This window comes from Nonomuraea sp. CX421, assembly GCF_059358955.1.
Genome location: NZ_JCADBK010000040.1, coordinates 1 through 51,777 on the forward strand (window position 1 = coordinate 1; position 51,777 = coordinate 51,777).

Here is a 51,777-nt window from a genome sequence, read left to right on the forward strand (position 1 = left end):
GACGTCAACGCAGCCCGCAACATCGCCGCACGCGGTGAGACGGGCTGGGCAGTGAGTCACGCTGCCTGACGCGGACCAAACCGTCGAAGCCACCGATGGCCAGGAGCTGCAAGCTCAGTCCCTTCAGGGCTGAGAAGCTGACGCTTTGGACGCGTAGACGATCACGTTGTCGAGGTACTCGCCCTTGGCGTAGTCGAACGTCCCGCCGCAGGTGACCAGTTTGAGGCCGTCGTCGACGTACACCCGTTTGAGCGGGAAGTTGTCCTTGTGCACCTGCTGGACCGAGTCCACCTTGTACGTGGCGACCTTGCCGTCGCTGCGCTTGACCTTGACGATCTCGCCCTTGCGTACCCGCTTGAGCTTGTAGAAGACGGCGGGGGCGGTCTTGGTGTCGACGTGGCCGACGATCACCGAGGCGCCCTTCTCGCCGGGCACCACGCTGCCGGTGAACCATCCGGCCATCGCGGGCTTCTCGTACGGAGGCAGTTCGACCTCGCCGTCCTTGCTCAGCCCGAGCTTCATCAGCGGCGCCTCGACGTCGATCGAGGGAATGTCGATGCTCTCGGGCACCACGCTCGCGGCGGGCTGGGTGCCGATCTGGAGGTTCTTGCCGAACATGACGAGCAACAGCCCGGTGGCGGCCCCCGCGAGGACCACCCCTCCCTTGCGGGCCATGGTCAGGCCCGGCGGCGCTTGATCGCTATCCCCGCGCCCGCGGCCAGGACGAGCGCCAGCCCCGCGCCGATCGGCCCGAGCGGCAGGGACGAGTCGTCCTCGGCCTCCTTGCCGAACATGCCGCCACCACCCGCCCGGGGCGCCTTGGTGGGCACGCCGGTGGGCACGTCGGCCCTGACCACCCGGAGCGTGGCCTTACCGGTGTCGTTGGTGCCGTCGCACTTGACGTCGACCGTGTAGGAGCCGCGTTTGACGGTGCCGGAGACCTGCGCCTCGCCGCGCACCCATGGCCCGGTGGCCTGACGGCCGGTCGCGGCGGGTGTGGCCAGCGCGTCGGTGGTGGGGTTGAGCGTGACGCCGCTGACGAACGCCTTGGAGGTGGCGGTGCCGGTGTGGGCGGGACCGCCGATGGGGACGGGGCAGTTGGCCAGGATCCACACCTTCGAGGTCTCGCCCGCGGTGACCCTGTCGGGGTTGACCTGCACGTTGATGGCCGGTCGGGTGACCGTGGAGGTGGGGGTCGCAGTGGCGGCGGGGTCGGTGACCGTGGTCGTCGGGGTGGGAGTGGGGGTCGGTGTAGTCTCCGCCTCCGCCGAACATCCCATCGCGCCGATCACGAGGATGGCACCCGCGTACGCGACTCGTCTTGCCCTGAGCACCAGCGCACCCCACTTCGCCGTCCTGCACCAAGCATCCACCAAATTTGCGGATGCTGCCCCTCCTGATACCCAGAATTTCTGGGCGAATCCATGACCAATGATCATGATTGATGGCATTGGCCGAATACGTCAAGGGTGACAGCATTGCCCGGGGTGGGCGCGGGTTTTACTCTTCGGGGCGATCAGACGGCGTGTCGGCCCAGCGGGAGCCGACGCCCCGAAGCGTCACGGTGCGCGCCTCGTCGCCGGTCTCGCGGTCGATGTGGATCTCCAGGCGGTCGTCGGACAGGCCCTCGACCAGCCCCTCGCCCCATTCGACGACGGTCACCGAATCCTCCAGCGAGGCGTCGAGGTCGAGGTCGTCGACCTCGAGGTCGCCGCCGAGCCGGTAGGCGTCGACGTGGACGAGCGGCGGGCCCTGGCACAGCGACGGATGCACCCGGGCGATCACGAACGTGGGCGAGGTGATCGGGCCGCGCACCTTGAGGCCCTCGGCGATGCCCTGCACAAGCGTGGTCTTGCCGGCGCCGAGCGGCCCCGACAGGACGACCAGGTCGCCGGGGCGCAGCCGGGCGGCCAGGCGCGCGCCGTAGGAGCGCATGTCTTCGGCGGTCGCGAGCCGCTCCGCGTTCACCACACGACCTCCATCGAATGCGCCGACGGGCGGCGCTGCCCGTCCACTACAGCTCCACCCGCTTGATCAGCTCGCGCAGCGCGTCGTTGACCGGGCCCGGACGCTCCAACTGGATCAGGTGGGAGGTGCCGGGCACCTCGGTCAACCGGGCCCTGGGCAGCGCGGCCGCGATGGCCCGGCTGTGCTCGGGCGGGGTCAGCCAGTCTTTGTCGCCGACCACGATCGCGGTGGGCACCGGGTCGATGACGTGCAGCGCCGACAGCTTGTCGTGGTTCATCAGCGCGGGGTAGAAGTCGGCGACCACCTCGGTCGGCGTCGCCCTGATCATCGTCTCGGCGAAGTCGACCAGGGTCGGGCTGACGTTGCGCGAGTCACCGAAACCCATGTGACGGGTGACGAGGAAGGCGATGTCGCTGCCCGCGTGGCGGGTGCGGTCGACCAGCGAGCCCCTCTTGCCGAGCATGGAGACCGTCGTCGGGGCGACCTTGTGGACGGCCTTGGACACCAGGGCCGGCAGGCCCAGCGTGAGCTCGGCCAGCTTGCCCGCCGAGGTCGCGATCAGCGCCACGCCCCGGATCCGGTCGCCGAACAGCTCGGGGTGGCGGTCGGCCAGCGCCATGATCGTCATGCCGCCCATGGAGTGGCCGACCAGCACGCACGGGCCGGGCACGAACTCCTTGACCACCTCGGCCAGGTCGTCGCCCAGCCGGTCGATCGTGCTGTCATCGGCGGTCCCCCGCTGGGAGCGGCCGTGGGAGCGCTGGTCCCACAGCACCATGCGGTGCGTGCCGCGCAGATCACGGCGCTGGTAGTGCCACGACTCGAGGTTGAGGCAGTAGCCGTGGCAGAACACGATCGTCAGCGGCGCGTCCTCGGGCCCGTCGACCTCGACGTGCAGGGCCGTGCCGTCGGAGGTGGTGAGCGTGTGCTCCCTGCCGCGCAACTCGCCGAACGGCTCGCCGGCCTCCAGATCGGGCCGCAGCCTGATCCGGCCCACCGCGAGGCGTTTGGCCAGCGCCGCCGCGGCGACACCCGCAGATGCGGCGCCGACGATCGCACCCGCGACCCCGACCCTGCGCCGTGTTGTCGTCGTCATGTCCCCGACTCCTTGTGCACCCGCGGCACCCGCGCACCGATCCTGGTCACGATCTCATGCGTGATCGTGCCGAGGGTATCCGCCCACTCCTGAGCGGTGGGCTCCCCCTCCGCACCGGGACCGAACAGGATGACCTCGTCCCCCGCGTCCAGCGGATCGTCGCCCAAGTCGATCATGAACTGGTCCATGCAGACCCGTCCGGTCACCGTCCTGCGCCGCCCCCCTGCCAGCACCTCGGCCCGTCCGGTGGCATGCCGGAGGATACCGTCGGCGTAGCCGAGCGGGACCAGGCCGAGCGTGGTCTCGCGATCCGTGACGTGGAGATGCCCGTAGGACACTCCGGCCCCCTCCGGCACCCGCTTGGCCAGCGCAATGCGCGCCACCAGCGTCATCGCCTGCCGGAGGCCGAAGTCGCCCAGCTCAGGGATCGGGCTGAGCCCGTACATCGCGATGCCCGACCTGACCATGTCGTAGCGGGCCCGCGGCAACGTCACGATCGCGGCGGAGTTGGCCATGTGCCTGATGACGTGGGACCCGCCCGCGCCCGCCTGGTCGGCCAGTTTGAGCGCCGTCTCGAACGCGTCGATCTGCAGGTCGATGGAGGGATGGCCGGGAATGTCGGAGCAGGCGAAGTGAGTCCACAGCCCGGCGATCTCGATGACGCCCTCGGCCCGCAGCGCCAGCGCGCGGTGCAGCAGCCCCGGCCAGGCGGCCAGCGGCGAGCCGCCCCTGCTCATGCCGGTGTCGGCCTCCAGATGCATCCGGGCCGTGACCCCGGTGCGCCGGGCGCCGGCGGCGATCTCGTCGAGCAGCGGCTCGTCGGAGGCGGACAGCTCGATGCCGGCCCGCAGCGCGTCGTCGACCGGCTCACCCGGGGTGATGATCCACGACAGCAGCGGCGCGGTGACGCCGGCCTCGCGCAGGGCGAGCGCCTCCCGGATGAAGGCGGTGCCGAGCCGGTCCACGCCGGATCGTAGAGCGGCCTCGGAGGTGGGCACCAGCCCGTGACCGTAGGCGTCGGCCTTGACGGCGGCCATCAGCTCGGCGCCGCCCGCGTGCTCCTTGAGCAGCGCCACGTTGTGCCTGATCGCGGCCAGGTCGACCCGCGCCTCCGCGGGCGTCGCCATCGGGTAGTGCACCATCTCTCCAGTCTGGCAGCTCCCTCACGTGGTCGAGCGCGGTTCGCCCCTCACGGTACGGATCGCCGAGGGGATCTCCGCCACCACGTCCGCCGCGGTCAGCGGCGCCCCGTGGGCGGCGATCCGACCGGCCAGCCCGTGCAGGTAGGCGCCGCACGAGCCGGCCTCGTAGCAGCCGAGCCCCTGGGCGAGCAGCGCCCCCGCCACGCCGGACAGCACGTCGCCGGTGCCTCCCGTGGCCAGCCACGAGGTGCCGGTGCGGTTGACGCGGGCCGGCCGGTGCTGCTCGGCGACGACCGTGGTGGACCCCTTGAGCAGCACGGTCACGCCCAGCTCCGTCGCGGCCCGGTGGGCGTGCTCCAGCCTGGCGGCCTCGATCTGGTCGCGGTCGGCCCGCGTCAGCCGCGCCAGCTCGCCCGCGTGCGGGGTGATCAGCACCGGCGCCGTACGGCGAAGCAGGCTCCGGTCCCGGGCGACCAGGGTCAGCGCGTCGGCGTCGATCAGCACGGGCACGTCGCTGGCGAGGACGCTCCTGGCCAGCTCGTGAGCCCAGTCGTCGGTGCCCAGGCCGGGCCCGAGGACCCAGGCCTGAACCCTGCCGACCTCGCCGATCGAGGGCCGGTCGAGCTCCGTGATGACGGCCTCGGGCCAGTGCGCGCGGACCTGGCCGACCGGTGCGCTCTGCCCGGCATAGCGCACCATGCCCGCCCCCGCCCGCAGCGCACCGCCGACGGTCAGCACGGCGGCTCCGGTGTACTGGACGCTGCCCGCGGCGACGCCGAGCACGCCCCGGCGGTATTTGTCGGACTCGTTCGACGGGCGGGGCAGCAGCTCCTCCACGTCCTCGGGGGTGAGCACCACCACGTCGGGGTCGGGCAGGTAGGGGCCGAGCCCGATGTCGACCAGCTCGACCACCCCGGCGTGAGCCGCGCCGGGATCGACGAGCAGCCCCGCCTTGTAGGCGCCCATCGTCACGGTCACCTGGGCCTCGATGGCCGTGCCCGGCACCCGGCCGGTGCTCGCGTCGACCCCGCTGGGCACGTCGACCGCGACCACGGGGACGGGCGCGGCGTTGACGGCCCGGACCAGGCCGGCGTAGGGCTCGCGCAGCGCCCCCGTCACCCCGATGCCCACCAGTCCGTCGAGCACGAGGTCAACGAAAGAAAGGTCGGCGCGGTCGACCGCCTCGGGGCCGACGACCCGGCCACCGGCCAGCCGGAACGCCTCCAGCCCCGCCTCGTGGGTCCTGGTGCCGGCCAGGATCGCCTCCACCCTGGCCCCCCGCCTCGCCAGCAACATCCCCGCGTAGAGGGCGTCGCCGCCGTTGTCGCCGCTCCCGACGAGGAGCAGCACGCGGGAGCCGTACACCATGGGGAGCAGGGCGGCGCTGACGGTGGCGAGCCCGGAGGCGGCGCGCCGCATGAGCGACCCCTCGGGCAGGCGCGCCATCAGCACGTGTTCGGCGGCTCTGATCTGGTCGGCGGTGTAGGCGGTGCGCATGATCCGAAGCTATCCCTCGGCGATCACGTAGGCCACGGCCACGCCCGCGTCGTGGCTCAGCGAAATGTGCCACCGCTTGACGCCGAGGCCGTGGGCGATGGCGGCGGCCTTGCCCGTGACCTTGACCTCGGGCTTCCCGGAGTCGCCGGAGCGCACCTCGGCCTCCAGGTGGCCGACCCCCCGGGGCGCGCCGAGCGCCTTGGCCACGGCCTCCTTGGCGGCGAACCTGGCGGCCAGCGAGTGCACGGGGAGCGGCCGCTCCGCCTCGGTGAACACCCGCTCGCGCAGCCTGGGGGTGCGCTCCAGCGCCGCCTCGAACCGCGCGATGTCGACGATGTCCACTCCGATGCCCAGGATCATCTCCCCAGGCTAACCTCGCTCAGAACGCGCCCCGCTGCCATGGCCCCCAGATCGCGAACGACATGCCCTGACGGGACTGGATGTTCGCGTAGAGGGTGTGGCCCCCCGGGCCGAAGGTCGACCCGGCGAACTCCGCGCCGGCGTCGCCGGCGATGGGCGCGAGCCGGCAGAAGTCGAAAATCTCACCCTGCCGGCTGAGCCCGCGCAGGTAGTTGTCGCCGTCGCCGTCCTCGCAGAGCACGAGCGTGCCCCGCGGGCTGACCGTCACGTTGTCGGGCAGGTCGAGCATCGACGCGCGCGGCGACTCGTAGACGAGCTTGAGCCGGCCGCTCGCCGTCTCGTAGGCCCACACCTGGCCGTGCCCCTTGCCGAACCCGTCGGGCTCCGGGGCGTCGGGCACGGGGGCGCCGCCCTGCGTGGAGACGAAGTAGACGGTGCCCTGGTGGTGGATCGCGCCCTCCAGCCGGGAGAAGATCGCGGCTCCCTTGGCCCGCCCCTGCCTGCCCACCGCCTGGACGGCCTCGTCGTTGGACGGCTTGCCGGTGAAGGTGGGGTCGGGGTCGTCGATGTCGACCCAGGTGGTCGGGTAGACGGCGCCCGGTCGCTGCCCCGCGGACAGGTCCTGGCGCGGCGAGCCCTTCACGGCGAGCATCTGCAGCCTGCCGCCGTCGAGGAGGCGCCCGGCCTTGACCGGGTTCTCCGGAGGCAGGTAGCGGTAGAAGCCCGAGGCGAACCTGAAACAGTCCTCGGTCAGGTAGAGCGCCCCCGAGGCGGGGTCGAAGGCGGCCGACTCGTGGGCGAACCGGCCCGCCGACCTGATCGGCTTGGCCGTCGCGGCGCCGAGCACCGGCACCTCGAAGATGTAGCCGTGCCTGCGGGCCAGCCTGGAGTTGTCGCCACCGGAGTGGTCGTCGCCCACGTCGGGCCCGTTGACCGTCTCCTCGCAGGTCACCCAACTCTTCCACGGCATGGGGCCGCCGGAGCAGTTCATCATGGTGCCGGTGAGCGACGGGCCGCTCCGCATCACCTCGCCGTAGCGGGTGACCCGCAGCGTCGAGGTGCCGCCCCCGGCCATCCTGTCGTAGGCCTTGCCCTTGTCGCCGAACGCCCCGACGGGGCCGTTGACCTCGTGGTTGCGTACGAGGTAGGCGGTGCCGCGCGGGGCGGCGAACGCGGCCATCCCGTCGTGCCTGCCGGGCACGGCCGAGCCGTCGGAGAACTTCTGGCCCGCCGCGCTGAACGACCGGTAGGCGAACCCGTCGGGCAGGTGCAGCCTGACCTTGCCGTCACGCAGGTCGGCCACGGGACGCAACGGCCCATAGCCGCGCACCGGCTTGGCCTCGCCCCGCTCGCCCGCGCAGGCGACTCCGGCGAACGGCCCGGCGATGCCCGCGGCCATCGTCATGGTGGCTCTGGCGAGAAAGCGACGGCGGTCCATGGCAGCCTCCAACGATGCTCGTCAAGAACAGTAACCCCCCAGAACTCACCGCCTGACCGGTTCGGTGAGATCACGAACCGCCGATTTCCCGAACTGATTCTCGGTTTACCCACAAGTTCGTCCACAGCCTGTGGACAACGACCCGACCGAAGGCCGACCTGAGGCCCGTCGCTACGCTGCCAAGGTGAACAACGGCTACGTTGAACTGAGCAGGGAGCGGTGGAGCGAGCTCCGCAAGAACACGCCCTTGACTCTCACCGCGGAAGAGCTCGAAGAGCTGCGCGGCGTCGACGATCCCATCGACCTCACCGAGGTCACCGACATCTATCTCCCACTGACGAGGCTGCTCAACCTGCACTTCACCGGGTCCAAGCAGCGCAGCAGCGTGCTGAGCGCCTTCCTGGGGCACCACGAGCAGCGCGTCCCGTACATCCTGGGCATCGCGGGCAGCGTCGCGGTCGGCAAGTCGACCACGGCGCGGTTGCTGCACACGCTGCTGGCGCGCTGGCCCGAGCACCCGCACGTGGAGCTGGTCACCACCGACAGCTTCCTGTTCCCCAACGCGGTGCTGCAGGCCAAGGGCATCATGCAGCGCAAGGGCTTCCCCGAGAGCTACGACCGCAGGGCCCTGGTCAGGTTCGTGGCCGAGGTGAAGGCCGGGGCGGCGGAGGTCAGGACACCGGTTTACAGCCACCTGGAGTACGACATCGTGCCCGGCGCACACCAGGTCGTGAAAAATCCGGATATTTTGATCATCGAAGGGCTCAACGTCCTCCAGCCCGCCCCACCCACCTCCCTCGCCGTCAACGACTACTTCGACTTCTCCATCTACGTCGACGCCAAGGTGGAGAACATCCGCGACTGGTACGTCGAACGCTTCCACAAGCTGCGCCGCACCGCCTTCGAGGACCCCAAGTCCTACTTCCGCCACATCGCCGAGCTCTCCTACGAGGAGGCCACGGACTTCGCGGTCAAGGTCTGGCGCGACATCAACGAGCGCAACCTGATCGAGAACATCGCCCCCACCCGCGGGCGGGCCGACCTGGTGCTGAAGAAGGGCCCCGACCACGCGGTCAAGCGGGTACGGCTTCGCCGGACCTGAAGACCTCCTCGTACACGTAGGCCGCGAACCTGCCCGCGCACCCCAGGTCGTCGATGTCGACGAACCAGCAGTCCGCATCGTGAATATGGCACCAAAATGTCCTCATTCCGGCAGGGTCGCGGACCCAGGTCAATGGAACGTCAACGTTCGATCGACGACATCGACGACAATGGCCCGATGCTCCATCTGCGACTGATCACCCCTGCCACGCGCACCGGCGAGGTGATCGCGGCACTCGAGCAGTGCGCGGGCACCACCAACCTCGTCGTCCTCCCCGGCGCGGCCCGCCTGCCCGAGGGCGACCTGATCTTCTGCGACGTGGCCCGCGAGTCGGCCAACGAGGTGATCGACCGGCTCGGATGGCTCAAGGAGGAGGGGTCGATCGCGGTCGAGCAGGTGGACCTCGCGATCTCCAGAGGGGCCGACGAGGCCGTCGAGGAGGCGCCCGGCGAACCCGAGGACGCGGTGGTCTGGGCGGAGTTCGCCCAGAAGATGGCGGACGACTCCCGCGTCACCTGGGCCTACCTCGTGTTCCTGGTGATCGCCACCATGCTGGCCGCCATCGGTGTGCTGCAGAACTCCCTCATCCTGATCGTCGGCGCGATGGTCCTCGGACCGGAGTTCGGCGCGATCGCGGCCGTCTGCTTCGGCCTGCTGGGCCGCGACCGGCGACTGATCGCCGGCTCCCTGCGCACTCTGATCATCGGGTTCGCGATCGCGATCGCGGTGACGTTCGCCTGCGCGCTCGCCCTGCGCGGGCTCGGCTGGATCGGCCCGCACCACCTGCGGGTCAACGAGGAGGTCCAGTTCATCGTCAAACCCGACCGCTGGTCGTTCATCGTGGCCCTGCTCGCCGGCGTGGCCGGGGTGCTGTCGATCACCGCGGGCAAGTCGTCGGCCCTGATCGGCGTGTTCATCTCGGTCACCACGGTCCCGGCGGCCGGATTCGCCGCCGTGGCGCTCGCCCTCGGCGACTGGCCCGAGGTCGGAGGCTCGGTCTCGCAGCTCGCGCTGAACATCGCCGGCATGCTCATCGCGGGCACCGGCACGCTCATGGTCCAGCGGGGATTCTGGCCTCAAGTAGGACGCGGCTCATCCATTCGACCGATGCGGGAGCGCGAAGCCGGCGGGTAGGGTCCGGACCTATGCACATCCTCGCCACCGAGGGGCTGACCAAACGCTTCCCGACGGTCACGGCGCTCGACCAGCTGACGGTCACAGCCGGGCCCGGCGTCACCGGCCTGGTGGGAGCCAACGGCGCGGGCAAGTCGACGTTGATCAAGATCATGCTGGGGCTGCTCCCGCCCACCGGCGGCAGCGCGCGGGTGCTCGACCTCGACGTCGCCACCCGGGGCGCGGAGATCCGCGGGCTCGTCGGATACATGCCCGAGCACGACTGCCTCCCGCCCGACGTCTCCGCCACCGAGCTGGTCGTCCACCTCGCCCAGATGTCCGGGCTGCCGCGCACGGCCGCCCGCGAGCGCGCCGCCGACGTGCTGCGTCACGTCGGCCTGGCCGAGGAGCGCTACCGGGCCGTCGGCGGCTACTCCACCGGCATGAAGCAGCGCGTCAAGCTCGCCCAGGCCCTCGTCCACGACCCCAAGCTGATCTTCCTCGACGAGCCCACCAACGGGCTCGACCCGCGCGGCCGTGACGAGATGCTGACGCTGATCAGGCGCATCGGCACCGAGTTCGGCATCAGCGTGCTCGTCACCTCCCACCTGCTGGGCGAGCTCGAACGCATCTGCGACCACGTGATCGTCATCGACGCCGGCCGGCTGCTGCGGTCCTCCGCGATCGCCGAGTTCACCCACGCCACGCGGAGCGTCACGGTCGAGGTCGAGGAGGGCGCGACCCCGCTCGCCGCGCGCCTGACCGAGCTCGGCCACACCGTCACCCCGCACGGCCGCCTGCTGCTGGTCGAAGTGACGGGTCCCGAGACGTTCGACGCGATCCGTGACACCGCCGTCGACCTCGATCTCTGCCTGATCCGGCTGGAGCAGGGCCGCCATCGCATCGAGGACGTCTTCCGAGAGGAGGTGGCCGGTGTCTGAGATCTACGACATCGGTTACCGCCACTACGACGGGCCACGGCTCGGCCGCGCGTACTCCACGCGCGCGCTCACCGTCCACAGCCTGCGCGCCGTCTTCGGCCTCGGCCGCACCGCGCGCAGCAAGATCATGCCGTTCGCGCTGGCGGTCATCATGCTGCTGCCCGCCGTCGTGTCGATCGCGGCGATGGCCCTGATCGGGCAGCGCGCCATGGGCTACAGCTCCTACGCGGTCATCATGCAGGCGGTGCTGGCCATCTTCCTGGCCTCGCAGGGCCCCGCGATCATCGCCCCCGACCTGCGGTTCCGGGTGCTGCCGCTGTACCTGTCACGGCCCGTGTCGATCGTCGAGTACGTGGGCGCCAAGGTCACCGCGATGACCGCCGCGCTCTTCCTGATGGTCGCGGTGCCGCTGACGCTCATCTATCTGGGCGAGCTGCTCATCGATCTCGAAGGACCGCCACAGACCAAGGAATACCTCGGCGCCCTGGCCATGGCCCTGGTCCTGGCGGTGCTGCTGTCCGCCTTCGGCCTGGCCATCGCCTCGCTCACGCCCCGGCGCGGGCTCGGAGTCGCCTCGGTCATCGCCGTCTACCTGCTGGCCTCGGCCTCGGTCCCCATCTTCTACGGCACCCTGATCTCCACGGGCAACGACGCGGCGGCCAGATGGGCGTGGCTGGTCAACCCGTTCTGGCTGGTCGACGCCGTGCAGGTGTGGCTGTTCGACACGACGCCCAACTCCGAAGGCGGCTATCCCCCGGGGCCCGCCCCGGCCGCCATCGTGGTCGTGCTGATCGCCGTCGCCGTCTCGGTCCTCGCGCTCCGCTACCGGAAGGCGGCCTCTCAATGAAGGTCGAGCTCTCCCAGGTCTCGCGCTGGTACGGCAACGTCGTCGCGGTCAACGACGTGACGATGACGATCGGGCCCGGGGTCACCGGCCTGCTCGGCCCCAACGGAGCGGGCAAGTCGACCCTCCTGCACCTGATGGCCGGTTTCCTGGCCCCGTCAGGCGGCTCGGTCACCCTCGACGGCACCCAGATCTGGAAAAATCACCACATTTATCGAAACATCGGGCTCGTTCCTGAGCGCGAGGGTGTCTACGGCTTCCTGACCGGCTGGCAGTTCGTCCTGTCGGCCGCCAGGCTGCACGGCCTGTCCGACCCCGTCCAGGCCGCCCGCAAGGCCCTGGCCACGGTCGAGATGGAGGAGCCCAAGGACCGCCGCGTCGAGACCTACTCCAAGGGCATGCGCCAGCGCGTCAAGGTCGCCGCCGCGCTCGTCCACGACCCGCCGGTGCTCCTGCTCGACGAGCCCTTCAACGGCATGGACCCACGCCAGCGGCTGCACCTGATGGACCTCATCCGGTCGATGGGCGTGGCGGGCAAGACCATCCTGTTCAGCTCCCACATCCTGGAGGAGGTCGAGCGGGTCGCCCAGCACATCGAGGTGCTGGTCTCCGGCCGGCACGCCGCCTCGGGCGACTTCCGCGAGATCCGCCGGCTGATGACCGACCGGCCGCACCTGTTCCGGATCCGCTCCAGCGACGACCGCAGGCTGGCCGCCGCCCTCATGCTCGACGCCTCGGCCGGCGGTGTGACCCTCGGTCCCGACGGCCTGGAGGTGCAGGCCGTCGAGTTCCGCAGGTTCGCCCGGCTCCTCCCGCGGGTCGCCCGCACCGAGGGCATCCGCCTGCACCAGGTCTCCCCCGCCGACGAGGACCTGGAAAGCGTCTTCTCCTACCTGATCACCCGGAGCACCTGATGACCCAGCACGGAGCGAACCCGCCCCACGGCGTGAGGCCGCGAGGCCCCTCGGCGAGCACGCCGCCGAACGGAGTGAGGCCATGAACACCGTGGTCGCGGGCATCACCTACCGGGCGCTGCTGGGCAGGCGCAGGATCTTCCTGCTGGCCCTGCTCCCCGTCGCCCTGATCGGCCTGGCCCTGCTGCTGCGCCTGGTCGGCAGTGACGACCAGCGCTCGACCATGCTGCTGATGGAGAAGTTCGCCATCGGCACCATGCTTCCGCTGCTCGGCCTCATCGCCGGCACCGGCGTCATCGCCCCCGAAATCGACGACGGCACGATCATCCACCTGATGTCCAAGCCGATCTCCCGCCCCGTCATCGCGCGGACGAAGTTCGTGGTGGCCGCCTCGCTGCTCGCGCTGTTCGCCGCGATCCCGACCTTCGTCTCCGCCTGGCTCCTGGTGGGCAACGAGGACGGCATCGCCCTCGGCTTCGCCGTGGGCGCGCTCGTGGCGGGCATCGCGTACGCCGCGATCTTCCTGCTGCTGGGCGTCGTCACCCGCCACGCGGTGACGATCGGCATCATCTACGCCCTGGTCTGGGAGAGCCTGATCGGCGGTTTCGTCCAAGGAGCCCGGAAGTTCTCGGTGCAACAGTGGGCCGAGTCGATCGCCGATCAGATCTCCACCTCGCCGTTCCTGACGGCCGACGTGACGCTGGGCTTCGCCGTACCCGCTCTGATCGTCGTGACGGTGGTCGGCGTTTTCTGGACGGGCCGCAGGCTGCGGGTCTTCTCTTTGACGGGCGACGAGTGACCGGGCGGCGATTCGGTCAGAAGCGCCAGCGGGTCGCGGTCAGACCGTCCGAGCCGTACCCGTAGGCGCGCAGGGGCGTGACCCGGTAGAAGGCGTACTCCGGTGAGCCGGGAAGGCTGTCGTCGTGGACGGAGCCGTCATGCAGGGCGAACCCCCACTGATATTTCGCCAGGAAGGCGTCGGCCACCTCCCGCTGCTGAGCCGGGTCGCGAACGAGGACGGCCACTCCTTCGAGCACGAGGTCGAGTTCCGGGCCGGTGACCGTGAGGACACAGTTGCCGTTGTGGGCGAGGTTCCTGCCCTTGCGGGACGCCGGGCGGGTGGCGAAGCACGCTGCCTCATCGGCCCAGACCGGCATCACCGGCATGGCGTGCGGTCGTCCGTCGGGTCGCACCGTCGACAGCAGTGCCTTCGGCGCCGTTCGCAGGCACGCACGTGCCTCGCTCCAGGGCTTCACGGTCGTCGGGTCGGTGCTCATCGGTGTCGCGTCGGCCTCGCCGAACAGAAGTTCGGCGCGGGGCGTCGGGTGGGTCATGGCGGGTGTTTCCTTTCGGCGGATCTCGGGCCGGTCAGTACTCGTCGTGCAGACGCCACCAGTGGTAGGGCGCGCTCTGCGGCCATCCATCGGGTGAGTCTTCCCAGGTCTCCTGCCTTCCGTACGGGGTCAGGTCGAGAAATGTCCAGTTGCTGCCAAGCCGTTCGACGCCTCGTCCGCTGGTGACATAGGTGCGATAGACGTCCTCGCCGTCACGCAGGAAGACGTTCAGCGCGAAGCCGTCGCCAGCTCCCTGGTCGTGGTTGAACTCACCGTCCGGCGCGGAGTACCACGGGATGGTCCAGCCCATGCGCTGCTTGTACGGCATGATCTCGGCCAGCGGTCCGGTGGAGACCAGCGCCAGAGAGACGTCGCGCGCGTGCAGGTGAGCCAGGTGGCCGATGTTGTCGGTGAACATCGCACACCCCGAGCAGAACTCCTCGGCACCATGCCACATGAAGGAGTAGACGATGAGCTGGTCGCGCCCCTCGAAGAGGTCTCCCAGGCTTCTCGTCCCGTCCGGGCCGGCGAACCGGTAGTCCTTGTCCACCCGGACCATCGGCATCCGGCGGCGTTCGGCGGCCAGGTCGTCCAGCGCGCGGGTGAGCTGCTTCTCCTTGACCAGCAACGCGTCTCGGGCGCTGCGCCACTCCTGCTCCGAGACGATCGGAGGTCGCGTCATAAGGCACTCCATGGCTTTCTTGAAGAAAGGGACTGCGTCACAACCTAGCCAAGTTACTTTCTTAAGGGAAGTAGCTCGGCTAGGCTGACCGCATGCAGCGCACCCGGTTCGGCGACATGGCCTGCTCCATCGCCCGCACCCTGGACGTCATCGGAGAGCCCTGGTCGCCCCTGATCTTGCGCGACGTCTACGCCGGCATCACCCGCTTCGAGCACCTCCAGCGCGACCTGGGCATCTCCAGCAAGGTGCTCAGCGAACGGCTGAAGTGGCTCGTCGACAACGGCGTGCTGGACCGCCGGGAATACTCACAACGCCCCTCGCGCCACGAGTACACACTCACGGAGAAGGGCCGGGAGCTGTGTGACCTGCTGCTGGTGATGGTGCGTTGGGGCGACCGGTGGACGGCCGACGCGTCAGGGCCGCCCGTGCTCTACCGGCACCAGGCCTGCGGCCAGATCAGCCAGGTGGAGTTGCACTGCTCAGTGTGCGATCGCCCGATGCGTGCCACGGACATCGACATGCTGCCCGGCCCTGGGGCCCCAGCGCCCGCCTAGGGCCCACCGGCGCCTTGGCCGGCCGGGCCCGGCATCTCTCCTGGCCGCCGGATCCGGACATGACGAAGGGGTACGGCGACAGCGTGCCGTACCCCTTCGGACAGCGTCAGACGCAGGCGACCCGCACCACGCCCGCGAGCCGGTCGGCGACCTTGGTGGCGTGCTCCTCCGAGGAGGCCTCCACCATCACCCGGATCATCGGCTCGGTGCCGCTCGGCCTGATCAGCACCCTGCCCGACTCGCCCAGCTCCGCCTCGGCCTCGGCCACGGCGGCGGTGAGCTCGGGCACCGCGGCCTTGCCCCGGTCGACGTCCTTGACGTTGATCAGGATCTGCGGCAGCGGCGTCATGATCGACGCCAGCTCCTTGAGCGGCCGGCCGGTGGCCGCCATCACCGACAGCAGGTGCAGCGAGGTCAGCAGCCCGTCTCCCGTGGTGGCGTGGTCGAGCATGATGACGTGGCCCGACTGCTCACCGCCGAGGTTGTAGCCGTCGGCCTTCATCCGCTCCAGCACGTAGCGGTCGCCCACCGCGGTCTCCACCACGTGGATGCCCGCGTCGCGCATGGCCAGCTTGAACCCCAGATTGGACATCACGGTCGCGACCACGGTGTCCTTGGCCAGGGCTCCCTCGGCGTGCATGGCGCTCGCCAGGATCGCCATGATCTGGTCACCGTCGACGATCGCGCCCGTGTGGTCGACCGCCAGGCAGCGGTCGGCGTCGCCGTCGTAGGCGATGCCGATGTCGGCGCCACGCGAGACGACGATCTGCTGCAGCTTGTCCATGTGCGTGGAGCCGTGGCCGGCGTTGATGTTGAGGCCGTCGGGCCGCGCGCCGATCGCCTCGACCGTGGCTCCGGCCCGCAGCAGCGCCTCGGGCGCGACCATGTGGGCGGCGCCGTGGGCACAGTCGACGACGACGTGCAGGCCGTCGAGCCTGTCTCGCGTCGTGGCCAGCACGTGGGTGATGTAGCGGTCGGCCTCGCCGTACGCGTCACGCACCCGGCCCACGGCGGAACCGACGGGAAAGCTCCAGTCCTCGCCCAGCCGCCGCTCGATCTCGTCCTCGACCGCGTCGGACAGCTTGAAGCCGCCACGAGCGAGGAACTTGATGCCGTTGTCGGGCGCCGCGTTGTGCGAGGCCGACAGCATGACACCGAGATCGGCGCCGAGCGCGGCCGTGAGGTGGGCGACGGCCGGGGTGGGCAGCACGCCGAGGCGCAGCACATCCACTCCGGAAGCCGCGAGGCCGGCGACCACGGCGGCCTCGAGAAACTCTCCCGAGGCACGCGGGTCCCGGCCTACGACCGCTATCGGACGACGTCCGGTAGCGGCGAACGCGCCTGCATCGCCGAGGACGTGAGCCGCCGCGACCGAAAGGTCCATGGCAAGCTCCGCCGTGAGGTCGCGTCCAGCGACCCCACGTACCCCGTCGGTGCCGAAAAGACGCGCCAACTCAGCGCTTGCTGTACTGCGGAGCCTTACGGGCCTTCTTGAGGCCGTACTTCTTCCGCTCCGTGGCGCGGGCGTCACGGGTGAGGAAGCCGGCCTTCTTCAGCGGCGGGCGGTTGACGTCGACGTCCAGGACGGCGAGCGCGCGGGACAGGCCCATGCGGAGCGCGCCGGCCTGGCCGGTCACGCCGCCACCGTCGATGCGCGCGATGACGTCGAACGCCTCTTCGGCGCCGAGCACCACGAAGGGCTCGTTGACGATCTGCTGGTGGACCTTGTTGGGGAAGTAGACATCCAGCGAACGACCGTTGATCGTCCACTTGCCGGTGCCGGGGACGATGCGCACCCGGGCGATCGCCTCCTTGCGGCGGCCGGTGCCGTACGAGTTGCCCGTGGTGACGGGCTTACGCACGGGAGCGTCGGCGCTGGCGGTGGATTCGGTGGTGTATTCGGAAGGGAACTCCTCGCCGGAGAAGTCCTCCACCTCGGCCTCTACGACCGTCTCGACACCGGTGGGCTCAGCCACGGTTCTCCTCTAACTCTTTCGGACTTCTACTGGGCGATCTGGGTGATCTCGAACGGCACCGGCTGCTGGGCCTGGTGCGGGTGCTCGGAACCCGCGTAGACCTTCAGCTTCTTGGCCATCTTCCGGCCGAGGGAGTTCTTGGGCAGCATGCCCTTGACGGCCTTCTCGACGGCCTTGTCGGGCCGCTTCTCCATGAGCTCGCCATAGCTCACGGAACGCAGACCACCCGGGTAGCCCGAGTGGCGGTAGGCCTTCTTCTGCTCCAGCTTGTTGCCGGTGAGCGCGATCTTGTCCGCGTTGATGACGATGACGAAGTCACCGGTGTCGACGTGGTTGGCGAAGATCGGCTTGTGCTTGCCGCGGAGCAGGATCGCGACGTGGCTGGCCAGCCGGCCCAGCACGACATCGGTCGCGTCGATGACGTACCACTGACGCTGGACGTCGGCGGGCTTCGGTGAGTACGTGCGCACGGTCGTAGCCTTCTTATGCTCGCGTCTTCGGCGCGCTGCCGGATGCGGCAGCGCTGGGGTCGGTCGGTGCGGGCACACGACGGCCCGGACCTTCCGTCTCCACAGAGAATGGGAGATGACGCCGGACGCGCCGCGCATCGGTCTCGCTGGACCTATGCACACAACGAACGTTCAGGTTACCCGCCCTCGCAGGCGCTGGTCAAAATACCGGTAACCCTCGTCGAGTCTACCCGACCACAGAACGGTTCTATTTCGGTTCCCGCCATTCCCTTCATCACCAGTACCTCACATCTCTATCGTTGACTGCGGTATGTGGCAGACCTCTCACACCCGGCACACCCAGCGGAGCGCACGGCGCCGGAGCCATCTGGGCGTGTTGGCCTGCCTCATGGCCGCGCTCTTCTTCATGGGCGTGCTGCTCGGGCGGGCGAGCGACGACGTCGAGCCGGCCGGCCACATCTACCTCCAGGAGACCGCGCCGTCCGCCGTCCCCACGGCCACGCCGTCGCCCAAGACGGCGCAGCCCTACGCGGGCCGCATCCCCCGGCAGACGACCGCGGCCGTGCCGCACAGCCGGACGAGGCCCAAGCCGACCCCGTCGTCCACCGACCTGATCGACGGCTACACCGCCGATGACCCCACCCGCGTGCTGGGCGAGGAGACGTTCCAGGCGTCACCGTCCATGGCGGCCCGAGTCGTCTCCCTCACCAACGCCGCCCGTGCCAAGCACGGATGCGGCCGGCTCAGGGTCGACGCCAGGCTGGCCCGCGCCGCCCGGATCCACTCGCTGGAAATGGCCAGGAGCGGGAAGTTCGCCCACGACTCCCCCGACGGCAGCTCCCCGTGGGACCGCATGGAGCGCGCCGGATACCCCGCGGGCGCCGCCGAGAACATCGGCCGCGGCTACTCCAGTGCCGAAGAGGCGGTCCGCGGCTGGCTCGACAGCCGCGACCACCGGCAGAACATCCTCAACTGCAAAATCACGGCCATCGGCGTCGGCGTGGTCGCCGGTCCCGGCGGCCCCTGGTGGACCCAAGACTTCGGATATTCCTGACACCTTCGCGATAGTCTCGCCCGCATGGTTTTTCCCGAGGACCGTGAGAGCAGCACGGAGAGCACCCCCCGCCGGTTCCGGAAGAAGCGCGAGGACGAGACCGAGAGTGTCTTCAGTCCCCGTAAGCAGCACGGTGACCGCGAGGAGGGCACGAAGGGCCCCGAGGCCGCCGGCGACGCCAAGCCGGAGGAGGCCGGGCCGCGCGCCGAGACCTGGAGCCCCTACGCCGAGGGCAAGCGCTCGCGCGGGCCACTGTGGTTCACCCTCGGCGGCGTCGGGGTGCTGGCCCTGCTCGCCGGCGGGCTCGTCGTGATGATGAAGTCCGGTCCGGCCGACCCCGCCGCCACAGGAGAGGGCAGGCGCACGTCCGCGCCCTTGCCGTCGGCGCCGCCCGGAAAGTACAGCTATGCGGCCGAACGCACCACGGACCCCGAGCCGCTGACGGTCAAGGAACTCTTCCCCAAGAAGAAGTTCGCCGTCTCGGGCCGCTCCTACGAGATGACGGTCACCAGCAAGCTCAAGAAGTGCGCCGACGGGGCCGTGGGCGACAAGCTGCTGAAGGCGCTCAAGAGCGGCAAGTGCACGCAGCTCATCCGGGCCAGCTTCCGTGACAAGAGCGGCAAGGTGATCGGCACGGTCGGCGTGGCCAACCTCAAGTCGAGCAAGACCGCGACCAAGGCGGCCTCCGTCGGCAACGACGCCAATTACGTCAAGCCACTCGCCGGCAAGGACGAGGTCACCAAGTTCGTCGGCTCGGGCAGCGGCGGCACCAAGGTGTGGATGCACGGCCACTACGCGGTCATGATCTGGTTCCAGAACAAGGACGGCGTCAAACCCGACTCCAAGGGGTCCAAGGTGATCTTCCAGGCGGCAACGGACATCACCAAGGCGACCGTCTTCAAAGCTCTCGACGCCCGGACGCTGACCGGTTTTCCGGCGACCTGAAATAGCCATTTCGGCTCGTTAAGATCACAAACCGGGCGTCCGATCCGGCCGGGAACGCACATACCGGCATGACGATCTCGTGTCTCTCGCTAGGCTCGCCCTTATGCGTGGCCAGGAACCTGGGTCTGAGCACGATCGTAGGGAAGCCGACGGCTCGGCAGCGCCGGGGACGCCACCTCCGAGCTTCGGCCAGCCCTCAGAGCAGCCCCCGCCGCCACCCTCGGTGGCGGCGAGCGGGCCATCGCCTCACGCGCTCCCCCCGGACCCGACACCGTCCACCCCGGAGTCCGGCGTCACCTCGCCCGCTCACCAGGTCCCGCTCACCCTTGAGCCCGGCGAGGGCATCTCCTGGACCCTCCCCGTCCTGGGGGTCAGCGCCGCCCTCTCCCCTGACCCGGCCCCACCCGCGCGAGAGCCCGACCCCGACACCTCCTGGACACCCCCTGTCCTCGGCACCACCCCGCCCCCTCAGGCCGCCCCCACTCCCTCCCCCTCGTCCTCCTGGGGGCCACCGCCACCCCCGCTCCACCCGAACGTCGGCCCATCGCCCACCCCCGGCCGTCCCGCCAACACCTCTCCACCACCCGCCCCGGACACCACCTGGCACCCGGCGCCGGGCTCCGGCGGGGGCGGCTCATGGGCTCCGTCCACGCCGGAACCCGGCACAGGCGCTTCACACACGCCGTCCATCCCCGAGCCCGGCGCGGCCCCCCTCCAGGACCGGACGCCCTCCGAAGCCGCCCCCGGCACACCCTCCGGCCCCGAGCCGGTCGTGCCCCCTTCTCACGGCTGGTCACCGTCCGAGTCCAGTACGGGCCCCCACCAGGCAGGACCTCCGCCTTCCTCCGCGCCACAGCCAGGCGTGAGCCCTCCCCGGGGCTGGGCACCGTCCCAGTCCGGGCAGACGCCCCCACCCAGCGACACCGAGACCACGGCCGAGGCACGGATCCCCCGTCCAGCCATGCCGTTGCCCTCGCCCCGCGCGCCCGAGAGCCGCGAGCAGGACGAGAGCCGCGAGCACGAGAGCCGCGAGCAGGACGAGAGCGACCCGCCCGTGCTCCCCGTCTTCCCTGGCGCGCAGCCCTGGGAGGTGCCCGAGGACGACGCCGCCCCCTACGACTGGTTCGCGGGCGCCACCGATCCCGAGCATCGCGCCCGCGAGGCCGCCCCCGAGGACGTCACCACCTGGACGGACGAGCCACCGGTGCCCTACGCGACCGACGAGCAGGCGCCGTGGGGAGCCGCCCCCGTGGTGCCGGGGGCGCCTTCCTGGGAGCCGCCGCCCGCTTTCACGGCGGCCGCGGCCGGCATGCGGGTGTGGCCCGCCCCCGTGGCCGACCCTCCCGTGATGCCCCCGTGGCCGGCCGCCACGGGAGAGCCCGTGCCCGGTCTGGACGAGGCAGAGGCGTCCGAGCCGGACCGCCCAGGGCCAAGCCACCCAGGCGCACAGCCAGACCGCCCTCGGCCAGGCCCCCCAGGCACAGAGCCGGACCGCCCTCGGGCAGGCCACCCGGCCACCGACTCCACCGCCCCTCACCCTTTCGGCCCCAACACGACCACCCCAGACCCCGTCGGGCCCGCCGCCCCCGCTGGGATCAGCACCCCCGGGCACCCTGGTGGCGGAAGCGACACACCAGCCGTACAGTCCCCCGTATCGGGCGCCAGCCCGCCCCCGGGACACCACCTCGCCGAGAGCGCCACCCCATCAGCCCCACATCCCACCGCGAGCGGCGAGACGCCGGCCGGACAGCAGCCCGCCGGCGGCGGCACGCCGCCCGTCCAGACTCACGGCGGCAACCCGCCCGCGGGCCAGCCGACCGAGCCGACCGGCGCACTCTCATCCGCCCAGCCAGCCACACCCACCGGCGCACCACCGTCCAGTCAACCGTCCAGTCAACCGTCCACGCCCACCGGCGCACCACTGTCCAGTCAACCGTCCACGCCCACCGGCGCGCCACTGTCCAGTCAACCGTCCACGCCGACGGGCGCACCCCCTTCGGCCCCGAAGGCCACGGCCCCTGGCAGGCCGCACCTGCCCGCGCCTGGCGACATCCCCGTCTGGCCCCCCGCCCCACGCACCACGCACCAGTCCGACACTGGCCCCATGCCGGTGGCCGACCTCCCGGCCCCCGCATCGCCACCGGCCCAGACTCCCCCGGCGACCTCCCGGTCCAAGCCCTGGCCCCCTCGCCCCCAGTCCAAGGGCGAGCCCCCCGCCCCACCGCCGTCCTCGCCAACCGGCACCGGCACCGCCACCGGCACGCCCGAACCCGCCACGCCCGAACCCGTCACGCCCCAGCCCGACGCCCAGGCCGCCACGCCCGGGATCAGGAACACCTCCGAGCTGCCCGCCCCGGCAGGCGCCGAGCCCACCGCGCCGGAAGACCCAGGAGCCGGCTCGCCCGCGTCCCCGTCCGGCAACCGGCCGTCGACGGCACGATCGGAGCTCCGCGCCTCCTCCCGCCCCAAGCCCGGCCCTTCCGAGCTGCCTGAGGTGACGGGCCCCGACACGCAGCCGACCGTGCTGAGGTCCGACTCCTGGCCCCCCGCGCCGCAGACCGAGGAGCAACGCCAGGAGGAGCAACTCCCCGAGCTGCCTTTCAGCCCCGAGGTGTGGGGCCAGAAGCCCGCCCCGGCCAGGGTCCCGGTGCCCCTGCAGCCGGCCGCGTACGACCTGCCGACCCCGCCCCAGGGCCCCACCGTCCACCCGCCGGTCGCGTTCCCGCAACAGCCGGGCCAGCCACCCGCCGCCAAGCAGCCTGGCAAGAGCAGGCAGGCGCTGTTCGCCACGCTGGGCGTGCTGGTCCTGGCGGGCGTCGCGACGGGCGGTTTCTTCGCCTACAAGTCGCTGAGCACGCCTCCGCCCCCCGCGGCGACGGCCACCCAGCCGCCGGCGCCGACCGTGACGGCCACTTCTGCGCCGCCCACCACGGCCGAGCCCAGTCCTCCCGCGGCCGCCATGCTCAACTCCGAGGACACCGACCCGCGCAAACTCTCGCTCTCCGAGGCGTTCCCGAAGAAGAAGGTGGCAGCCGGCGGCGCGCAGTTCGCCCGAGTCAAGACCCACCTGGAGCCCAAGTGCGCGAAGGCCGCGTCGGGCCCGTTCGCTGAGGCGCTGAGCGATCAGAAGTGCAGCCGGGTGCTGCGCGCCACGTACGTCGACACCAAGCGCCGCTACGCGGTGACCACCGGCATCGCCGTGCTCCCCACGAGGGACGCCGCCCTGCGCGCCGACGAGACCAAGAACCTCTCCCGCAACCTGTGGTTCCGCGCGCTCCCCGGACCGGCGGGCACGGGCGGCGAGCGTGTGCACATCGCGGGCGGCTACGCGGCGGGCCTGGTCTGGGGCCGCTACATCGTGTTCAGCTACGCCACCTACGCCGACGGCCACACGCCCGCGGCGAAGGACAAGACGCTCGGCAAGGTGAGCGACGCCTTCCGCGACCAGATGTCACTCGTGCTCGAGCGGCGCATCGCGGGCGGCTGACGCGGTGCGCACCCGCCGCGTCGCGGCGGCGCGCGCCGCGAGCCGGTCATCCGGCGGATACGTCACCTCTTCCAGGCACAGCCCGTGCGCGGGCGCCACATGCACGCCGGAGTCCCGTACGGCCCGCGTCAGCACCTGGCCGGGCCACTCCACCGGCCGTCGGCCGTCACCGGCGGCCAGCAGTGAGCCCACGAGGGCCCGCACCATCGAATGGCAGAACGCGTCGGCGACCACGGTGGCGACCAGCAGGCCGTCATCGCGGCGCACCCAGTCGAGCCGTTGCAGCTCCCTGATCGTGGTGGCCCCCTCGCGCTTCTTGCAGAACGCCGCGAAGTCGTGCTCGCCCCTCAGACGCACGGCCGCGGCGTTCATCGCGTCGACGTCGAGCGGCCGGTTGTGCCAGACGACCTCGTGGCGGCGCAGCGGATCGCCGCCGCCGGGCGCATCGCACACCCGGTACGCGTAGCGGCGGGACAGAGCGGAGAAACGCGCGTCAAAGCCCTCAGGAGCCACCGAGACGCGATGAACCCGCACATCCTGAGCCAGAACCCCGGCCAGGCGTCGCACGAGCGCAGCGAGCCGCTCATCCACGGACGCGGGCCCAGTGCTCCGGTCAAGCTCGGCCAGCGCCTCCACCGGAAGGTCCACGTGCGCCACCTGGCCCCGCGCGTGCACGCCCGCGTCCGTCCGCCCGGCCACGGTCAGCGAGGCTGGCTCGGCCAGCCGCAGGATCCTGCCAAGTGCCTGCTCGATCTCGCCCTGCACGGTACGCCGGTTCGGCTGACGGGCCCATCCGGAGAAGCCGGTGCCGTCATACCCGAGGTCGAGGCGGAGCCGTACCACGAACTTCCTCCAGAAACTGTGCGCGGCCGATCAACGAGAAACGGGCCCGGAACCCCGCGATGGGGTCCGGACCCGGTTCGGCTGCCTGACGGATCAGGCTTCGTCCTTCTTCGCCTCGGCCGGAGCCTCAGCGGGGGCCTCGGCCGACTCGGCGGCGGGCGCCTCCTTGGCCTCCGCGGCCGGAGCCTCGGTCTCCTCGACCTCGGCGGCCGGGGCCGCGCTCTCCTCGGTCTTGGCCGCGGGAGCCTCGGTACGCGAGACGCTGACCGACTTCAGCGGCTCGGTCACCAGCTCGATGACGGCCATCGGGGCGTTGTCACCCTTGCGCGCGCCAATCTTGGTGATGCGGGTGTAGCCGCCGGGACGCTCGGCGAACGTCGTCGCGATCTCGGTGAAGAGGTGGTGGACGACGCCCTTGTCCTTGACAACGGTGAGCACCTGGCGACGGTTGTGGATGTCGCCCTTCTTCGCCTTGGTGATCAGGCGCTCCGCCAGCGGCCGAAGGCGCTTGGCCTTGGTCACCGTGGTGCGGATCCGGCCGTGGCGGAACAGGTCGGTGGCGAGGTTCGCCAGAATCAGCCGCTCGTGCGCCGGGCTGCCGCCGAGACGCGCGCCCTTGCTGGGCTTGGGCATTTCTCTCTCCTTGGAGTTAACCGCTCCGGCCGTACGAGGTACCGGAGTCGGGGACGGGGGCCGCTCGCACGGCCCCTGTCAGATCAACCAGTCCGCAGGGCCGGGCCCCGCGGAGCCCGCGAGGACCTGGGGCCCGCGCGGGTGAACCTGCTAGTACTGCTCCGTCTCGACGTACGCGCTGTCGTCGTCGTCGTAACCGGCACCGGCCACCGCGCTCGGGTCGAACCCGGGCGGGGAGTCCTTGAGCGCCAGCGACATCTCGTGCAGCTTCTGCTTGACCTCTTCGATGGACTTCGCACCGAAGTTACGAATGTCGAGAAGGTCCTGCTCGCTGCGGGCGACGAGCTCACCCACGGTGTGGATGCCCTCGCGCTTGAGGCAGTTGTACGACCGGACGGTGAGGTTGAGCTCCTCGATCGGCAGCGCCAGGTCGGCGGCCAGAGCGGCATCGGTCGGCGACGGGCCGATGTCGATGCCCTCGGCCTCGACGTTGAGCTCGCGGGCCAGGCCGAACAGCTCAACGAGGGTCTTACCGGCCGAGGCCACCGCGTCGCGGGGCTTCATGGCCGGCTTGGTCTCGACGTCGAGGATGAGCCGGTCGAAGTCGGTGCGCTGCTCGACTCGGGTCGCCTCGACCTTGTACGTGACCTTCAGCACCGGGGAGTAGATCGAGTCGATCGGAATGCGACCGATCTCCTGGCCGGGCTGCTTGTTCTGGGCGGCGGAGACGTAGCCGCGACCGCGCTCGACGGTCAGCTCCATCTCCAGCTTCGCCTTGCCGTTGAGCGTGGCGATGCGCAGCTCGGGGTTGTGCACCTCGACACCGGCCGGAGGCGCGATGTCGGCGGCGGTGACCTCACCCGGGCCCTGCTTGCGGAGGTACATCACGACCGGCTCGTCGTGCTCGGACGAGACGACCAGCTCCTTGAGGTTGAGGATGATGTCGGTGACATCCTCCTTGACCCCCGGAACGGTCGAGAACTCGTGCAGCACGCCCTCGATCCGGATGCTCGTCACGGCCGCGCCCGGAATGGACGACAGCAGCGTGCGGCGGAGCGAGTTGCCGATGGTGTAGCCGAAGCCCGGCTCCAGCGGCTCGATGACGAACCGGGACCGGGTGTCGTCGATCGACTCCTCGAGAAGAGTCGGGCGCTGAGCGATCAGCATCTGTGGGATCTCCCCTTTTCGTGTGGCGCCCGCTATATGACGCCACTCCGATGAACAACCCTGGCCCGCGTGCGGTCTCCCGCACGCGAACCAGCAGGCGAGTGACTACTTCGAGTAGTACTCGACGATGAGCTGCTCCTGGACCTGGGTGTCGATCTGCTGGCGAACCGGCAGCTGGTGAACCAGGACACGGAGCTTCTCGGGCACGACGCCGAGCCAGGCCGGGACCGTGCGGTCGCCGGCGGTGGCGCGGGCCACCTCGTAGGGCAGCAGGTTGCGCTTGGTCTCACGGACCTCGATGATGTCGTGCTCGCGCACGCGGTACGAGGGGATGTCGACCTTCTTGCCGTTCACGGTGATGTGACCGTGACGGACCTGCTGGCGAGCGGCGTCACGCGACTGGGCGAACCCGGCGCGGTAGACGACGTTGTCGAGGCGGCTCTCCAGGATCTGGAGGAGAACCTCACCCGACTTGCCGCTCTTGCCCGCGGCTTCCTCGTAGTAGTTGCGGAACTGCTTTTCGAGGACGCCGTAGATGCGACGGGTCTTCTGCTTCTCGCGAAGCTGAAGCTGGTACTCGGACTCCTTGGGACGTCCGCGGCCGTGCTCACCCGGCGGGTAAGGACGGATCTCGATGGGGCACTTGGCGGACTCGCACTTGCTGCCCTTGAGGAAGAGCTTGGTCTTCTCGCGACGGCAGAGCTTGCAGTCCGCGCCCGTGTAACGAGCCATTTCTCAATATCTCCTGGAATCAGACGCGGCGGCGCTTCGGCGGACGGCAGCCGTTGTGCGGAACCGGCGTGACGTCCTGGATCGAACCGACCTCGAGGCCGGTGGCCTGGAGGGAGCGGATCGCGGTCTCACGGCCGGAGCCGGGGCCCTTGACGAAGACGTCGACCTTGCGCATGCCGTGCTCCATGGCCCGGCGGGCAGCGTTCTCGGCGGCCATCTGAGCGGCGAACGGGGTGGACTTACGGGAGCCCTTGAAACCCACGTGGCCGGCGCTGGCCCAGGAGATCACGTTCCCGTTCGGGTCGGTGATCGAGACGATCGTGTTGTTGAACGTGCTCTTGATGTGGGCGTGCCCGTGAGCGACGTTCTTCTTTTCCTTGCGGCGCACCTTCTTCGGCGCACCCTGACGGCTCTTAGGAGGCATCCTTTGCCTTCACTCCTGAGGTCTTCGGTCCTGCGGCTGCTCGGACTACTACTTCTTACCGGGCTTCTTCTTGCCGGCCACGGTCTTCTTCTTGCCCTTGCGGGTGCGCGCGTTGGTCTGGGTGCGCTGGCCGTGGACGGGCAGGCCCTTGCGGTGCCGGATGCCCTGGTAGCAACCGATCTCGATCTTGCGACGAATGTCGGCCTGGACCTCGCGGCGCAGGTCACCCTCGATCTTGAAGTTCGCCTCGATGTAGTCACGCATCGGAACGAGCTCGGTGTCGGAGAGCTGGTGCACGCGAAGGTCGCCGCTGACACCGGTGGCCTGGAGAATCTCCTGGGCGCGGGTGCGGCCGATTCCGTAGATGTAGGTAAGAGCGATCTCCAGCCGCTTTTCGCGGGGGAGGTCGACGCCAACCAGGCGAGCCATGGTCGGGCATTCTCCTTCGTTGTGGCGGAGGTCTTGCGCCTCACGTCCCCTCCCCATGCCCGGGGTGAGGGCCCCGGCCTCCGACCGGGGGTCTTCTGAACGGTTCGGCTCGCACCGCCTGCTCAGATGTGACGCGCTATTGCTGACTCAGGCTCCTCATGCGTCGAGCCCGCTCCCGTCTGGGGCGGACTCGGAGAAGCCTTGCGGCGACTAACCCTGACGCTGCTTGTGGCGCAGGTTGTCGCAGATCACCATGACGCGACCGTGCCGGCGAATCACCTTGCACTTGTCGCAGATCTTCTTAACGCTCGGCTTTACCTTCATTGTCCTTCGTGTTCCTCAGACGCTCTTACTTGTATCGGTAGACGATCCGCCCACGACTCAGGTCATAGGGGCTCAGTTCCACGACTACCCGGTCGTCGGGCAGGATCCGGATGTAGTGCATCCGCATCCGTCCGCTGATGTGGGCCAGGACCTTATGGCCGTTGTCGAGCTGCACCCGGAACATGGCGTTCGGGAGCGACTCAACCACAGTGCCCTCGATCTCGATGGCGCCGTCTTTCTTGGCCAAAATCCCTCGCGTTTCACTGATCGGTCGTCTGAGGCTCCGGTTCACTAAGCAGCCGCGACCTCACGCTTCGAAGAGAGCGGCGATCGGCAAAGACCGCCGACGCGTGATGAGTCATAGTGAGCCGACTAAGGAGTGTACGACACCTGAGCCAAGAACGCGAAACGCGTGCCAGGTGTCCTGACACAACCACGGATCAGTTTACCCCAAGGCTCCGTACACGTAAGCCATTCGCCGGGTCTCCATACGGTTCGGCCCCGCATGCGTAAGGCCCGCCGGGGAAACCGGCGGGCCTTGCCAGATCGACGACCTGACGAATGCGACCTGGGAGATCTAGTAGATGCGGTGCGACGGACCGCAGTACTTGGAGGGGCTGCCCCAGCAGGTGTAGGTGTAGACCTTCTTGACGCCGCCTCGGGCCCAGGTCTCGCTGTGCGATCCGTTCCACTTCCGGTAGAACTTGTGCCAGCTGCCGTTCGAGTAGTACTTGAACCAGACGTAGCCGTGCTTACTCGTCGACTCCTTGCCGTACCACTTCGTGTAGACCTTGCCGTTCGACTTCCAGGTGTGGCCGTAGTTGTAGGCCTTGTGGTTCGAGGAGTAGTACTTGCCCCACTTGTGGACCGGAGCCGTCTGCGCGGAGACGGGGGCGGCGACGGTCGCCGTGGCGGTGGCGGCCTGGGCGGGAGCGGCGAGGGACAGTCCGGCGGCGATCGAACCGGCGAGGGCTGCGGCCGCAAGGATCTTGCGCATGTGGTTCCTCCAGTGAGTCGGTGCTTCTCGACACCCCTCACGTTAGGAAGGTCCGCAGCTCCGATCTGTGGACGAATGCACACAATGCACTAGTGCACAGTTCACTGCTTCCGCGAGCTTCCACCGCTCCCGAAAATGCTGCTCACCAGCAGCACCGCCCCCCACGGACCCATCACCCACATCGGCCAGGGATAGATCAGATTCCCCGACGTGACGCTGACGATCAGCCAGATCACCCAGTTGATCGAGCTGGCCATGGCCCACGCGCCCCAGGCGGCCTTCATCCCCGAGTGCATCTCCGGCTTCGTCGCGGGACTGGCCGGCACCTTGGCCACCTGACGATGGCGCAGGTCGACGTCGGGAAGATCGGCGGTCAGATGGGCCAGCTCACCGTACGTCTTGCTCTTGTAGAGCTGCTCCAGCCGTTCGTGGAACTCGTCCATCGTGATGCGGCCCTGAGCGGTGTGCTCACGGAGTACGGCCGCCACCCGGTCGCGGTCGACGTCGGAGGCACGCATCTCGGGGGTCTGTGCCATACCCACACTCCAGGCTAGTTCTACAGCTGCGCCAAGCGCTCTTTGCCCCCATCGAGGGCGGTTAGCACCCAAGGACCATTATGTGTCACCGCGACGCTGTGCTCGAAGTGCGCGGAGGGCTTCCCGTCCATCGTCACAACGGTCCAGTCGTCGGCGAGCACGCGGGTCCGGTCGGTGCCGAGGTTGACCATGGGCTCGATGGCCAGGCACATGCCCGCCTCCAGCACCGGGCCCTTGCCGGGCTTGCCGTGGTTGGCGATCCACGGGTCCATGTGCATCTCGGTGCCGATGCCGTGGCCGCCGTACTCCTGCGGAATGCCGAACCTACGGCCCTGCGACCTGACGAACTTCTCGATCTCGTGACCGATGTCCGAGAGCCGGCGGCCCACCTCCAGCGCCGCGATGCCCCGCCACATCGACTCCTCGGTGACCCGCATCAGCTCCGTGAGCTCGGGATCGACCTCGCCGACGCCCACCGTAACGGCGGAGTCGCCGTGCCAGCCGTCGAGGATCGCGCCGCAGTCGATCGAGATGAGATCGCCTTCACGCAGCTTGCGGACGTTGGTCGGGATGCCGTGCACCACCTCGTCGTTGACCGAGGCGCAGATCGTCGCGGGAAAACCCTGGTAGCCCTTGAAGGAGGGGATCGCGCCCTCGTCCCTGATCGCCTTCTCGGCGATGACGTCGAGGTCGAGCGGCGTCATGCCCGGCTCGACCGAGCGCCTGAGCAACTCCAGCGTGCGCCCGACGACAAGACCGGCCGCGCGCATCTTCTCGAGCTGCTCGGCCGACTTGATCTGTATTCCATGTCTGTTCTTCTTGAACACGTTCGGCGAACCCCCAGGGTGTCAACGGGCAGAGGCGGGAGTCTAATTCCCCCACAATAGCCGCGAGGTGGCACGGAATACCGTGCCACCTCCGCAGTCGGTCATCGGAGCTATCCCATGAACGGGCGAATCGCCTCCATGGCTCGCTGAGTGACCTCCTCGACCGGACCCGTCGCGTCGACACCGACGAGGATGCCCTCGTCGGCGTAGTAGGCGATGAGCGGTGACGTCTGCTCCTGATAGACCTCCAGGCGGTGCCTGACGGTGTCTTCCTTGTCATCGTCACGCTGGAACAGGGTGCCACCGCAGGCGTCACACCTGTCGTCCTGCTTGTCGTCGAACTCCACATGCCAGATGCGGCCACACTGGCTGCACGTGCGCCGCCCAGCCAGCCGCCTGACGACCTCGTCGTCGTCGACGACCAGCTCCAGCACCAGGTCGAGCGCCTGGCCCCAGTCTTTGAGCATGTCGCGCAGGATCTCGGCCTGTGCCACGTTGCGCGGAAAGCCGTCGAGCAGAAACCCGTCCTGCGCGTCGTCCTCCGAGAGGCGATCACGGACCATGGCGATGGTGACCTTGTCGGGCACCAGGTCACCGCGGTCCATGTAGGTCTTGGCGAGCTTGCCGAGATCCGTGCCGCCGGAGACATTGGCACGGAAGATGTCACCTGTCGAAATCTTCGGGATGGACAGGTTAGATGCGATGTACTGGGCCTGCGTCCCTTTTCCCGCTCCGGGGGGCCCTACCAGAACGAGACGCACTACCGCAGGAAGCCTTCGTAGTTACGCTGCTGAAGCTGACTCTCGATCTGCTTGACCGTGTCCAGGCCGACACCAACCATGATCAGAATGCTCGTCCCTCCGAACGGGAAGTTCTGGCTAGCTCCGGCCACCGCCAGCGCGACGATCGGGACCATGGAGATCAGACCCAGATAGAGCGCGCCGGGCGCGGTCAGACGGTTGAGCACGAAGCCCAGGTATTCAGCCGTCGGCCGGCCCGGGCGGATGCCCGGAATGAACCCACCGTACTTCTTCATGTTGTCCGCGACTTCAGTGGGGTTGAAAGTGATGGACACGTAGAAGTAAGTGAAGAAGACGATCAAGAGGAAGAAGGTGGCCATGTAGATGGGGGTGTCGCCCGTGGCCAGGTTCTGCGAGATCCACTGCACGACGGCATTGGGGTTCTCGGCGTTGGCGAACAGCGAGGTCACCAACTGCGGCAGGTAGAGCAGGGAGGAGGCGAAGATGACCGGGATGATACCGGCCTGGTTGACCTTCAGCGGGATGTACGTGGACGTGCCGCCGTACATCCGGCGCCCGACCATCCGCTTGGCGTACTGCACCGGAATGCGGCGCTGAGCCTGCTCGACGAAGACCACGGCGGCGATCATGAAGATGCCGACCACGAGGACGACGGCGAAGGTGAACTTGTTCGCCTGGAAGATGTTGGCGAGCTCGGATGGGAAGACCGAGACGACAGAGGTGAAGATCAGGATGGACATGCCGTTGCCGACCCCGCGGTCGGTGATCAGCTCGCCCAGCCACATGATCACAGAGGTGCCGGCGGTCATGATGATGACCATCGTGACGACCGAGAAAATGTCGTCAGGCGCGATCAGCACGTTCTGCTGACAGTTGGGGAAAAGCTGGCCCGAACGCGCCAGCGCGATGAAAGCCGTCGACTGCAGGACACCGAGACCAATGGTCAGATAACGCGTGTACTGCGTGATCTTGGTCTGACCGGACTGCCCTTCCTTCTTGAGCGCCTCAAGACGGGGAATCACGACGACGAGTAGCTGGAGAATGATGCTCGCGGTGATGTACGGCATGATGCCGAGCGCGAACACCGAAAGCTTCAGGAGGGCGCCGCCGCTGAACAGCTGCACCATCCCGTAGATGTTGCCGGTGTCGCCAGTGCGGGCCTGATCGAAACAGGCCGCCAGATTCTCGACGTGAACGCCGGGAGTCGGCAGAACCGAGCCAAGACGGAACAGCGCGATGATGCCCAGGGTGAAGAGCAACTTCTTGCGCAGGTCCGGGGTCCGGAACGCCCGGGTAAACGCGGTCAGCACGGTCCCTCCTGCGCGCCTAAAAGGCGGTGTGAGTATGCGATGTGCGGGGATCTGCGATCTGAAGTCTCAGGTCAACGAGCCGAACAAAGCCAGTCGTCTCGCGAACTCTAACGCACTACGGGCGTGGGAGCCCATTGCCGGAACCCCCACGCCTCGTAATAGCTCTTACAGCTCGGTAACGGAGCCACCGGCTGCGGCGATCTTCTCCTTCGCGGCGGCCGAGAAGGCGTGAGCCTGCACGTTGACCGCGACGGAGATCTCACCCGTGCCGAGCACCTTCACCAGCTGGTTCTTGCGGACGGCACCCTTGGCCACCAGCGTCTCGACGGTGACGTCGCCACCCTCGGGGAAGAGCTCACCGAGCCTGTCCAGGTTGACGACCTGATAGGTCGTCTTGAACAGGGCGTTGGAGAAGCCCTTGAGCTTGGGCAGACGCCTCTGCAGCGGCACCTGGCCACCCTCGAAGCCGAGGGGAACCGTGGTGCGGGCGCGGCTGCCCTTGGTGCCGCGACCGGCGGTCTTGCCCTTGGACGCCTCGCCACGGCCCTTGCGGACCTTGGCCTTGTTGGCGCCCGGAGCCGGACGCAGATCGTGAATCTTGAGCGGAGCCTTGTCAGTCATGACTAGTCGACCTCTTCCACCTCGACGAGGTGCGTCACCACGGAGACCATCCCGCGAATCTCGGGGCGGTCCTCCTTGACGACGACGTCGCCGATTCGCTTCAGGCCAAGCGAACGCAGCGAGTCACGCTGGTTCTGCTTGCCACCGATCTTCGAGCGAACCTGAGTGATCTTCAGGCGTGCCATGACTAGCTCACCGCCTTCGCGGCCGCTGCCTCGGCCATGCCCTCGCGCTGAGCCTTGAGCATGCGAGCCGGAGCCACGTCCTCGATCGGCAGTCCACGGCGAGCCGCGATCTCCTCGGGGCGCGACAGGCCCTTCAGAGCCGCCACGGTGGCGTGCACGATGTTGATCGGGTTGTCGGAGCCGAGCGACTTGGACAGCACGTCGTGGATGCCGGCGCACTCCAGCACGGCGCGCACCGGGCCACCGGCGATGACACCGGTACCGGCGGAGGCCGGACGCAGGAAGACGACACCGGCCGCCTCCTCACCCTGCACGGTGTGCGGGATGGTGCCCTGGATCCGAGGCACCTTGAAGAAGTGCTTCTTCGCCTCTTCGACGCCCTTGGCGATGGCCGCGGGCACTTCCTTGGCCTTGCCGTAGCCGACGCCGACCAGGCCGTTGCCGTCACCCACGACGACCAGGGCGGTGAAGCTGAAGCGACGACCACCCTTCACGACCTTGGCCACTCGGTTGATCTTCACTACGCGCTCGATGTACGAGACGCCCTTGTCGGCGGCGCCACCGCGGCGATCGTCACGACGGTCCCGCCGCTCGCCACCGGTGCCGCCACCGCGACGCGGAGCTGCAGCCATCAGTGGTTCCTCATCTCAGTTGCCATCAGTTGTGATCCCCGGGCCCGCATCAGAACTCGAGCCCGCTCTCACGGGCGCTGTCCGCCAGAGCCGCGATGCGGCCGGCGTAGCGGTTGCCACCGCGGTCGAAGACCACAGCGGTGATCCCGGCTTCCTTGGCCCGCTGAGCGAGGAGCTCGCCGACCTTCTTGGCCTTCTCGGTCTTGTCCGCCTCCAGCGTGCGCAGCGAGGCGTCCATGGTGGACGCGCTCACCAGCGTGTGGCCGACGCTGTCGTCCACGATCTGCACGAACAGGTGACGGGTCGAGCGGTTGACGACCAGGCGCGGACGCTGGGCCGTACCGACGATGTTCTTGCGGACGCGGCGGTGACGACGGGCCCGCGAGACGGTGCGGGCAGCCGTGTGCTTGCCGAACGCAGTCTTCGGAGCCATGCCTACTTACCAGCCTTTCCGACCTTGCGGCGGATCTGTTCGCCCTGGTAACGCACGCCCTTGCCCTTGTACGGGTCAGGCTTGCGCAACTTGCGGATATTGGCCGCGACCTCGCCGACCTTCTGCTTGTCGATGCCGTCCACGTGGAACAGCGTCGGCTTCTCGACGCGGAAGGTGACGCCGTCGGGGGCGTCGATGATGACCGGGTGACTGAAGCCCAGTGCGAACTCCAGCTGCGTCGGGCCCTTGGCCTGGACGCGGTAACCGACGCCGACGATCTCAAGGGTCTTGGAGTAACCCTGAGTGACGCCCTGCACCATGTTGGCGATCAACGTACGGGACAGGCCGTGCAGCGCGCGGACCTTGTTCTCGTCGTTGGGCCGGGTGACGGCGATCGCGCCGTCGTCATCGCGAGCCACGGTGATGGGCTCGGCGACCGTGTGAGAAAGCGTGCCCTTCGGGCCCTTGACCTGGACATCGCGGCCGTCGATCGTGATGTCTACGCCATTCGGCACAGGGATGGGCAGCCGTCCGATTCGTGACATGCTGTGTTCCTCCCCTCTACCAGACGTAGGCGAGGACTTCCCCGCCCACACCACGCTTGCCGGCCTGCTTGTCGGTCATGAGACCGGCCGAGGTCGAGATGATCGCGACGCCCAGCCCTCCCAGCACTCGAGGCAGGTTGTCCTTCTTCGCATAGACCCGCAGACCGGGCTTGGAGACCCGGCGCAGGCCCGCGAGCGACCGCTCACGGGTCGGGCCGAACTTGAGCTCCACCACGAGGTTCTTGCCAACCTTGGCGTCTTCGACGGTCCAAGCCTGGATGTAACCCTCCTGCTGGAGGATCTCGGCGATGTGCGCCTTGATCTTCGAGTACGGCATCGACACGCTTTCGTGGTACGCCGAATTCGCATTACGCAGACGCGTGAGCATGTCTGCGATGGGGTCGGTCATCGTCATGGCCAGTGGCCTTCCTCGCCGCGGTTTCCAGTCGGCCAAGCGCGATGCTCTGCCGGTGGACCTTCGGCGTGGTCATGGGCACTCTCGTCGAGAGCACCCGGAATCTGATTTCTGAATATGTACGGCTGGCGCACCGTCGGGGACGGCCCTGCGCGAACGCAGCCCGCCCCCAAGGGTAACTACCAGCTGGACTTGGTGATGCCAGGCAGCTCGCCCCGGTGTGCCATTTCGCGGAAGCACACGCGGCAGAGCCCGAACTTCCTGTAGACGGCGCGGGGCCGGCCACAGCGGGTGCACCGGGTGTAGGCCCGGACCTCGAACTTCGGCTTACGCTTCGCCTTGGCGATCAGCGACTTCTTCGCCATGATCAGGCCTCCTTGAAGGGGAACCCGAGGAGCTTCAGCAGCGCCCGGCCCTGTTCGTCGTTCTTCGCGGTGGTCACGACCGTGATGTCCATGCCCCGCGGCCGGTCGACCTTGTCCTGGTCGACCTCGTGGAACATGACCTGCTCGGTCAGTCCGAAGGTGTAGTTGCCGTTGCCGTCGAACTGCTTGGGCGACAGACCGCGGAAGTCCCTGATGCGGGGCAGAGCCAGCGACAGCAGCCTGTCGAGGAACTCCCACATCCGGTCGCCGCGAAGCGTGACGTGCGCGCCGATCGGCATGCCCTCGCGCAGCTTGAACTGCGCGATGGACTTGCGGGCCCGGACGACGGCCGGCTTCTGGCCGGTGATCACCGTGAGGTCGCGGACAGCGCCCTCGATGAGCTTCGAGTCGCGAGCCGCCTCGCCGACACCCATGTTGACCTTGATCTTCACCAGGCCGGGGATCTGCATGACGTTCTCGATGCCGAAGTCCTCACGAAGCTGGGCCGCGATCTCCTCGCGGTACTTCGTCTTGAGGCGCGGCGTCGGACGCTCGGTCTCAGTGGTCGTGGCAGTCATCAGCTGTCCTCACCCGTCTCGTCGGCCTTGTCGGCCTTCTTGTCGGCGGGCTTGTCCGCGGGCTTGTCGTCCTTGAGCTTCTTCACGTTGCTCACGTGGATGGGAGCCTCCATGGTCTGCACGCCGCCGGTCTTGGCGCCGCGCGGACCCTGGTGGGTCTCCTTGGTGTGCTTCTTGATCATGTTGATGCCCTCGACCACCACGCGGTCCTCGCGCGGGTGAGTCGCGATCACACGACCCTTGGCACCCTTGTCCTTACCGGCGATGACCTGGACGAGGTCACCCTTCTTCACATGCAGCTTCGGCATTACAGCACCTCCGGCGCGAGCGAGATGATGCGCATGAACTTCTTGTCGCGCAGCTCACGGCCCACCGGGCCGAAGATACGGGTGCCGCGAGGGTCGCCGCTGTCCTTGATGATGACGGCGGCGTTCTCGTCGAAGCGGATGTAGGAGCCGTCAGGCCGGCGGCGCTCCTTGACCGTGCGGACGATGACGGCCTTGACCACATCGCCCTTCTTGACGCCCGTGCTGCCGGGCAGCGCGTCCTTGACAGTGGCGACGATCACGTCGCCGATACCGGCGTAGCGTCGGCCCGAGCCACCGAGAACACGGATGCAGAGAATCTCCTTGGCACCCGTGTTGTCGGCGACCTTGAGCCGCGACTCCTGCTGGATCACGTTCACTCCTGTTAGTCGCGCCGGTTCTCATCTCTGAGCCTGGCGGAACCTGCTGTTGTCTTGTTCCTCCGGCCACAGCCCCGGGGGGCCGCACCGCAGGCGACGCGAGCCGTCGTGGCCTCGCGTCCTTGGACACCGTCATGGGGGGTGTCTCCACCCCCCACGAGGCGCGGTATATATCCGAGAAGGCGTTACTTGGCCTTCTCGAGGATCTCGACGACCCGCCACCGCTTGGTGGCGGAGAGCGGACGAGTCTCCATCAGGAGCACGCGGTCGCCCACGCCACAGGCGTTGGCCTCGTCGTGCGCCTTGTACTTGGTCGTACGGCGGATGACCTTGCCGTACAGACGGTGCTTGACGCGGTCCTCGACGGCGACGACGACGGTCTTGTCCATCTTGTCGCTCACGACCAGGCCCTCACGGACCTTGCGGAACTTCCGCGCGTCGTTCGTCTCGGTGATCTCGGTGGTCTCGGTCTCAGCCATCGCTCGTCTCCTTCTCGACCGTGATGATGCCAAGCTCGCGCTCGCGCATCACGGTGTAGATACGGGCGATCTCGCGGCGGACGGCACGCAGCCGCCCGTGGCTCTCCAACTGTCCGGTCGCTGCCTGGAAGCGGAGGTTGAACAGCTCCTCCTTGGCTTCCTTGAGCTTCTGGACCAGGGTGTCCTGGTCCTCCACCCGCAGCTCGCCGGCGGTCAGGCTCTTAGCCATCACGCCTCACCCACTTCACGCTTAACGATCTTGCTGGTTTCATCGGCGCTGCATGGGGAGCTTGTGGTTCGCGCAGCGAACATCAGGCGTCACCAACTTCACGCTTAACGATCTTGCACTTCATGGGGAGCTTGTGGATGGCGCGAGTGAGTGCCTCACGGGCAATCGGCTCGGCGACACCAGAAAGCTCGAACATGACGCGCCCCGGCTTGACGTTGGCGATCCACCACTCGGGCGAACCCTTACCGGAGCCCATGCGGGTCTCGGCCGGCTTCTTGGTCAGCGGGCGGTCGGGGTAGATGTTGATCCACACCTTTCCACCACGCTTGATGTGACGGGTCATCGCAATACGAGCCGACTCGATCTGGCGGTTGGTCACGTAGGAGTGCTCAATCGCCTGAATGCCGAACTCGCCGAACACGACCCTGGTGCCGCCCTTGGCGGCGCCACTGCGGTCGGGCCGGTGCTGCTTGCGGTGCTTGACCCTGCGCGGGATCAGCATGGTCAGCTCCCTTCAGCACCCGGCTGCGCAGCCGGGCCGGTCTCAGGGGCGGCCTGCGCGGCCGCCTCGGTCCTGGGGGCGCGCTCGGTGCGGCCACCGCCACGGCGAGCGCCACCGGCGCCACCACGACGGGGACGGTCGCCGCCGCCACCCCTACGGTCGTCACGCTCGCGACGCTGGCCGGCACGAGCACCGGCGGCAGCCGCCTCACGCTCGGCGCGGCTCGTCGGAGCCTCACCCTTGTAGATCCACACCTTCACGCCGATGCGGCCGAAGGTGGTGCGGGCCTCGTAGAAGCCGTAGTCGATGTCCGCGCGCAGCGTGTGCAGCGGCACACGACCCTCGCGGTAGAACTCCGACCTCGACATCTCGGCGCCGCCCAGACGACCCGAGCACTGGACCCGGATGCCCTTGGCGCCGCTCTTCATGGCCGACTGCATCGCCTTGCGCATGGCGCGGCGGAACGAGACACGGCTGGAGAGCTGCTCGGCGACACCCTGCGCGACGAGCTGGGCGTCGATCTCGGGGTTCTTCACCTCGAGGATGTTGAGCTGAACCTGCTTCTTGGTCAGCTTCTCCAGGTCGCCGCGAATGCGGTCGGCCTCGGCGCCGCGGCGGCCGATGACGATGCCCGGACGCGCGGTGTGGATGTCGACCTGGACGCGGTCGGTCGTACGCTCGATCTCCACCTTGGAGATGCCGGCCCGCTCCATGCCCTTCTGCAGCATGCGACGGATCGCCACGTCCTCAGCGACGTACGACTTGTACAGCTTGTCGGCGTACCACCGGCTCTTGAAGTCGGTCGTGATGCCGAGGCGGAACCCGTGCGGGTTAACCTTCTGGCCCACTATCGGGTCCTTCCCTTCGGCTCGCGGGACTCCACGATCACGGTGATGTGGCTCGTCCGCTTGTTGATCCGATAGGCACGACCCTGGGCACGCGGACGGAACCGCTTCAGCGTCGGGCCCTCGTCGACCCACGCGCGGCTCACGACGAGCGACTGCGGGTCGAGATCGAAATTGTGCTCTGCGTTCGCCATGGCGCTCGAGAGCACCTTGAAGATCGGCTCGCTCGCCGACTGGGGAGCGAACTGCAGCACGGCCTGCGCCTCCGAAGCGGGCAGCCCGCGAATAAGGTCCACCACGCGGCGGGCCTTCTGGGGCGTGACGCGGACGAACCGCGCCTGAGCCCTGGCTTCCATCGCTTACTCCTCTTACTTCTGAAGGCTGTTCATCGCCGGCTGCGGCGGTCATCCTTGACGTGGCTGCGGAAGGTGCGCGTGGGCGCGAACTCTCCCAGCTTGTGGCCGATCATCGACTCGGTGACGAACACCGGGACGTGCTTGCGGCCGTCGTGTACGGCGATCGTGTGCCCGAGCATGTCCGGCACGATCATGGAGCGCCGCGACCACGTCTTGATGACGTTCTTGGTGCCCTTCTCGTTCTGGGCGTCCACCTTCTTGGCGAGGTGGTCGTCCACGAAGGGACCCTTCTTAAGGCTACGTGGCATTTCGGCTGCTCCTACCGCTTCTTCCTCTTGCTACGACGACGGATGATCAGCCGGTCGCTGGACTTGTTCGCCTGGCGGGTGCGGCCCTCGGGCTTGCCCTTCGGGTTCACCGGGTGGCGACCACCGGAGGTCTTGCCCTCGCCACCACCGTGCGGGTGGTCGACGGGGTTCATCGCGACACCGCGGACGGTCGGGCGCTTGCCCTTCCACCTCATGCGGCCGGCCTTGCCCCAGTTGATGTTGGCCTGCTCGGCGTTGCCGACCTGGCCGACCGAGGCCCGGCAGCGCACGTCTACCATGCGCATTTCGCCGGACGGCATACGCAGCGTGGCGTACTGGCCTTCCTTCGCGAGCAGCTGGATCTGGGCGCCCGCGGAACGGCCGAGCTTGGCGCCGCCGCCCGGACGGAGCTCCACCGCGTGGATGAAGGTACCGGTCGGGATGTTGCGCAGCGGCAGGCAGTTGCCCGGCTTGATGTCGGCCGCGGGGCCGTTCTCGATGCGGTCACCCTGCTTGAGGCCCGTCGGCGCGATGATGTAGCGCTTCTCGCCGTCGGCGTAGTGGAGCAGAGCGATGTTGGCAGTGCGGTTGGGGTCGTACTCGATGTGAGCGACCTTCGCCGGAATGCCGTCCTTGTCATGCCTCCGGAAGTCAATGATCCGGTAGGCGCGCTTGTGACCGCCGCCCTGGTGGCGTGCGGTGACCCGGCCGTGTACGTTGCGGCCGCCCTTGCCGTGAAGGGGCGCAAGCAACGACTTCTCGGGCGTGCTGCGGGTGATCTCGGAGAAGTCCGAGACACTCGACCCGCGGCGACCCGGGGTCGTCGGCTTGTACTTACGGATGCCCATCTTTTTCGTTCATCCTTCGTCGGTTACATGGGTGAGCCCGCCGCACCGAAATGCGGCGGTCTCCGCCCTTACGGACCGTACGGCCCGCTCAACTTCTATGGCTGCTAGCCGATCTGACCGAAGATGTCGATCCGATCGTCCCCACCCAGGCTCACGATCGCGCGCTTGGTGTCGGGTCGCTTGCCGAAACCGGTGCGGGTGCGCTTGCGCTTGCCCTGCCGGTTGATCGTGTTCACGCTGGTGACCTTGACCCCGAAGATCTGCTCGACCGCGATCTTGATCTGGGTCTTGTTCGCGGTCTTCTTCACCAGGAACGTGTACTTGTTGTTCTCATCGATCAGGCCGTAGCTCTTCTCAGAGACGACCGGCTTGATGATGACGTCGCGCGGGTCGGAGACCCGGACCAGACGGCCCTTGGACTTCTCGGCGGCCTGGGCGACGTCCTGCTGGTCGTTGTTGCCTTCCATCAGGCGTCTTCCTTCCCGCCCTGGCTCAGCCGCGCCACGACCTGGTCGTACGCCTCCTGAGTGAAGACCACGTCGTCGTGGCAGAGCACGTCGTAGGTGTTGAGCTGCCCGACGTCCAGCAGGTGGACCTCGGGAGCGTTGCGCAGGCTCATCCAGGTCAGCTCATCGGCCTCGTCGACCACGACGAGGACGGTCCTGGACTGGGTGATCTTGCGGAGGGCCTGCAGCGCCGACTTGGTCTTCGGCGTCTCACCGGTGACCAGACCGCTCACCACATGCACGCGACCGCCGGCCGCCCTGTCGGACAGGGCGCCACGCAGAGCGGCGACCTTCATCTTCTTGGGCGTCCGCTGCGAGTAGTCACGCGGAACCGGACCGTGGACGACGCCACCGCCGGCGAACTGCGGCGCGCGGGTCGAACCCTGACGGGCCCGGCCGGTGCCCTTCTGGCGGTACGGCTTCTTGCCACCGCCCCTGACCTCACCACGGGTCTTGGCCTTGTGGGTGCCCTGCCGGCGAGCGGCGAGCTGGGCCACGACCACCTGGTGGATCAGCGGCACGTTGACCTTGGCCCCGAAGATGTCCTCGGGCAGGTCGACGGTGCCGGCCTTGGCGCCGCTGGCGTCGAGGACGTCAATACTGCTGGTCACTTGGCAGCCCCCTTCTTGGCAGCGGTGCGGACGAGGACCAGGCTGCCGTTGGCGCCGGGGATCGCACCCTTGATCAGGATGAGGCCCTTCTCGGCGTCGACGGCGTGAACCTTCAGGCTCTGCACGGTGGTGCGGACGTTACCCATCCGACCAGCCATGCGAAGCCCCTTGAATACGCGGCCCGGGGTGGCGCAGCCACCGATGGAACCCGGCGAGCGGTGCTTGCGCTGCGTACCGTGCGACGCGCTCAGGCCCTTGAAGCCGTGACGCTTCATGACACCGGCGAAGCCCTTGCCCTTGCTCTTGCCCGTCACGTCGACGAACTGGCCGGCCTCGAAGGTGTCGGCCAGCAGCTCCTGGCCCAGGGTGTAGTCGCTCGCGTCGTCGGTGCGGATCTCCGCGAAGTAACGGCGCGGGGTGATGTCGTGCTTACGCAGGTAGTCGCCGAGCGGCTTGTTGACCTTCCGGGGGTCGACCTGCCCGAAGCCGAGCTGGACGGCGGAGTAGCCGTCCTTGTCAGCGGTGCGGACCCGGGTCACCACACACGGACCGGCCTCGACCACGGTGACCGGAACCATCCGGTTGTCCGCGTCGAAGACCTGGGTCATGCCGAGCTTCTTGCCCAGGACGCCCTTGATCGTCTTAGCCATGTCAGTGTGTCCCTCAGAGCTTGATCGAAATGTCGACGCCCGCGGGGAGGTCGAGCCGCATGAGCGAGTCAACCGTCTTGGGCGTCGGGTCGATGATGTCAATCAGCCGCTTGTGCGTGCGCATCTCGAAGTGCTCGCGGCTGTCCTTGTACTTGTGCGGCGAGCGGATGACGCAGTACACGTTCTTCTCGGTCGGCAGCGGCACCGGGCCCGCGACCTTCGCGCCAGTCCGCGTCACCGTCTCGACGATCTTCTTGGCCGAGCTATCGATGACCTCGTGGTCATAGGCCTTAAGCCGGATGCGGATCTTCTGTCCCGCCATAATGGCCTCGGTGTCCTTCGCTGTCGTCTGAAAAAGTATCGTGCGGCCTGTTGCCGCTGTTCATGCGGGTCGGTGCCCGCACGACCCCACGTGACAGACATTCCGAATCTGTCGTGTCTTCCGTGATCCGGCAGTCACTTCGGCAGCTGCCGAAGCCACTGCGAGATCACGGCTTTCCTGTGGAGCCAGGTGACGGGAGCCGTGTCGGCTCCTGCCCTTCGTGGTGTGGCGGTCGGTCCCGATACCGGAGCCGACCGCCACTCCGCGATCGAACTACTTGATGATCTTGATGACCCGGCCGGCGCCGACGGTGCGGCCACCCTCACGGATCGCGAACTTCAGGCCTTCCTCCATGGCGATGGGCTGGATCAGCTCAACGCGCATCTCGGTGTTGTCGCCCGGCATGACCATCTCGGTGCCCTCGGGGAGGTTCACCACACCAGTCACGTCAGTCGTACGGAAGTAGAACTGAGGACGGTAGTTGTTGAAGAACGGCGTGTGACGGCCGCCCTCGTCCTTGGACAGGATGTAGACCTGACCCTCGAACTCGGTGTGCGGGGTGGTCGTGCCCGGCTTGATGATGCACTGGCCACGCTCGACCTGCTCGCGCTTGATGCCGCGGAGCAGCAGGGCGGCGTTGTCGCCGGCCTGACCCTCGTCGAGCATCTTGTTGAACATCTCGATGCTGGTGACGGTGGTGGTCGTCTTCTCCGGCTGGATGCCGATGATGTCGACCTGCTCGTTGACCTTGACGATGCCACGCTCGATACGGCCGGTGACGACCGTGCCGCGACCGGTGATCGAGAAGACGTCCTCGACCGGCATGAGGAACGGCTTCTCCACCTCACGGGGCGGCTCGGGCACGTTCTCGTCGACGGCGTCCATCAGCTCGATGATGCTGTCGGCCCACTTCTCGTCGCCCTCGAGCGCCTTGAGCGCCGAGACGCGGATGACCGGCAGGTCGTCGCCGGGGAACTCCTGAGCGGACAGGAGCTCACGGACCTCGAGCTCGACGAGCTCCAGGATCTCCTCGTCGTCGACCATGTCGGACTTGTTGAGGGCCACGACGATGTAGGGGACGCCGACCTGGCGGGCCAGGAGGACGTGCTCCTTCGTCTGCGGCATCGGGCCGTCGGTGGCGGCGACCACGAGGATCGCGCCGTCCATCTGAGCGGCACCGGTGATCATGTTCTTCACGTAGTCGGCGTGACCGGGGCAGTCCACGTGAGCGTAGTGGCGCTTCTCGGTCTGGTACTCGACGTGCGCGATGGAGATCGTAATACCGCGAGCCTTCTCCTCCGGCGCCTTGTCGATCTTGTCGAAAGGCGTAGCCGCGTTCAGGTCGGGGTAACGGTCGTGGAGCACCTTGGTGATCGCCGCGGTCAGCGTGGTCTTACCGTGGTCGATATGCCCAATGGTGCCGATGTTCATGTGCGGCTTGTTCCGCTCGAACTTGGCCTTGCCCACTGGTTCTCTCCTTGAGATTCTGACTGACTTTCGTCTGCACACTCGGGCCCGGGTGTTCCCGAACCCCTCGGCGGCGGGGCGAACGTGTGTCGCCCCGCCAGGGGCCGAGGCCCCTCTGACGGGCGGGCGCCGATCGCTCGGCGCCCCTCCGTTGGGGTCCCGGGACTATTCGCCCCGGGCCTTCGCGACGATCTCCTTGGCGATGCCCGGAGGCACCTCCGCGTAGGAGTCGAACTGCATGCTGTAGCTCGCGCGCCCCTGCGTCTTGCTACGCAGGTCACCCACGTAGCCGAACATCTCAGACAGCGGCACGAGCGCCTCGACGACTCGGGCTCCGGCCCGCTCGTCCATCGCCTGGATCTGCCCGCGGCGACCGTTGAGGTCACCGATGACGTCACCCATGTAATCCTCGGGCGTGGTGACCTCGACGGCCATCATCGGCTCGAGAAGAACAGCGTCAGCCTTGCGCGCGGCCTCCTTGAAGGCCATCGAGCCGGCGATCTTGAAGGCCATTTCCGAGGAGTCGACGTCGTGCGCGGCACCGTCGGTCAGCGTCACCTTCACGCCCACCATCGGGTAGCCGGCCAGCACGCCGAACTCGGCGGCCTCCTGGGCGCCCGCGTCGACCGAGGGGATGTACTCCCTCGGGACCCGACCACCCGTGACCTTGTTCTCGAACTCGTAGCCGTCGTTGCCTTCGCCCAGAGGTTCGAGGTTGATGATCACCCGCGCGAACTGACCGGAACCACCGGTCTGCTTCTTGTGGGTGTAGTCGATCTTCTCCACCTTGCGGCGGATGGTCTCACGGTACGCGACCTGGGGACGGCCGACGTTGGCCTCAACCTTGAACTCGCGACGCATGCGGTCGACGAGGATCTCAAGGTGAAGCTCGCCCATGCCCCAGATGACCGTCTGGCCGGTCTCCTCGTCACGACGGACCTGGAAGGACGGGTCCTCCTCGGCCAGCCGCTGGATCGCGATCGACAGCTTCTCCTGGTCGCCCTTGGTCTTGGGCTCGATGGCGACGTTGATGACCGGAGCCGGGAACGTCATCGACTCGAGCACAACCTGGTTGGCCGGGTCGGACAGGGTGTCACCGGTGGTGGTGTCCTTCAGACCCATGACAGCCACGATCTGGCCAGCGATCGCCGACGGGCGCTCTTCGCGCTTGTTGGCGTGCATCTGGTAGATCTTGCCGATCCGCTCCTTCTTACCCTTCACAGAGTTGATGACCTGTGAACCGGTCTCGAGCGTGCCCGAGTAGATGCGGATGTAGGTGAGCTTGCCCAGGTGCGGGTCGCTGGCAATCTTGAACGCCAGCGCCGAGAAGGGCTCGGCCGGGTCCGCGTGACGCTCGATCACCTTCTCCTCGTTGCCGACCGCGTAGCCCTTGAAGGCCGCGATGTCGGTCGGCGCGGGGAGGTAGGCGACGATCGCGTCGAGCAGGGGCTGCACGCCCTTGTTCTTGAACGCGGTCCCGCACAGCACCGGGTTGATGGCGCTGGACAGCGTCGCGCGGCGGATCGCCGCGGTCAGCTGCTCCTCGGTGGGCTCAGCGCCCTCGAGGAAGAGCTCCATCAACTCGTCGTCGTTCTCGGCGACGGTCTCGATGAGGCGGTCACGCCACTCGCGAGCTGCCTCGGCGTGGTCGGCCGGGAGGTCGACGACGTCGTACATCTCGCCCTTGGCCGCCTCGGCGCTCCACAGGAGGCCCTTCATCGTGATGAGGTCGATGACGCCCTTGAAGTCCGCCTCGACGCCCCACGGGAGCTGAATGACCGCCGGCGTGGCACCCAACCGGCTGATCATCATGTCGACGCAGCGGTGGAACTCCGCGCCGACGCGGTCCATCTTGTTGACGAAGCAGATCCGGGGGACCTCATAGCGGTCAGCCTGGCGCCACACCGTCTCTGACTGCGGCTCGACACCCGCGACGCCGTCGAACACGGCGACGGCACCGTCGAGGACACGGAGCGAACGCTCCACCTCGATGGTGAAGTCGACGTGCCCAGGGGTGTCGATGATGTTGATGGTGTGACCGTTCCACTCACAGGTCGTCGCGGCCGACGTGATCGTGATGCCGCGCTCCTGCTCCTGCTCCATCCAGTCCATCGTGGCTGCGCCCTCGTGGACTTCACCGATCTTGTAGTTGATGCCGGTGTAGAACAGGATGCGCTCGGTCGTGGTGGTCTTGCCCGCGTCGATATGGGCCATGATCCCGATGTTTCGGACCTTGGCCAGGTCAAGAGCGGTCGTGGTGGCCACTTCTCTCGCGTCCTCGTCGTCTCGTCGAACCCGCCGGATTACCAGCGGTAGTGGGCGAAGGCCTTGTTGGACTCGGCCATCTTGTGGGTGTCCTCGCGCTTCTTGACACTCGCCCCGAGGCCGTTGCTGGCGTCGAGGAGCTCGTTCATGAGGCGCTCGGTCATGGTCTTCTCGCGGCGGGCGCGGGAGTACTGCACCAGCCAGCGCAGGGCCAGGGTGGTGCTGCGCGTCGCGCGCACCTCGACCGGCACCTGGTAGGTCGCGCCACCGACGCGACGGCTGCGGACCTCAAGGGTCGGCTTGACGTTGTCAAGCGCGCGCTTCAGGGTGACGACCGGGTCATTGCCCGTCTTGTCCCTGCAGCCCTCGAGGGCGCCGTAGACGATCGACTGCGCGATGGAGCGCTTGCCGTCCAGAAGCACCTTGTTGATCAGGGCGGTGACCAGCGGCGAACTGTAGACCGGGTCAGACATCAGCTGACGACGGCCAGGAGAACCCTTGCGAGGCATTGTTAGCTCTTCTCCCTCTTCGCGCCGTAACGGCTACGGGCCTGCTTGCGGTTGCGGACACCCTGGGTGTCCAGCGAGCCACGGATGATCTTGCCCACACCGGGGATGTAAGCCGTGACCTCGATGCCGTTGGTGAGCCGCACTCGGGCGACCTTGCGCAGCGCCGAGTTGGGCTTCTTCGGGGTGGTGGTGTAGACGCGCTGGCACACACCGCGCCGCTGCGGACTCCCCTTGAGGGCAGGAGTCTTGGTCTTTGAGACCTTGTCCTGCCGGCCCTTGCGGACCAACTGCTGAATAGTGGGCACTGCCACTCCGTTCGTGCCTTGGCCGGTGTTACGTCATTCTTCAATTCGCAGGTTCTGCCGGTGTCATGACCTGCGGATTGTCCTTGCTTCCGCGCCCCCGCGCTCGGGCGTGTCGCGCTGTCAGCACAGACACATCCACGAAGACTTCGAGTCAGGAAGCCGACCCGCGCTCTCGCAATGAGCGCACGGTCGAGAGCCCGCAAGAACGGGCACGATGGTCTAGGCTACCAGGCCCGCGCGACACGTCAAAACGGCGCGGAGAGGCTATCAGCCTTTCCGCTCCCGGTGCGCGAGGCCCATCCCATCAAGGCCCGGCTACTGCTCCTCGGACATGATATAGGCACGCCCGCTGTCCTGTGCCCCATCCGGCAGAACAAGGACCTCCGGGCCGTCCCTCACCTGGTGATAGTCCCCGGCTATCCGCTGCGGCCAGACTTCCCTATCCCCCTGAACGCGACACGCCCGGGCCTCTCAGAAGAGAGACCCGGGCGTGCGGACCGCAGACCGGTTACTGAGTTTTCATCGGTTGTACTGGCCGAAGTCGTACTCCTCCAGCGGCACGGCCTCGCCGCTGCCGGTGCCGAAGGTGTAGTCGGCCGCGGAGCCGTCGTAGCCGCCCACGGTGTACATGGCGGCCTTGGCCTCCTCGGTCGGCTCGACCCGGATGTTGCGGTACTGGGGCATGCCCGTGCCGGCCGGGATGAGCTTGCCGATGATGACGTTCTCCTTCAGGCCCAGGAGCGAGTCGGACTTGGCGTGGATCGCCGCGTCCGTCAGGACCCTGGTCGTCTCCTGGAAGGAGGCCGCCGACAGCCACGACTCGGTGGCGAGCGACGCCTTCGTGATGCCCATGAGCACCGGGCGACCGGCGGCCGGAGAGCCACCCTCCGCCACCGTCTCGCGGTTCATCTGCTCGAAGCGCGGACGCTCGACGAGCTCACCGGGCAGCAGGTCGGTTTCGCCGGACTCCAGCACGTTCACGCGCTTGAGCATCTGCCGCACGATGATCTCGATGTGCTTGTCGTGGATCGACACACCCTGCGACCGGTAGACCTGCTGGACCTCCGCCACCAGGTGCAGCTGCACGGCCCGCGGGCCGAGGATGCGCAGCACCTCGTTGGGGTTGACCGCACCGGCGACCAACTGCTGGCCGACGGAGACGCGCTGGCCCTCCGAGACGAGCAGGCGCGAGCGCATCGAGACCGGGTAGGCGATGTCCTCGGACCCGTCGTCCGGGGTGATGACGATCTTCCTTGCCTTGTCGGTCTCGTCGATCCGGACCCGGCCCTCCGCCTCGGAGATCGGGGCGACACCCTTGGGGATGCGCGCCTCGAAAAGCTCCTGGACTCGGGGCAGACCGTGGGTGATGTCGGCGCCCGCCACACCGCCAGTGTGGAAGGTACGCATCGTCAGCTGCGTGCCCGGCTCACCGATCGACTGGGCGGCGATGATGCCGACCGCCTCGCCGACGTCCACGAGCTTGCCGGTGGCCAGCGAGCGGCCGTAGCAGGTCGCGCAGACACCGATCTTGGCCTCGCAGACCAGAGCGCTGCGGGTGCGGACCGTCTCGACGCCCGCCTCGACCAGCTTGGTCACGTGGATGTCGTTGATGTCGACCCCGGCCGGGACGATGACCTTGCCGTCGACCTCGACGTCCTCGGCCAGGATGCGGCCGTGCACGTTGGACTCGGCGTTCTCGGCCTTGACCAGGTTGCCCGACGCGTCACGGTCGCCGACGTGGAGCGGGACCGCGCGGTCGGTGCCGCAGTCGATCTCCCGCACGATGACGTCCTGTGCCACGTCCACCAGACGACGGGTCAGGTAGCCCGAGTCGGCGGTGCGCAGCGCGGTGTCGGCCAGGCCCTTCCGCTGTCCGTGGGTCGAGATGAAGTACTCGAGCACCGACAGGCCCTCGCGGAACGAGGCCTTGATCGGGCGCGGGATCGTCTCACCCTTGGTGTTGGACACCAGGCCACGGATGCCGGCGATCTGACGCACCTGCATCTTGTTGCCTCGGGCACCGGAGTTGACCATCATCCAGACCGGGTTGGTCGCCGGGAAGGCGTTGACCATGTCGGTCTCGACGTCGGCCGTCGCGTGCGTCCAGATCTCGATGAGCTCCTGACGGCGCTCCTCGTCGGTGATCAGACCGCGCTCGTACTCGCGCTGGACCTTGTCGGCCCGGCGCTCGTAGTTTTCCATGATCTCGGCCTTGTTCGGCGGCGCGACCACGTCGTCGATCGAGATCGTGACACCGGAACGGGTCGCCCAGCGGAAGCCCGCGTCCTTGAGCGCGTCGAGCGAGTTGGCGACCTCAACCTTGGGATAGGTCTCGGCCAGCTCGTTGACGATCGTGGACAGCTGCTTCTTGCCGACCTGGAAGTTGACGAACGGGTAGCTCGCGGGCAGCGTCTGGTTGAACAGGCACCGCCCGAACGTCGTCTCCAGACGGATCGGGTCACCCTGCTCCCAGCCCTCCGGCGCGACCCAGTCACGGGGCGGCAGGACGTCCTTGAGCCGGATCTGGATCTTCGCCTGGATGTGCAGCTCCTGGCGGTCGAACGCCATCTGAGCCTCGGCGATCGAGCCGAAGACCCGGCCCTCGCCCGTGGCGCCGTCCTTCTGGGTGGTCAGCCAGTAGAGGCCGATGACCATGTCCTGGGTGGGCATCGTCACGGGCTTGCCGTCGGCCGGCTTGAGGATGTTGTTGGTCGAGAGCATCAGGATGCGTGCCTCGGCCTGGGCCTCAGCCGACAGCGGCAGGTGCACGGCCATCTGGTCGCCGTCGAAGTCGGCGTTGAACGCGGTGCAGACCAGCGGGTGGATCTGGATGGCCTTGCCCTCGACCAGCTGCGGCTCGAACGCCTGGATGCCCAGACGGTGGAGCGTCGGAGCGCGGTTGAGCAGCACCGGGTGCTCGGTGATGACCTCTTCGAGCACGTCCCACACCACGGGACGGGCCCGCTCGACCATCCGCTTGGCCGACTTGATGTTCTGGGCGTGGTTGAGATCGACCAGCCTCTTCATCACGAACGGCTTGAACAGCTCCAGCGCCATCTGCTTGGGCAGACCGCACTGGTGCAGCTTGAGCTGCGGACCGACGACGATGACCGAACGGCCGGAGTAGTCGACTCGCTTGCCCAGGAGGTTCTGGCGGAAACGGCCCTGCTTGCCCTTCAGCATGTCGCTGAGGGACTTGAGGGGCCGGTTGCCGGGACCGGTGACCGGGCGACCGCGGCGGCCGTTGTCGAACAGCGCGTCGACGGCCTCCTGCAGCATCCGCTTCTCGTTGTTCACGATGATCTCGGGCGCGCCGAGGTCGAGCAGACGCTTGAGCCGGTTGTTGCGGTTGATGACCCGGCGGTAGAGGTCGTTGAGGTCGGAGGTCGCGAACCGGCCACCGTCGAGCTGCACCATCGGGCGCAGGTCCGGCGGGATGACCGGGATGCAGTCGAGCACCATGCCGCGCGGCGAGTTGGTGGTGTTGAGGAACGCGGACACGACCTTGAGCCGCTTGAGCGCGCGGGCCTTCTTCTGGCCCTTGCCGCTGCGGATGGTCTCGCGCAGGTTTTCGGCCTCGGCGTCGAGGTCGAAGCTGATCAGGCGGTCCTGGATCGCCTGCGCGCCCATGCCGCCCTTGAAGTAGCGGCCGAAGCGGTCGCGCATCTCGCGGTAGAGCAGCTCGTCGCCCTCCAGGTCCTGGACCTTGAGGTTCTTGAAGCGGCTCCAGACCTCCTCGAGCCGGTCCAGCTCACGCTGGGCCCGGTCGCGGAGCTGGCGCATCTCGCGCTCAGCGCCCTCGCGCACCTTGCGGCGCTGGTCGCCCTTGGCGCCGGCGGCCTCGAGCTCGGCCAGGTCGGCCTCGAGCTTCTTCTGCCGGGCCTCGACGTCGGCGTCGCGGCGCTGCTCGATGTGCTGCCGCTCGACGGAGATCTTCGCCTCCAGCGAGGGCAGGTCACGCTCACGCATCTCGGTGTCGACATGCGTGATCATGTACGCCGCGAAGTAGATGACCTTCTCCAGGTCCTTCGGGGCCAGGTCGAGCAGGTAGCCGAGGCGCGACGGGACGCCCTTGAAGTACCAGATGTGCGTGACCGGCGCGGCCAGCTCGATGTGGCCCATCCGCTCACGACGCACCTTGGCGCGAGTCACCTCGACGCCACAGCGCTCACAGATGATGCCCTTGAACCGGACGCGCTTGTACTTGCCGCAGTAGCACTCCCAGTCGCGGGTGGGACCGAAGATCTTCTCGCAGAAGAGCCCGTCCTTTTCCGGCTTGAGAGTGCGGTAGTTGATGGTCTCCGGCTTCTTCACCTCGCCGTGGGACCACTGGCGGATGTCATCGGCCGTGGCGAGGCCGATCCTGAGCTCGTCGAAGAAGTTGACGTCTAGCATGTGTGCGATCTCCCCCTCAGACTTCTTCCACGCTGCTCGGCTCACGCCGGGACAGATCGATGCCGAGCTCCTCCGCGGCGCGGAAGACGTCCTCGTCGGTGTCTCGCATCTCGATGGACATGCCGTCGCTGGAGAGCACCTCGACGTTGAGGCACAGCGACTGCATTTCCTTGATGAGGACCTTGAAGGACTCGGGAATGCCGGGCTCGGGAATGTTCTCGCCCTTGACGATCGCCTCGTAGACCTTCACGCGGCCCAGGACGTCGTCGGACTTGATGGTCAGTAGCTCCTGGAGCGCGTAGGCGGCGCCGTAGGCCTCCAGGGCCCACACCTCCATCTCACCGAAGCGCTGGCCACCGAACTGGGCCTTACCGCCGAGCGGCTGCTGGGTGATCATGGAGTAGGGGCCGGTCGACCGGGCGTGGATCTTGTCGTCGACCAGGTGCAGGAGCTTGAGGATGTAGATGTAGCCGACCGAGATCGGATACGGGAACGGCTCGCCGGAGCGGCCGTCGTAGAGCCGTGCCTTGCCGCTGGCCTCGACCATGCGGTCACCGTCGCGGTTGGGGACGGTGTTGCCGAGCAGGCCGACGATCTCCTCCTCGTGGGCTCCGTCGAAGACCGGGGTGGCCATGTTGGTGCGCGGGTCGACGGTCTCGAAGCCCTTCTCGCGCAGCCGATCGGCCCAGGCCTCCTGGATGCCGGAGATGTCCCAGCCCCTGGCCGCGATCCAGCCGAGGTGAGTCTCCAGGACCTGGCCGACGTTCATCCGGCCGGGCACGCCCAGCGGGTTGAGGATGATGTCGACCGGGGTGCCGTCC

General features: G+C 68.1%; 63 protein-coding genes. 10 read left to right on the forward strand and 53 right to left on the reverse strand.

The features are described 5' to 3' along the window. Positions 1–123: 123 nt before the first annotated feature. The 8 genes from AC5L3X_RS37840 to AC5L3X_RS37875 all read right to left on the reverse strand — a co-directional run bounded on the left by AC5L3X_RS37840 (position 124) and on the right by AC5L3X_RS37875 (position 7,501). On the reverse strand, positions 124–675 hold the full coding sequence (locus tag AC5L3X_RS37840) for a class F sortase (protein WP_494863539.1): 552 nt from the start codon (positions 673–675) through the stop codon (positions 124–126). A 2-nt stretch (positions 676–677) separates the two neighbouring features. Beyond that, a complete protein-coding gene (locus AC5L3X_RS37845; RefSeq protein ID WP_494863540.1) occupies positions 678–1,334 on the reverse strand; it encodes a hypothetical protein in 657 nt (218 codons plus the stop codon). 166 nt (positions 1,335–1,500) lie between these two features. Beyond that, positions 1,501–1,971 (reverse strand): tRNA (adenosine(37)-N6)-threonylcarbamoyltransferase complex ATPase subunit type 1 TsaE, encoded by a 471-nt coding sequence (tsaE, locus tag AC5L3X_RS37850; protein WP_268241133.1) that lies wholly within the window; start codon positions 1,969–1,971, stop codon positions 1,501–1,503. 43 nt (positions 1,972–2,014) lie between these two features. Beyond that, positions 2,015–3,064 (reverse strand): alpha/beta fold hydrolase, encoded by a 1,050-nt coding sequence (locus AC5L3X_RS37855; RefSeq protein ID WP_189126352.1) that lies wholly within the window; start codon positions 3,062–3,064, stop codon positions 2,015–2,017. Further along, on the reverse strand, positions 3,061–4,191 hold the full coding sequence (alr, locus tag AC5L3X_RS37860; RefSeq protein WP_494863584.1) for an alanine racemase: 1,131 nt from the start codon (positions 4,189–4,191) through the stop codon (positions 3,061–3,063). The genes AC5L3X_RS37855 and alr overlap by 4 nt, the downstream gene beginning before the upstream one ends. Positions 4,192–4,227: 36 nt before the next feature. Next, positions 4,228–5,703: an NAD(P)H-hydrate dehydratase gene (locus AC5L3X_RS37865; RefSeq protein ID WP_494863541.1), complete on the reverse strand. Its 1,476-nt coding sequence runs from the start codon at positions 5,701–5,703 to the stop codon at positions 4,228–4,230. A 9-nt stretch (positions 5,704–5,712) separates the two neighbouring features. Beyond that, a complete protein-coding gene (locus tag AC5L3X_RS37870; protein ID WP_494863542.1) occupies positions 5,713–6,063 on the reverse strand; it encodes a holo-ACP synthase in 351 nt (116 codons plus the stop codon). 19 nt (positions 6,064–6,082) lie between these two features. Then, the gene (locus tag AC5L3X_RS37875) at positions 6,083–7,501 is read right to left on the reverse strand and encodes a PhoX family protein (protein ID WP_494863544.1); all 1,419 of its coding nucleotides are present in this window, start codon (positions 7,499–7,501) and stop codon (positions 6,083–6,085) included. Between the two features lie 184 nt (positions 7,502–7,685). Here AC5L3X_RS37875 and coaA point away from each other — a divergent pair, with 184 nt between their 5' ends. The 6 genes from coaA (at position 7,686) to AC5L3X_RS37905 (ending at position 13,214) form a co-directional block, all read left to right on the forward strand. Next, a complete protein-coding gene (coaA, locus tag AC5L3X_RS37880; protein ID WP_494863546.1) occupies positions 7,686–8,603 on the forward strand; it encodes a type I pantothenate kinase in 918 nt (305 codons plus the stop codon). A 177-nt stretch (positions 8,604–8,780) separates the two neighbouring features. Continuing rightward, entirely contained in the window at positions 8,781–9,737 is a 957-nt protein-coding gene (locus AC5L3X_RS37885) for a DUF389 domain-containing protein (RefSeq protein ID WP_494863547.1), read from the forward strand. 11 nt (positions 9,738–9,748) lie between these two features. After that, positions 9,749–10,657, forward strand: coding sequence for an ABC transporter ATP-binding protein (locus AC5L3X_RS37890; protein ID WP_189126358.1), 909 nt, complete (start codon positions 9,749–9,751; stop codon positions 10,655–10,657). Beyond that, on the forward strand, positions 10,650–11,504 hold the full coding sequence (locus tag AC5L3X_RS37895; RefSeq protein WP_494863550.1) for an ABC transporter permease: 855 nt from the start codon (positions 10,650–10,652) through the stop codon (positions 11,502–11,504). Before AC5L3X_RS37890 ends, AC5L3X_RS37895 begins: the two co-directional genes overlap by 8 nt. Then, the gene (locus AC5L3X_RS37900; protein WP_494863551.1) at positions 11,501–12,415 is read left to right on the forward strand and encodes an ABC transporter ATP-binding protein; all 915 of its coding nucleotides are present in this window, start codon (positions 11,501–11,503) and stop codon (positions 12,413–12,415) included. Before AC5L3X_RS37895 ends, AC5L3X_RS37900 begins: the two co-directional genes overlap by 4 nt. 82 nt (positions 12,416–12,497) lie before the next feature. Further along, the gene (locus tag AC5L3X_RS37905; protein WP_189126361.1) at positions 12,498–13,214 is read left to right on the forward strand and encodes an ABC transporter permease subunit; all 717 of its coding nucleotides are present in this window, start codon (positions 12,498–12,500) and stop codon (positions 13,212–13,214) included. A gap of 16 nt (positions 13,215–13,230) precedes the next feature. Here AC5L3X_RS37905 and AC5L3X_RS37910 read toward each other — a convergent pair whose 3' ends face one another. Further along, complete coding sequence (locus AC5L3X_RS37910) at positions 13,231–13,749, reverse strand: pyridoxamine 5'-phosphate oxidase family protein (protein WP_494863552.1); 519 nt, start codon at positions 13,747–13,749, stop codon at positions 13,231–13,233. A 34-nt stretch (positions 13,750–13,783) separates the two neighbouring features. Continuing rightward, a complete protein-coding gene (locus tag AC5L3X_RS37915; protein ID WP_189126363.1) occupies positions 13,784–14,431 on the reverse strand; it encodes a DUF899 domain-containing protein in 648 nt (215 codons plus the stop codon). Positions 14,432–14,523: 92 nt separating this feature from the next. Between AC5L3X_RS37915 and AC5L3X_RS37920 the strand changes: the two genes are divergently transcribed. After that, the gene (locus AC5L3X_RS37920) at positions 14,524–14,985 is read left to right on the forward strand and encodes a winged helix-turn-helix transcriptional regulator (RefSeq protein ID WP_494863553.1); all 462 of its coding nucleotides are present in this window, start codon (positions 14,524–14,526) and stop codon (positions 14,983–14,985) included. A 106-nt stretch (positions 14,986–15,091) separates the two neighbouring features. Here the strand turns inward: AC5L3X_RS37920 and glmM are convergent, their stop codons facing one another. Genes glmM through rplM form a run of 3 tightly spaced genes read right to left on the reverse strand, consistent with a single transcriptional unit; the run spans position 15,092 to position 17,431 of the window. After that, positions 15,092–16,438, reverse strand: a complete 1,347-nt coding sequence (glmM, locus tag AC5L3X_RS37925) for a phosphoglucosamine mutase (RefSeq protein ID WP_189126365.1) — start codon at positions 16,436–16,438, stop codon at positions 15,092–15,094. A gap of 1 nt (position 16,439) precedes the next feature. Beyond that, positions 16,440–16,961 carry a 30S ribosomal protein S9 gene (rpsI, locus tag AC5L3X_RS37930; RefSeq protein WP_189126366.1) on the reverse strand — a complete coding sequence of 174 codons (522 nt, stop codon included), beginning with the start codon at positions 16,959–16,961 and terminating at the stop codon, positions 16,440–16,442. 26 nt (positions 16,962–16,987) lie between these two features. Beyond that, entirely contained in the window at positions 16,988–17,431 is a 444-nt protein-coding gene (rplM, locus tag AC5L3X_RS37935) for a 50S ribosomal protein L13 (protein WP_189126367.1), read from the reverse strand. A 310-nt stretch (positions 17,432–17,741) separates the two neighbouring features. Between rplM and AC5L3X_RS37940 the strand changes: the two genes are divergently transcribed. The 3 genes from AC5L3X_RS37940 (at position 17,742) to AC5L3X_RS37950 (ending at position 22,917) form a co-directional block, all read left to right on the forward strand. Next, a complete protein-coding gene (locus tag AC5L3X_RS37940; protein WP_494863554.1) occupies positions 17,742–18,485 on the forward strand; it encodes a CAP domain-containing protein in 744 nt (247 codons plus the stop codon). 24 nt (positions 18,486–18,509) lie between these two features. Next, positions 18,510–19,430 carry a hypothetical protein gene (locus tag AC5L3X_RS37945; protein WP_494863555.1) on the forward strand — a complete coding sequence of 307 codons (921 nt, stop codon included), beginning with the start codon at positions 18,510–18,512 and terminating at the stop codon, positions 19,428–19,430. Positions 19,431–20,391: 961 nt separating this feature from the next. Next, on the forward strand, positions 20,392–22,917 hold the full coding sequence (locus AC5L3X_RS37950; protein ID WP_494863557.1) for a hypothetical protein: 2,526 nt from the start codon (positions 20,392–20,394) through the stop codon (positions 22,915–22,917). Here the strand turns inward: AC5L3X_RS37950 and truA are convergent. The 40 genes from truA to AC5L3X_RS38150 all read right to left on the reverse strand — a co-directional run. Then, positions 22,882–23,760 carry a tRNA pseudouridine(38-40) synthase TruA gene (gene truA, locus AC5L3X_RS37955; protein WP_494863558.1) on the reverse strand — a complete coding sequence of 293 codons (879 nt, stop codon included), beginning with the start codon at positions 23,758–23,760 and terminating at the stop codon, positions 22,882–22,884. The two genes, AC5L3X_RS37950 and truA, sit on opposite strands and share 36 nt — an antisense overlap. A gap of 93 nt (positions 23,761–23,853) precedes the next feature. Beyond that, positions 23,854–24,393, reverse strand: a complete 540-nt coding sequence (rplQ, locus tag AC5L3X_RS37960; RefSeq protein WP_189126372.1) for a 50S ribosomal protein L17 — start codon at positions 24,391–24,393, stop codon at positions 23,854–23,856. Between the two features lie 150 nt (positions 24,394–24,543). Further along, a complete protein-coding gene (locus AC5L3X_RS37965) occupies positions 24,544–25,560 on the reverse strand; it encodes a DNA-directed RNA polymerase subunit alpha (protein ID WP_189126373.1) in 1,017 nt (338 codons plus the stop codon). A 105-nt stretch (positions 25,561–25,665) separates the two neighbouring features. Further along, a complete protein-coding gene (rpsD, locus tag AC5L3X_RS37970; RefSeq protein WP_189126374.1) occupies positions 25,666–26,292 on the reverse strand; it encodes a 30S ribosomal protein S4 in 627 nt (208 codons plus the stop codon). 19 nt (positions 26,293–26,311) lie between these two features. Beyond that, entirely contained in the window at positions 26,312–26,716 is a 405-nt protein-coding gene (rpsK, locus tag AC5L3X_RS37975) for a 30S ribosomal protein S11 (RefSeq protein ID WP_020542285.1), read from the reverse strand. A 48-nt stretch (positions 26,717–26,764) separates the two neighbouring features. Next, the gene (rpsM, locus tag AC5L3X_RS37980; RefSeq protein ID WP_125644650.1) at positions 26,765–27,145 is read right to left on the reverse strand and encodes a 30S ribosomal protein S13; all 381 of its coding nucleotides are present in this window, start codon (positions 27,143–27,145) and stop codon (positions 26,765–26,767) included. 210 nt (positions 27,146–27,355) lie between these two features. Next, positions 27,356–27,469 carry a 50S ribosomal protein L36 gene (rpmJ, locus tag AC5L3X_RS37985; protein WP_003956441.1) on the reverse strand — a complete coding sequence of 38 codons (114 nt, stop codon included), beginning with the start codon at positions 27,467–27,469 and terminating at the stop codon, positions 27,356–27,358. 25 nt (positions 27,470–27,494) lie between these two features. Next, the gene (gene infA, locus AC5L3X_RS37990; protein ID WP_012887858.1) at positions 27,495–27,716 is read right to left on the reverse strand and encodes a translation initiation factor IF-1; all 222 of its coding nucleotides are present in this window, start codon (positions 27,714–27,716) and stop codon (positions 27,495–27,497) included. A 330-nt stretch (positions 27,717–28,046) separates the two neighbouring features. Then, positions 28,047–28,466, reverse strand: coding sequence for a hypothetical protein (locus AC5L3X_RS37995; protein ID WP_494863562.1), 420 nt, complete (start codon positions 28,464–28,466; stop codon positions 28,047–28,049). A gap of 101 nt (positions 28,467–28,567) precedes the next feature. Next, complete coding sequence (locus AC5L3X_RS38000; protein WP_494863564.1) at positions 28,568–29,002, reverse strand: DUF1707 SHOCT-like domain-containing protein; 435 nt, start codon at positions 29,000–29,002, stop codon at positions 28,568–28,570. Between the two features lie 20 nt (positions 29,003–29,022). Next, on the reverse strand, positions 29,023–29,829 hold the full coding sequence (gene map / locus AC5L3X_RS38005) for a type I methionyl aminopeptidase (RefSeq protein WP_189126377.1): 807 nt from the start codon (positions 29,827–29,829) through the stop codon (positions 29,023–29,025). Between the two features lie 110 nt (positions 29,830–29,939). Further along, a complete protein-coding gene (locus tag AC5L3X_RS38010) occupies positions 29,940–30,590 on the reverse strand; it encodes an adenylate kinase (RefSeq protein ID WP_189126378.1) in 651 nt (216 codons plus the stop codon). Further along, a complete protein-coding gene (secY, locus tag AC5L3X_RS38015) occupies positions 30,590–31,900 on the reverse strand; it encodes a preprotein translocase subunit SecY (protein WP_494863566.1) in 1,311 nt (436 codons plus the stop codon). Before secY ends, AC5L3X_RS38010 begins: the two co-directional genes overlap by 1 nt. A gap of 165 nt (positions 31,901–32,065) precedes the next feature. Continuing rightward, positions 32,066–32,521, reverse strand: a complete 456-nt coding sequence (gene rplO / locus AC5L3X_RS38020; RefSeq protein WP_189126380.1) for a 50S ribosomal protein L15 — start codon at positions 32,519–32,521, stop codon at positions 32,066–32,068. Positions 32,522–32,523: 2 nt separating this feature from the next. Next, complete coding sequence (rpmD, locus tag AC5L3X_RS38025; RefSeq protein ID WP_080043226.1) at positions 32,524–32,706, reverse strand: 50S ribosomal protein L30; 183 nt, start codon at positions 32,704–32,706, stop codon at positions 32,524–32,526. 2 nt (positions 32,707–32,708) lie between these two features. Next, positions 32,709–33,338: a 30S ribosomal protein S5 gene (rpsE, locus tag AC5L3X_RS38030; protein ID WP_189126381.1), complete on the reverse strand. Its 630-nt coding sequence runs from the start codon at positions 33,336–33,338 to the stop codon at positions 32,709–32,711. 49 nt (positions 33,339–33,387) lie between these two features. Further along, a complete protein-coding gene (rplR, locus tag AC5L3X_RS38035) occupies positions 33,388–33,771 on the reverse strand; it encodes a 50S ribosomal protein L18 (protein ID WP_189126382.1) in 384 nt (127 codons plus the stop codon). Positions 33,772–33,773: 2 nt separating this feature from the next. Continuing rightward, positions 33,774–34,316: a 50S ribosomal protein L6 gene (rplF, locus tag AC5L3X_RS38040; RefSeq protein ID WP_189126383.1), complete on the reverse strand. Its 543-nt coding sequence runs from the start codon at positions 34,314–34,316 to the stop codon at positions 33,774–33,776. A 16-nt stretch (positions 34,317–34,332) separates the two neighbouring features. Next, positions 34,333–34,731, reverse strand: coding sequence for a 30S ribosomal protein S8 (rpsH, locus tag AC5L3X_RS38045; protein ID WP_106253393.1), 399 nt, complete (start codon positions 34,729–34,731; stop codon positions 34,333–34,335). Positions 34,732–34,910: 179 nt separating this feature from the next. Further along, the gene (locus AC5L3X_RS38050; protein ID WP_189126384.1) at positions 34,911–35,096 is read right to left on the reverse strand and encodes a type Z 30S ribosomal protein S14; all 186 of its coding nucleotides are present in this window, start codon (positions 35,094–35,096) and stop codon (positions 34,911–34,913) included. A gap of 2 nt (positions 35,097–35,098) precedes the next feature. Beyond that, positions 35,099–35,674, reverse strand: coding sequence for a 50S ribosomal protein L5 (rplE, locus tag AC5L3X_RS38055; RefSeq protein ID WP_189126385.1), 576 nt, complete (start codon positions 35,672–35,674; stop codon positions 35,099–35,101). Continuing rightward, entirely contained in the window at positions 35,674–35,982 is a 309-nt protein-coding gene (rplX, locus tag AC5L3X_RS38060) for a 50S ribosomal protein L24 (protein ID WP_436838736.1), read from the reverse strand. The genes rplE and rplX overlap by 1 nt, the downstream gene beginning before the upstream one ends. Next, complete coding sequence (gene rplN / locus AC5L3X_RS38065; RefSeq protein ID WP_026214151.1) at positions 35,982–36,353, reverse strand: 50S ribosomal protein L14; 372 nt, start codon at positions 36,351–36,353, stop codon at positions 35,982–35,984. The genes rplX and rplN overlap by 1 nt, the downstream gene beginning before the upstream one ends. 191 nt (positions 36,354–36,544) lie before the next feature. After that, on the reverse strand, positions 36,545–36,838 hold the full coding sequence (gene rpsQ / locus AC5L3X_RS38070) for a 30S ribosomal protein S17 (protein ID WP_189126387.1): 294 nt from the start codon (positions 36,836–36,838) through the stop codon (positions 36,545–36,547). Next, positions 36,831–37,067 carry a 50S ribosomal protein L29 gene (gene rpmC / locus AC5L3X_RS38075; RefSeq protein WP_189126388.1) on the reverse strand — a complete coding sequence of 79 codons (237 nt, stop codon included), beginning with the start codon at positions 37,065–37,067 and terminating at the stop codon, positions 36,831–36,833. The genes rpsQ and rpmC overlap by 8 nt, the downstream gene beginning before the upstream one ends. Before the next feature lie 82 nt (positions 37,068–37,149). Then, complete coding sequence (rplP, locus tag AC5L3X_RS38080; RefSeq protein ID WP_189126389.1) at positions 37,150–37,569, reverse strand: 50S ribosomal protein L16; 420 nt, start codon at positions 37,567–37,569, stop codon at positions 37,150–37,152. A 2-nt stretch (positions 37,570–37,571) separates the two neighbouring features. Further along, positions 37,572–38,417, reverse strand: a complete 846-nt coding sequence (rpsC, locus tag AC5L3X_RS38085) for a 30S ribosomal protein S3 (RefSeq protein WP_494863572.1) — start codon at positions 38,415–38,417, stop codon at positions 37,572–37,574. Continuing rightward, complete coding sequence (rplV, locus tag AC5L3X_RS38090) at positions 38,417–38,770, reverse strand: 50S ribosomal protein L22 (protein WP_189126391.1); 354 nt, start codon at positions 38,768–38,770, stop codon at positions 38,417–38,419. The genes rpsC and rplV overlap by 1 nt, the downstream gene beginning before the upstream one ends. Before the next feature lie 29 nt (positions 38,771–38,799). Then, a complete protein-coding gene (rpsS, locus tag AC5L3X_RS38095) occupies positions 38,800–39,078 on the reverse strand; it encodes a 30S ribosomal protein S19 (protein WP_189126392.1) in 279 nt (92 codons plus the stop codon). Between the two features lie 11 nt (positions 39,079–39,089). Continuing rightward, positions 39,090–39,926: a 50S ribosomal protein L2 gene (gene rplB / locus AC5L3X_RS38100; RefSeq protein ID WP_189126393.1), complete on the reverse strand. Its 837-nt coding sequence runs from the start codon at positions 39,924–39,926 to the stop codon at positions 39,090–39,092. Between the two features lie 104 nt (positions 39,927–40,030). Further along, positions 40,031–40,393 carry a 50S ribosomal protein L23 gene (rplW, locus tag AC5L3X_RS38105; protein WP_372459743.1) on the reverse strand — a complete coding sequence of 121 codons (363 nt, stop codon included), beginning with the start codon at positions 40,391–40,393 and terminating at the stop codon, positions 40,031–40,033. Continuing rightward, positions 40,393–41,043 (reverse strand): 50S ribosomal protein L4, encoded by a 651-nt coding sequence (rplD, locus tag AC5L3X_RS38110; protein WP_189126394.1) that lies wholly within the window; start codon positions 41,041–41,043, stop codon positions 40,393–40,395. The genes rplW and rplD overlap by 1 nt, the downstream gene beginning before the upstream one ends. Further along, on the reverse strand, positions 41,040–41,693 hold the full coding sequence (gene rplC, locus AC5L3X_RS38115; RefSeq protein ID WP_189126395.1) for a 50S ribosomal protein L3: 654 nt from the start codon (positions 41,691–41,693) through the stop codon (positions 41,040–41,042). The genes rplD and rplC overlap by 4 nt, the downstream gene beginning before the upstream one ends. Before the next feature lie 13 nt (positions 41,694–41,706). Further along, positions 41,707–42,015: a 30S ribosomal protein S10 gene (rpsJ, locus tag AC5L3X_RS38120; RefSeq protein WP_012887830.1), complete on the reverse strand. Its 309-nt coding sequence runs from the start codon at positions 42,013–42,015 to the stop codon at positions 41,707–41,709. Positions 42,016–42,288: 273 nt separating this feature from the next. Then, a complete protein-coding gene (gene tuf / locus AC5L3X_RS38125) occupies positions 42,289–43,482 on the reverse strand; it encodes an elongation factor Tu (RefSeq protein WP_189126396.1) in 1,194 nt (397 codons plus the stop codon). A gap of 165 nt (positions 43,483–43,647) precedes the next feature. Further along, on the reverse strand, positions 43,648–45,696 hold the full coding sequence (gene fusA, locus AC5L3X_RS38130) for an elongation factor G (protein WP_494863586.1): 2,049 nt from the start codon (positions 45,694–45,696) through the stop codon (positions 43,648–43,650). A gap of 89 nt (positions 45,697–45,785) precedes the next feature. After that, positions 45,786–46,256 carry a 30S ribosomal protein S7 gene (gene rpsG, locus AC5L3X_RS38135; protein WP_189126398.1) on the reverse strand — a complete coding sequence of 157 codons (471 nt, stop codon included), beginning with the start codon at positions 46,254–46,256 and terminating at the stop codon, positions 45,786–45,788. 2 nt (positions 46,257–46,258) lie between these two features. After that, the gene (gene rpsL, locus AC5L3X_RS38140; RefSeq protein WP_494863578.1) at positions 46,259–46,561 is read right to left on the reverse strand and encodes a 30S ribosomal protein S12; all 303 of its coding nucleotides are present in this window, start codon (positions 46,559–46,561) and stop codon (positions 46,259–46,261) included. A 519-nt stretch (positions 46,562–47,080) separates the two neighbouring features. Next, a complete protein-coding gene (locus tag AC5L3X_RS38145; protein WP_494863580.1) occupies positions 47,081–50,956 on the reverse strand; it encodes a DNA-directed RNA polymerase subunit beta' in 3,876 nt (1,291 codons plus the stop codon). Positions 50,957–50,972: 16 nt separating this feature from the next. After that, the coding region (locus AC5L3X_RS38150) for a DNA-directed RNA polymerase subunit beta (protein WP_494863582.1) at positions 50,973–51,777 on the reverse strand (805 nt) is incomplete at its 5' end.

Coding starts and splice junctions, on each gene's coding strand:
- rpmC (WP_189126388.1), bottom strand. CDS start 37,067: ATGGCTAAGAGCCTGACCGCCGGCGAGCTGCGGGTGGAGGACCAGGAC.
- rpsQ (WP_189126387.1), bottom strand. CDS start 36,838: ATGGCTGAGACCGAGACCACCGAGATCACCGAGACGAACGACGCGCGG.
- AC5L3X_RS38000 (WP_494863564.1), bottom strand. CDS start 29,002: ATGGCACAGACCCCCGAGATGCGTGCCTCCGACGTCGACCGCGACCGG.
- AC5L3X_RS37920 (WP_494863553.1), top strand. CDS start 14,524: ATGCAGCGCACCCGGTTCGGCGACATGGCCTGCTCCATCGCCCGCACC.
- rpsK (WP_020542285.1), bottom strand. CDS start 26,716: ATGCCTCCTAAGAGCCGTCAGGGTGCGCCGAAGAAGGTGCGCCGCAAG.
- AC5L3X_RS37885 (WP_494863547.1), top strand. CDS start 8,781: ATGCTCCATCTGCGACTGATCACCCCTGCCACGCGCACCGGCGAGGTG.
- AC5L3X_RS37915 (WP_189126363.1), bottom strand. CDS start 14,431: ATGACGCGACCTCCGATCGTCTCGGAGCAGGAGTGGCGCAGCGCCCGA.
- AC5L3X_RS37965 (WP_189126373.1), bottom strand. CDS start 25,560: ATGCTGATCGCTCAGCGCCCGACTCTTCTCGAGGAGTCGATCGACGAC.
- rplW (WP_372459743.1), bottom strand. CDS start 40,393: ATGGAAGGCAACAACGACCAGCAGGACGTCGCCCAGGCCGCCGAGAAG.
- rplF (WP_189126383.1), bottom strand. CDS start 34,316: ATGTCACGAATCGGACGGCTGCCCATCCCTGTGCCGAATGGCGTAGAC.
- fusA (WP_494863586.1), bottom strand. CDS start 45,696: ATGGCCCATATCGACGCGGGCAAGACCACCACGACCGAGCGCATCCTG.
- AC5L3X_RS37940 (WP_494863554.1), top strand. CDS start 17,742: ATGTGGCAGACCTCTCACACCCGGCACACCCAGCGGAGCGCACGGCGC.
- AC5L3X_RS38050 (WP_189126384.1), bottom strand. CDS start 35,096: ATGGCGAAGAAGTCGCTGATCGCCAAGGCGAAGCGTAAGCCGAAGTTC.
- rplQ (WP_189126372.1), bottom strand. CDS start 24,393: ATGCCCAAGCCCAGCAAGGGCGCGCGTCTCGGCGGCAGCCCGGCGCAC.
- rpsS (WP_189126392.1), bottom strand. CDS start 39,078: ATGCCACGTAGCCTTAAGAAGGGTCCCTTCGTGGACGACCACCTCGCC.
- rplC (WP_189126395.1), bottom strand. CDS start 41,693: ATGGCTAAGACGATCAAGGGCGTCCTGGGCAAGAAGCTCGGCATGACC.
- rpmJ (WP_003956441.1), bottom strand. CDS start 27,469: ATGAAGGTAAAGCCGAGCGTTAAGAAGATCTGCGACAAGTGCAAGGTG.
- rplX (WP_436838736.1), bottom strand. CDS start 35,982: ATGCCGAAGCTGCATGTGAAGAAGGGTGACCTCGTCCAGGTCATCGCC.
- alr (WP_494863584.1), bottom strand. CDS start 4,191: ATGGCGACGCCCGCGGAGGCGCGGGTCGACCTGGCCGCGATCAGGCAC.
- rplE (WP_189126385.1), bottom strand. CDS start 35,674: ATGACTGCCACGACCACTGAGACCGAGCGTCCGACGCCGCGCCTCAAG.
- rpsG (WP_189126398.1), bottom strand. CDS start 46,256: ATGCCTCGCAAGGGTTCTCCTGGCCGTCGTCAGCTGATGTCTGACCCG.
- rpsM (WP_125644650.1), bottom strand. CDS start 27,145: ATGGCTCGCCTGGTTGGCGTCGACCTCCCCCGCGAAAAGCGGCTGGAG.
- rpsE (WP_189126381.1), bottom strand. CDS start 33,338: ATGGCTGCAGCTCCGCGTCGCGGTGGCGGCACCGGTGGCGAGCGGCGG.
- AC5L3X_RS37905 (WP_189126361.1), top strand. CDS start 12,498: ATGAACACCGTGGTCGCGGGCATCACCTACCGGGCGCTGCTGGGCAGG.
- AC5L3X_RS37900 (WP_494863551.1), top strand. CDS start 11,501: ATGAAGGTCGAGCTCTCCCAGGTCTCGCGCTGGTACGGCAACGTCGTC.
- AC5L3X_RS37870 (WP_494863542.1), bottom strand. CDS start 6,063: ATGATCCTGGGCATCGGAGTGGACATCGTCGACATCGCGCGGTTCGAG.
- AC5L3X_RS37855 (WP_189126352.1), bottom strand. CDS start 3,064: ATGACGACGACAACACGGCGCAGGGTCGGGGTCGCGGGTGCGATCGTC.
- AC5L3X_RS37875 (WP_494863544.1), bottom strand. CDS start 7,501: ATGGACCGCCGTCGCTTTCTCGCCAGAGCCACCATGACGATGGCCGCG.
- rplV (WP_189126391.1), bottom strand. CDS start 38,770: ATGGAAGCCAGGGCTCAGGCGCGGTTCGTCCGCGTCACGCCCCAGAAG.
- rplR (WP_189126382.1), bottom strand. CDS start 33,771: ATGGCTCCGAAGACTGCGTTCGGCAAGCACACGGCTGCCCGCACCGTC.
- rplP (WP_189126389.1), bottom strand. CDS start 37,569: ATGCTGATCCCGCGCAGGGTCAAGCACCGCAAGCAGCACCGGCCCGAC.
- rpsH (WP_106253393.1), bottom strand. CDS start 34,731: ATGACGATGACCGACCCCATCGCAGACATGCTCACGCGTCTGCGTAAT.
- AC5L3X_RS37865 (WP_494863541.1), bottom strand. CDS start 5,703: ATGCGCACCGCCTACACCGCCGACCAGATCAGAGCCGCCGAACACGTG.
- AC5L3X_RS38145 (WP_494863580.1), bottom strand. CDS start 50,956: ATGCTAGACGTCAACTTCTTCGACGAGCTCAGGATCGGCCTCGCCACG.
- AC5L3X_RS37840 (WP_494863539.1), bottom strand. CDS start 675: ATGGCCCGCAAGGGAGGGGTGGTCCTCGCGGGGGCCGCCACCGGGCTG.
- rpsD (WP_189126374.1), bottom strand. CDS start 26,292: ATGGCTCGTTACACGGGCGCGGACTGCAAGCTCTGCCGTCGCGAGAAG.
- AC5L3X_RS37945 (WP_494863555.1), top strand. CDS start 18,510: ATGGTTTTTCCCGAGGACCGTGAGAGCAGCACGGAGAGCACCCCCCGC.
- AC5L3X_RS37890 (WP_189126358.1), top strand. CDS start 9,749: ATGCACATCCTCGCCACCGAGGGGCTGACCAAACGCTTCCCGACGGTC.
- AC5L3X_RS37910 (WP_494863552.1), bottom strand. CDS start 13,749: ATGACCCACCCGACGCCCCGCGCCGAACTTCTGTTCGGCGAGGCCGAC.
- rplB (WP_189126393.1), bottom strand. CDS start 39,926: ATGGGCATCCGTAAGTACAAGCCGACGACCCCGGGTCGCCGCGGGTCG.
- AC5L3X_RS37995 (WP_494863562.1), bottom strand. CDS start 28,466: ATGCGCAAGATCCTTGCGGCCGCAGCCCTCGCCGGTTCGATCGCCGCC.
- rpsJ (WP_012887830.1), bottom strand. CDS start 42,015: ATGGCGGGACAGAAGATCCGCATCCGGCTTAAGGCCTATGACCACGAG.
- AC5L3X_RS37950 (WP_494863557.1), top strand. CDS start 20,392: ATGCCGTTGCCCTCGCCCCGCGCGCCCGAGAGCCGCGAGCAGGACGAG.
- rplO (WP_189126380.1), bottom strand. CDS start 32,521: ATGACTGACAAGGCTCCGCTCAAGATTCACGATCTGCGTCCGGCTCCG.
- rpmD (WP_080043226.1), bottom strand. CDS start 32,706: ATGGCACGCCTGAAGATCACTCAGGTTCGCTCGAAGATCGGTGGCAAG.